Source organism: Roseateles chitinivorans, assembly GCF_050632145.1.
Classification (GTDB): Bacteria; Pseudomonadota; Gammaproteobacteria; order Burkholderiales; family Burkholderiaceae_C; genus Roseateles; species Roseateles chitinivorans_B.
Window position 1 is genome coordinate 1071765 of sequence record NZ_CP192577.1, and the last position, 57671, is coordinate 1129435.

Here is a 57671-nt window from a genome sequence, read left to right on the forward strand (position 1 = left end):
CACGGCCTCCGGCAACTGGCGCGAGACCACGACGTACTGGGTCTCCTCCTCGAAGATCTGCGGTCCGATGCGCACGCGAGACTCCAGGCCCGCGCCGCGCGCCGCCTGGCGCAGGTTGAAGTCCTGGCCGTAGACCCCGGCGGTGCGGCCGCGGACCAGCATCTGCAACGCTTCCTTGTCGCTGCGCGCGGACTCGATGAAGGACACATCCGCCTCCTGCAGCGTCGCGGCCAGCTTGGTGCCCTGCGCCAGCAGCAGCGGCTGGCGCCGCGAGAAGGCGCGCAGCTCGTCCCAGGTGCGCGGCGCACGCGCATCGTCGGCGCGCATCGCCAGCACGTGCGAGATCCGGTACAGCGGCACCGGCAGGTAGCGCATCAGCGCATGGCGATGCTCGGACTTGAGCAGGCAGAAGAACACGTCCAGGTCGCCGTTGCTCAGCATCAATTCCAGGCGCCGCAGCGGCACCGGCTGGTTCAGGCCCTCGATGTGCAAATCCGGATCGGTCCGCATCACGGCCTCGGCGATCTCGCCGCACAGGCCGGGGCGCTGCGGGTCGCCGGACGCGTACTTAGCCGGCGCGCCGGCCTGCGCGGCGCTGCGCAGCGTCAGCGGTCCCGTCGCGCCGGCACCCGGCATGGCGGGCGCCGCCGGTCCGGACGGCGCCGCCATCGCCGAATTCGCGGCCACCAGTCCCAGCTCGAGACCGACGGTGACCGCCACGCCGACCAGCGCGCAGCCGCGCGCCATGGCCTGGCGTCGATTGGGACGGGGAACTGCCAACGGGTGTCCTGCCCTTGTCTCCATGACGGATGGCGTCCGGTGCGTGCCGGTCGCGTATGGTGGTCCGTTCGAGCGGGTTCTGTTTGTGGTGTGTGCGGTAACCAGCATAGCCCAGGTGGGGCCCCGGAGATTCCCTAGAATCGGACGATGGCCCATCCGCACTTCCACTGCAGCGTCGCCGTCGAGCCGCTCGCCGACCAGACCTTCCCGGACCGCAACGAGTTCGCCTACGGCTACACCGTGACGATCGAGAACCGGGGCGACGTCACCGCCCAGCTGATCGGCCGCCACTGGACCATCGTGGACGGGAACGGCAAGGAACAGGAAGTGCACGGGCTGGCCGTCGTCGGCCATCAGCCGCTGCTGCAGCCGGGCGAGCGCTTCCAGTACAGCTCCTGGGCCCAGATCGCGACCCGCCACGGCACGATGAGCGGCCGCTTCCTGTGCGTCACGGACAAGGCCGAGGTCTTCCACGCCGACGTGCCCGAGTTCCTGCTGGCCGACACGGGCTCCCTGCATTGATGTTCCGTCGCCAGGGCTGGGACCTCACCGCGCTGCTCAACGCGGCGCAAGCGGCGCATCCGCAGGCGCCGCTCGCCGAGCGCAACCTCTGGCTGGTGCGATTGATCGAATGGCTGCGCCACGCGCCGCTGAAGGACGACCGCGCGCCGGCGCCGGCCGGGGAGGAGCCCGCGCCTCCCGCGGCGCCATCGGCCCCGCTGCCGATCCGCCGCCTCAGGTACCTGCTCCGCATGCTGGAGCGCCATCCGGACCACGCGAAGGCCTTCGCCGAGGTCATCGCCAGCGTCTGGGCCGACGTCGACGCGATCAGCCTGTTCGCCGAGGTCGGCTTCGCGCCGCGCATGGCGCTGTGGAACGAGTTCCTCGGCCGCCTGCGCCGCCGCCTGCTGCCGCTGAGCGCCGACACCCGGGACCTGTCCGAACTCTTCGAGCTGCTGTTCCCGCACGAGGCCGACGAGCAGTGGATCGCCGCCGTCGACGACGAACTGCTGGAGCGGCTGGGCCTGCTCTTCGTCGGCGCCCCTGAAGGCGATTGGCGCGAGGAGATGCGCGCCGCGATCACGGTGCTGGTGAGCTCGGTGCGTTCCGCCGGCCTGTCCGGCGCGCTGCGCGTGCGCATGGATCCGCAGCTGCTGGCCCGGCGGCCGTTCCGCAACCTCGCCACCGCGTGGGAGCAGGTCGAACACGCGCTCGTCGAGAACGACCGGACCGCCCTGCCCGGCCAGCTGCAGTACCTGCGCGGCCTGCTCGACGAATGCCGGGCAGCGGTGCGCTCCGTCCCGGATCACCTCGAGGAACACGGCGTCTCGGTGGACCTGATGTTCGGCGTCGAGCAGATGCAGGCGCGGCTGCGCCGCGTCGAGGACCTGCTCGCGGTGCTGCTGGCCGATCACCCGCAGCGCGAGCTGCTGCGCCTGGTGGCGGCGCTGGTGGCCGTCGTGCACGACCGGCGCAGCATCCGGACGCTGTTCGCGCGGCACTACTCGCTGCTGGCGCGCAAGGTCGCCGAACGCAGCGCCGAGACCGGCGAGCACTACATCACCCGCAACCGCGAGGAGTACGGCGACATGCTGCGCCGCGCCGGCGGCGGCGGGCTGGTGATCGCGGGCACGACCTTCATGAAGTTCGCGATCATGGCGGTGGGGCTGTCCGCGTTCTGGGGGGCTTCTGGGCGGGCGTGAACTACGCGGCCAGCTTCGTGCTCATCCTGCTGCTGCACTGGACCGTCGCGACCAAGCAGCCCGCGATGACCGCGCCGGCGCTGGCCGACAAGCTCCGCCACATCGACAGCGACGCCGGCCTGCAGGCCTTCGTCGACGAGGTCGCGCACCTGTTCCGATCGCAGACGGCGGGGATCATCGGCAACCTCGCACTGGCGGCGCCGATGGTGCTCGTCGTGCAGCTGGCGGCGTGGCTCAGCTTCGGCAAGCCGCTGGTCGGCGCGAAGGAGGCCGAGCACGTGCTGCATTCGCTGACCGTGCTGGGGCCGTCGCTGTTCTTCGCCGCGTTCACCGGGGTACTGCTGTTCGCGTCCAGCCTGATCGCGGGCTGGGTCGAGAACTGGTTCGTCTTCCACCGGCTGGACAGCGCGATCGCGTGGAACCCGCGCATCGTCGCGCGGCTGGGCGCGAGCCGGGCGGGACGCTGGTCCCGCTGGTGGCGCGACAACATCTCGGGACTGACCGCCAACATCAGCCTGGGACTGATGCTCGGCCTGGTGCCGGCGCTGCTGGGCTTCTTCGGACTGCCGATCGAAGTCCGCCACGTGACGCTGTCGACCGGTCAGTTGGCCGCCGCAGCGGGGGCGCTCGGGATCGACGTGCTCAAGCACTGGCCGTTCTGGCTCTGCGTGATCAGCATCCTGGGCACCGGCGTGCTGAACGTGGGCGTCAGCTTCTTCCTGGCGTTCAAGGTGGCGCTGCGCTCTCGGGGGATCCGACTGGCCGATCAGAAGCGCGTCCGCGCCGCGATCTGGGCGCGGATGCGCCGTCAGCCGATGAGCTTCCTGGTGCCGCCCAAGGGCTGAGCTCCGACCGTCGACGCCGGGTCGCGGCGCGCCGCTCAGGCGGCGTCGCGGTCGTCGGGCCGTTCGCCGCCCTTGCGGCCGGAGAACATCGTCCACCAGACGATGAAGACGAGCAGCGCGAGGGCGCCGAGCGCCTCCAGCAAAATCACGCCCATGATTCGTGGTCCGATCCGTAGAACTCGCCGCTGGAGCGCGGCGCTGGCGATTCTAGGCGTGCTCGGTGGCGTCGCCGTCGCGCCCTTCCTCCCCACCGCCTCCGCGACCGGATTGCCCATCGATCCGCTGAAGCTGCTGAACGGCGAGGACGACAGCGCCGGCCGGCACGTGCTGCAGCGCGAGCGCTCGCGCTGGGTCGCCGCCGCGTGGAACGAGCTGCCCGGCTGGGGCCAGGACCGCGCGCTGGAATGGTGGCCCGCGATGCTGCGCGGCTGCGAGAAACCGATGCCGGGCTGGACCGCGATCTGCGCCCAGGCACGCGGCTTCAAGCCGGGCGGCGACTGGGACGCGATGGTGTGGCTGATGAAACGGCTGCAGCCGTATCGCGTCGAGTCGCCCGAGGGCCAGCGCGAAGGCGTGGCGACCGGCTATTACGAGCCGGAGCTCGCGGCCCGGCGCCAGTCGCAGGGCGACTTCCGCGTGCCGCTGCTGGCGCCGCCGCAGGACCTGACGCAGCGCAAGCCCTACGACACCCGCCAGCAGATCGAGAGCAACGCGGCGCTGTCCCGGCTCAGCCTGGCGTGGGTGCAGGATCCGCTGGACGCGCTGGTGATGCAGATCCAGGGCAGCGGCCGGCTGCGCGTGACCGAGCGCGACGGCACCAGCCGCTGGGTGCGGCTGTCCTTCGCGGCGCACAACGAGCAGCCCTACCGCTCGATGGGCCAGTGGCTGATCGCCCAGGGCGAGCTGCGGGCCACCGAGGCCTCGTGGCCGGGCATCAAGGACTGGGGTCGCCGCAATCCGCAGCGGCTCAAGGAAGCGATGTGGGCGAACCCGCGCTACGTCTTCTTCCGCGAGGAGCCGCTGCCCGACCTCGCGGTCGGACCGCGCGGCGGTCAGGGCGTGCCGTTGACGCCGGGACGCTCGATCGCGGTGGACAAGGCCAGCATCCCGTACGGGACGCCGGTGTGGCTGGACACCACGGAGCCGCTGTCGACGACGCCGATGCGACGGCTCGTGATGGCGCAGGACACCGGCGCGGCGATCGTCGGCGCGGTGCGGGCCGACTACTTCTGGGGCTGGGGCGAGGCCGCCGAAGCCCAGGCCGGCCGCATGAAGCAGCCGCTACGGCTGTGGGTGCTGTGGCCCAAGGAGGCGGGGTCGGCCGGCGCGGCGACAGGCCCGGCCGGCGGCGGCAAGGTCACTCGGTGACCTGGACGCCCTTCCAGAAGGCGACGCGGTCCTTGATCTCGGCGGCGGCCTCCGAGGGCTCCGGGTAATACCAGACCGCGTCCGGGTTCAGGTCGCCGTCGACCATCAGGCTAAAGTAGTGCGCCTGACCCTTCCACGGGCAGGACGTGCGGTGATTGCTGAACGTGGTGAACTCGCGCTTCAGCGAGGCGACGGGGAAGTAATGATTTCCCTCGACCACCACGGTGTCGTCGCTCTCGGCGATGACTTCGCCGTTCCAGATTGCCTTCATTCCAACTCCTCGTGCTCAAACGCTATTTCGCCCATCGGGGCAAGGACATCTTCGTCACCGCCGGCTCCGCGAGAGATCTCGCCCCCGGCAGTTTCGGGATCTGCGCGATCGGGGGCGGCGCGGACGGCTGGTCCGTCGTCCACGTCGGCCCCGACGGCGATGCCGCCGACCTCGGCGGGGAGTACTACTTTGCCACCTCCGAGGAAGCCCTGGCGTTCCTGAAGGAACTGATCGACCTGATGGTGGATGGCGGGGAGCCGGAGGGGCTCCACGAGGACTGATTTCCTGACCCGCCTCACAACGGCTTCAGATCCTCCCCCACCACCCGCACCAGCAGGCCCTTGCCCTCGGGCGTCACGCGGAACTCGCCGTACTTCGCCGGTTGCCAGCGTTCGGCCTCGCCTTCCTTGAAGAACCAGGCGTCGGAGACGAAGGTCCATCGGCCATCCTTGGGCGTGAGTTCCAGCAGTTGCGTGCCCGCTGGCGGCTCCTCGTCGGGCCCGAGCAACTTCGACGACTGCACGATGCCGCGCGCATCCAGCGTCACCGCGACACGTTGCCGCGCACCCCACAGCAAGGGGGCATCCCCGTTGAAACGGGTCCGCCATTCCACGCCCGGCAGGTCGTAGCTCAACCGCATGTAGTCGCCCTGCATCAACGACCGCGGATCCACCGGCGCCAGCTTCACGAAGACCGGACGGCCTTCGGAAATCAAGCGCTCGCGTGCGGCGATCAGGACGTTCACCAGCACCAGCGCCAGCACGCCCGCGCCGAGGAGCACCGCCGCCCCACCGCGCAGCGCGAACGCGGGCCGCGCGCTCCCATCGGACGAAGGCGCCGTCGGATGCCAAGCCAGAAGGCGGACCCACGCTGCGAGCGCGACGCCCGCAATGACCAGCGCCATCGACTTGTGCGCGAGCGGCAGTTGCCACTCGTAGTACAGCGCGCCGATGGCCCACACCGCCGCTGCACCGGCCAGTGCAGCCAGACGCCAGCGACGGGTCGACGCCATCAGCGCCAGCACGAGCAGGATGCCACCCAGGGCAGGCATCAACGCCGACAGCGCCGCCAGCACCAGCATCGGCGGCATCAACCGCGCCCCGCCCGTCGGACGCCACCGGCGCCACAACCACACGGCCGCGAGTCCCGACAGCAGCACCGATACGATCCTCGACGCCCAGATCAGCGTCACATCCGAGGCCGCCAGCCCCGGTGTCGCGCCCCGGAAGAAACCTCCGAGCGCCCCGCCTGCCGCGAACGACCACCCCGCCGCCATGGCAAAGGCGGCGAGCACCGCCACCCACCAGCCGGCCAGCACCGGTTCAAGGAGCGCGGCCTGACGGGCCGAAGGCGCGCGCCGGCCGGCCTGATGCTGCAGCGCCAGCAGAGCCACGCCCACGAGCAGCAGCAGCGTGGCCAACGCCCAGCCGATCCCGCCGTGCCGTTCGTACCAGGTGAGCGAGAGCAGTTCCCTGAAGGCCAGATGACCGAGGTGCGCCACCGGCGCGGCCATCGCCACGCCGAGCAGCACCCGCATCCACGACGCGTTCAGCAGCAGGATCAACCCGACACCGACCAGCAGCGCGACGACATCGAGGCCGGCCGGGGGCAGGTCTTTCCCCAACGCGAGGAACAGCAGCACGAGCCCCGTGATCAGCAAGGGCACGGCGGCCTGTTCCAGGAACAGCGCGATCCCGCGAGCGCGCAGCATCAGCACCGACAGGACGATCAACGAGACGCCGAAGAAGTAGCCGACGCCCTCCCGCTCGATGGCGGAGCCGAAGAGCGCGAAGAACATGGCCAGGAATGGCACCGCAGCCAGCCAGGCCCCGAGCGCCGTCAGCAGCACGACGGGCCAGGGCCGGTGCACTTCCGGCGGGTCCGTGGGGGCGAGCCCCTCCGCACGGGCCTGGTCGATCCACTCGACGCCGCTCATGCGCGTGCCTCCGCGTCGCGCAGCCGACCCAGGATCAGGGTCACGCTGCCGGCCAGCAGGCCGCAGGCGACCAGGGCGATCAGGAAATATCCGCCGACGTCCAGGCGCTCCTTGGACATCCATCGCGCCAGGCCCACCACCAGCAGCGTGTCGACCGACAGCGCCAGCGCGCTCATCGCATAGACCTCGCTGTGCCGCCAGGCCAGCACCAGGCCCACGCCCATCACCCCCAACCCCAGGTAGAACTGCGGCGCCACGTCCCTGGCGATCAGCCCGCCCAGCGCCGTGCCCGAGATCGCGATCACCGAGGCCAGCACCGCCAGCCGCCACGCCCACGGCTGCGACGCCGCGCCGGGTCGCAGCGCGAGCCCGGCGCAGAGCAGACCGTAAGCCACGAAGCCGATCGCATGCACCGGCACCGTGGACGCATCGAAGCGCCACGAATGTCCGCCGAAGGTTTCCATCCACAGCCCGATCCCGGTCGCGACCACCAGCGCCCACGGCGTCCATGCCAGGTCCGAGCGGGAGGCCCACGCGATCGGCAACCCGAGCGCGGCCCAGAGCGCGAACAGCTGCCAGGGATCGGCGCCGGTCTGGTAGGTCTGTCCGAAGAAGGCCAGCAGCCCGCCCAGCGTGAGGAACGCCGCCAGCGCCAGCGGCGCACGCCACGGTCGCAGCGCCGCCGCCGCGATCAGGCTGATCGCGAGCGCCGCCTGCAGCAGCCCGAAGCGCATGGCACGACCGAAGTCGTCCCAGTTCGCCGCGACCCACAGGATCAGTCCGAACCCGATCAACCCTGCCGCCAGCGCGCCCGCGCCGCGCCGCAGCGGCGTCCACGGATCGCCCGGCGGATCATCGACACCGCTGAGCGCCCGCAAGCGCCGTGCGCTGGTCGCATCCAGGCCCTGGCTGGCCGTCCATTGGTACAACTGCTCGTGCAGACTCACGGGTTCCTCCCTCAGGATGCGACCGCCCGCAGGGGTCGTCGGTGATGTTCTTCGAGGGAGCCGATTCTTCCTCTCATCCTTCGTTCTCGCACTGGGAGTTCCACATGGGACAGATGATCGACTTCGCCCGCCCTGACGGCGGCACCACCAGCGGCTACCTCGCCAGCGCCGGCGACGGCGCGCCGGGCATGATCCTCATCCAGGAATGGTGGGGGCTCAAGCCGCACATCAAGGAGATCGCGGAGCGCCTGGCCTCCGCCGGCATCACGACGCTGGCGCCCGACCTCTACCGCGGCCGCATCGCCGCCGACGCGGACGAGGCCAGCCACCTGATGGACGGCCTGGACTTCGTCGACGCCACCACGCAGGACCTGCAAGGCGCGCTGACGCACCTGCGCGAGCACCTCGGCTGCGGCCCGGTCGGCGTGATGGGCTACTGCATGGGCGGCGCGCTGACCATCCTCGCGGGCGTGAACCTCAAGGACCTGCAGGCGGCGGTCTGCTACTACGGCATCCCGCCGGCCGAGTTCGCCGATCCGGCCAAGATCGACACGCCCTTCCTCGGCCACTTCGCCACGCGCGACGACTGGTGCACGCCGGAAAAGGTCGACGCCCTGGAGGCCCGCATGAACGCGGGCGGCCGGCACCCGGTCATCCACCGCTACGTCGCGGATCACGCGTTCTCCAACAAGACCCGCCCCGAGGTCTACGACGAGGCCGCCGCCGAGCTCGCCTGGTCGCGCACCCTGGACTTCCTCAAGCAACACCTGGCCTGACCGCGCTCATCCCATGACCTTCCATCGCCGCCGCCTCCTCCCCACCGCCGCCGCCGTCTGGGCGCTGATCGCTTGCTCCGCCATCGCACAGACCACGCCAGCCTCGGGGCCGGCGTCGGCGACGGCACGCGCCGCCTCGGAGACCGCGCCGCCGCCGCTGGATCCGCGCGTGGCGCCTATGCTCGCGGACATCTCCGCCGAGCGCATCGAGTCGACCATCCGCAAGCTGGCCGCCTTCGGCACGCGCCACACGGCGTCGGACACGAAGAGCGACACGCGCGGCATCGGCGCGGCACGGCGCTGGATCGAGGCGCAGCTGAAGGACTGCAGCGCGAAGGCCGGCGGCCGGTTGCAGGTCACGATGGACGCGTTCATCGAGCCGGCGGGCAACCGCCTCTCGGCGCCGACGGAGCTGGTGAACGTCGTGGCCACGCTGCCCGGCGCGTCGGCGGGCACGCCGCGTGAACGCATCCTCGTGGTCAGCGGGCACTACGACTCGCGCAACAGCGACGTGATGGACGCGAAGGGCGAGGCGCCCGGTGCCAACGACGACGCCTCCGGCACGGCCGCCGTCATGGAGATGGCCTGCGCCGCGGCGAAGCAGCGCTTCGACGCGACGCTCGTGTTCATGGCCGTTCCGGGCGAGGAGCAGGGCCTGCTCGGCGCCCGCCACTGGGCCCGGCGCGCCCGTACACAAGGGCTGAACGTCGAGGGGATGATCACCAACGACATCGTCGGCAGCTCGCGGGGCGACAAGGGCGAGCACGACCCGAAACGGCTGCGCCTGTTCGCCGACGGCTTCGATCCGCTGCTGCGCCTGCTGGTGAACGTGAACGCCAACAGTCCCGCCAACGAGGATGAGGTCAAGACCAACGCGGCGATCCGCGCGCAGTTGCAGCCGCTGGCCGTGGCCGGCGGCGGCGAGGAACTGCCGACGCAGCAGTTCGGCCGTCACCTGAAGGCCGAGGGCGAGCGCTACCTGCCGGACTTCCACATCGACCTGATCCAGCGTAGGGACCGCTACCTGCGCGGCGGCGACCACCTGCCCTTCCTGGAGCGCGGCTACGCGGCCGTGCGCTTCACCGAGCCCTTCGAGGACTTCCGCCACCAGCACCAGAACCTGCGCACCGAGGGCGGCGTCGTCTACGGCGACCTGCCGGAGTTCGTCGACTTCGGCTACGTGGCCGACGTGGCGCGCGTGAATCTCGCGGGCCTGGCGACACTGGCGTGGGCGCCGTCGCCGGTGAAGGGCGCGCGCATCGATGCGCGCGAGCTGACCAACGACACGACGCTGCTGTGGACCGCGAACGTCGATCCGGAACTGGCGGGTTATCGCGTCGTCTGGCGCCGCAGCGAATCGCAGACGTGGGAAGGCGCGAAGGAGGTCGGCAACGTCACCAAGGTCACGCTGCCGTTGTCCAAGGACAACCTGATCTTCGGCGTGCAGGCGGTGTCGAGGTCGGGCCACGCGAGCCTGGCGAGTTATCCGTTGCCGCTGGCGCGCTGAATTGGTCAGCGTATTGACCAACGCTTCGGCGTTTGGTCAGTATGTTGACCAAATGAGCAGCGGTTGGAACTACCGCAGCACGCCCTTCCCCAACCACTGTCCCCAGATCTTCATCGTCGCTCGCTGATCCGAGAGCCCGGGGTATTCGGCCATGGTCTTGCGCAGCGCCGTCTCATCGGTGCCGCGCGAGAACACCACCTCGCCGATCGGCCCGTCCTCCAATGAGTACCAGGCCCCGACGACGCCCTCGTCGAGCGCGCGCTGCAGGAAGATCGGGACCGCGTCCTTGTCCTTCGCCTCCGCGCGGCTGAACAGCACGATGCGGTTCTCCTCGATGCCGTCGGGATCGATGCCGGTGTGGTGCAGCGCCTGGTGCACCGTCGCCGGCTGGGCGTTGACGACCATGTAGCCCTCGCGGATGTACTGGTCGGGCTCGAAGTAGCTCAGCAGGATCTGCCGGTTGGGCGCCTTGACCACGACGATGCCGCGCTTCTGCTTCAAAGCGATCGCGCAGCGGTCCGGCCGCGAAGAGCTTCTCGTCGGCGAAGAGCCGCTTGAAGTTGTCGAGGTGCCCGGTCTGCATCGCCGCGACGGCGGCCTTGTCGTCGGGCACCGGCTTGCCGGTCTCCAGGAAGATGAACCAGTACTGTTCGGCTGCAATCATCTGAGGACGGGTCTGTGCACGGGCCGGCAGCGCGGCGAGGGCAGGCATCGCTGCCGCCGTGGCGATCAGGGAACGTCGTTGCATCGGAGTCTCCTTGGTCGTTCACCGGGTCCTCGGCGGGACCTCGGCCTCGACCGGGACGACTCTACTCCCGGCCGCCGCCCGTGCCGAGCACCTGCAGCGAGCGCAGCATCAGCCGGCTGCTGGTGACGTTGGTGGCGCAGGCGACGTTGTGGACGTCGCAGGCCCGGACCAGCGCGTTGATGTCGGGTTCATGCGGCTGGGGCGTCATCGGATCGCGCAGGAAGACGACCGCGTCGATCAGGCCGACCGCCAGCCGCGCGCCGATCTGCAGGTCGCCGCCGTGCGGCCCGGACAGCATCCGCTCGACCGTCAGGCCGACCTCCGCCGTCAGGCGCGAGCCGGTCGTGCCGGTCGCCACCAGCTCGCAGCCACCGAGGAAGCCGGCGAACTCGGTCGCGAGCATCACCATCTCGTCCTTCTTGCCGTCATGGGCGATCAGGGCGATGCGCAGGCGTGCGGGGGCGGCAGTCGCCGTCGCAGAACCGGGAAAGGGGGCGGAAGCGGTGGAGGCAGTCATGCCCGCGATCGTAGGTCCGAAGGAACGAAGCGCGAGTTACCGGCGCGGTTCTTTCTGCGTGTCCAGCGGCACGTTGCCGACGCCCCGGTTCATCGCATTGAGCAGGTCCCCGTTGTCCTGGCTGAGTTCCCAGGCGAAGACGCCCGCCAGGCCCTGGTCGCGCGCGAACCGGCCCTTGGCGAGCACGGCGCGCGGATCGTCATAGCCCATCCAGAGCTTCTGCTTCGGATTGAACAGCGACCACGACTGCGTCACCGGATCCCAGACGGACTGGTACCCCGCGCGGCCCTTGCCCGTCGCGTCGAGGATGCGGCCGGCCATCTCGCGATAGCCCTGCGCGCCCTCGGCGCCCGGATAGGCGCCGGTCTTCGCGGCGCCCGCCTTCGCCTCGCCCACGCCGGTGAAGCCGCGGCCGTACATCGCCACGCCGGCCACCAGCTTCGAACGGGGCACGCCGGCCTTCTCCAGGTTGGCCACCGCGCGCGCCAGGCTGTCGTCCGCCTGCGGCGACGACGAGCGCAGCGTCGTGTGATGCCCCGCGACCGGCGACCACATGCCGTAGAAGTCGTAGGTCATCATGAAGACGAGATCCAGCGGCTTGGACGCGTCCTTGAAGTTGATCTTGCCGACGATCGACTCCATCGGATTGACGGCCGTCGTCAGCAGGTAGGGACGGCCGGTCTCTGCCGTCAGCGCGTCAAGCGCCTTGCGGAGGTCGGCCATCAGTTCCGCATAGGACTGGCCGTCCTGCGGACTGCCGAGCTGCACGCCGTTGGCCGCGCCGTTGTTGCCCGGATGCTCCCAGTCGATGTCGATGCCGTCGAAGGCCGGGTGATCGCGCAGGAACTGCTGCGCCGAGGCCGCGAACACCGCGCGCCTGGCCGGATCACCGACCAGATGGAAGATCGGATCCGACCCGCCCCAGCCGCCCACCGACGCCACGATCTTCAGATGCGGTGCGCGCTGCTTGTAGCGCTGGAACGCGGTGTTGAAGCGCGCATCGATCGGGCCGGTACCGATCTCGAAATCCTTCTTGCCGACGCACTTGGCGGCGTCCTTCTCCAGCTGCCCGGGGCCGCACAGGCGCAGGAAGGCGTAGAGCACGTGGGTCAGGTTTTGCGGGGGCACGCGCTCGATCAGTTCGACCGGTTCCCAGTTGGGCACGTAGATCCCGACGATCTTCCCGCCGGTGCGCTCGAACTCGACCGGCTTGGCGCCGAAGAGCGGGTAACCCGGCGCTTCCGTTTTCTGATCGGCCTTCGCATCGGCGGCGGGCGTCGCGGCAATGGCGGCCGAGGCGGCCATCGCGCCGAGCACGCCAATCGCGGCGGTCAGCAGGCTCGGGATACGGGACAGGACGCGAACGGACATGCGGGGCCTCCAATGGACGCCGCAGCTTAGCGGATCACGCCGAAAATTAACACCAGTCAAATACCAATTCGACCGATGCAACAGCCTCGGAGAAACCTTTATGGAGCCACTTCGCTTTATGGCGCCACGTCGACCCGGAGCTGCAACTCCCGAAGCTTCTGCACCTCCGCGTCCCGCGTGCTGTAGGTATTGCGGTTGGCGCTCGAGGTCACGCTGCCCGTCCGCGCGATCGTGACCCAGATGCCCAGCGGTGCCTGGACGGTGCTGAGGACATCGGTGCTCGGGCGCTGCTGACCGTCGGGCAGCGAGGTGCCGTAGGCGCCGCCCTGCGGCATCTGCGCCTGGTCCGAGGCTCGGACCTCGACATCCACCGGGCTGCGCCCGCCCGGCCATTTCGGTCGGACGACGATGCCGCGAACGCGCTCGGCCATGCCCTGGCGTGGCACGACGACCACGCGGTCGCGCTCGCCCTGCTGGCGATCCATCGCGACGTCGACCCATTGGATCGGCGTCGACTCCGTCATCGTGAACGAGGCCTGCGAGCCGTTGAGCACCAGCAGGCGCGGGAACAGCTGCTGGCGCTGCTCACGGTTCTCGGTGGAGAGCGCCACGCCGCCGCGCGCCGATACGCTGCCGCCGGTGCTCACGACGGTGCTGCCATCGCGGATGCCGGCGACCGTGGAACCGCTGAGTTCGGACTCGACCCAGCGCATCTCGACCTGCAGGTTCTGCTTCGGCCCCTGCGCGTGGGCCGACGTCATCACGGAGGCGCCGACGCCGAGCGCGGCGAAGGCAAGAACGACGAGGCGGCGATTCGAGTTCATCGCATCAGCATACGCCGCGAGGACGTCAATCAGGGCGTCACTTGTTCAACGCTCTGCAGCGGTCGATGTCGCAGGCGGTGGGCAGCATCGAGCGGTATTCGACGACGCTGCCCCAGCTCTTCGGATCTCGCAGTGCGCAGCGCTCGCCCTTGCCGTTGTCGTAGTAGGACATCGTGTCGACGCAGCGCTTCGAATGCGCCATCAGGCCCAGGAAGTGGCCCATCTCGTGCGAGAGCACCATCTGCAGCGTATGGTCCGCCGGGTGCTTGGGGTTACGCTCGCGCAGCAGCGCGAAGAGGCCGGGACCGATCGACAGGCTGCGCGCGGTCACGTTGGCCAGCGCGAACTGGCCACGGCTGCCGACGTCGCTCCAGAGGATCTGGATGGCGTCCTCGGGCGGCACCTGACCGCTGGGCACGGCGATGACGGCGAGCCTCAGCCCGCAGGCCGACCAGGCCTCGGCGGAGCGTTTCACCAGCGCCATCACCTGCGGTTCGCTGAACCACGGCGGCGCGTTGTCGTGGCGATAGGCGAATCGCAACGAGCGCGTCGCGATCGCACGATCGCGGCCGTCGCCCCAGGTCTGCACTTCGCCGGGAAGGCACTGGGCGATCTCCTGGTCGCGCACGGAAGGAATCGTCGGGGAAGCCTTGCCCTTTTCCGGCGGGACGAACTGAGCATCCGCGCCAAGCGGCGCGAGTGCACCGAGCAGCGCCAGTGCCACGGCGCCAAAGGCACTGGCTAGCCGACGGTGCGCGTCCATGCCCCTTGGCCTGCCGAAGCGCATGGCAATGCGCATGTCACGCCTTCGCGGCCCGCAGCACGCCGCGCAGGTGCGGCCACAGCAGGTTGATCGCGAGTCCGCTGATCACGAGCGCCGCGGCCATCAGCTTCCACGGCGGCAGGCCTTCGCCGAGCAGCAGCGCCGAGCAGCTCATGCCGAACACGGGCACCAGCAGCGCCATCGGGACGATGGTCGCGGCCGGATGGCGCGACAGGAGGAAGCTCCACGCGCCATAGCCGAAGAGCGTGTTGCCGACCGACTGCCAGAGCACCGCACCCCATGCGCCGAGGCTGGCGCTCTGGATCGCCTCGCCCATCTGCGCGGGGCCTTCGACGACGAACGACAGCGCGAACAGCGCGGGTGCGGCGAAGGCGCTGCTCCAGACCACGTAGCCCAGCATGTTCACGGCGCCGGCGCGCTTGCCGACGATGTTGCCGCTGGACCAGCAGAGCGCGGCCAGCAGCACCATCCCGAGGCCGAGAACGGTGGTCGTGCCGTCGGTGTGCGACGCGATGACGCCGATGCCTGCGGCCGCCGTGATCAGCGCGAGCCACTGGAAGCCCTGGACGCGTTCGCCGCTCATGCGCATGGCGAGCAGCAGCGTGAAGAAGACCTGCGTCTGGATCACGAGCGAGGCGAGCCCCGGCGAGATTTGCGAGCGCATCGCGAGATAGAGCAGCGCGAACTGGCCGACACCGACGAAGGCGCCGTAGGCAGCGAGGTTGCGCCAGCCGACCTTGGGTCGCGGCAACAGCAGCATCGCGGGCAGCGCGGCGAAGGTGAACCGCAGCGCCGCGAACAGCAGCGGCGGGAACGCGTTCAGGCCCCAGCGGATCACGACGAAGTTGCTCCCCCAGATGGCGACCACGGACAGCGCGAGCAGGAAATGTCGGAGCGGTAGCGTCATGGCGGCCGGGGAGCGAGGGGGATCGTCGACTATGCCAGCGGGGCTCTCCGCTGACCCGGTACAGGGGGTCGGGAGTGCGACCGGTACAGCAAGCGGGCCCTCACCCTTTCGGCTTCAAATGCCCCAGCGGCAACGCCCCGCCTGCCTTCACCTCCCCGAGCGAGAAGCTGGTGTGGATGTCCTTCACGTTCGGCAGGTTCAGCAGCGTGTCGATCGAGAACCGGCTGAACGCATCGAGGTCGGTCGCCATCACCTCCAGCTCGAAGGTCCCGGCACCGCTGATGTAGTGGCAGGCGATCACCTCCGGCAGTTGCCGGATCGCCTCCTCCAGCTGCTTGGTCGCCGCGCCGTTGTTGCGATCCGCATCCACGCGGACGAAGGCCAGCACGCCCAGGCCGAGACGGCGCCGGTCGATCTCGGCGCGGTAGCCGGTGATGAAGCCCTGCTCCTCCAGCCACCGCACCCGCCGCCAGGTCGGCGCCGGCGACAGCCCGATCCGCGTCGCCAGCTCCGCGTTGGACAGCCGCGCCTCCCGCTGCAGCTCCGCCAGGATCGCCACGTGATACCGGTCGAGTTCGCCGCTTGCCGGAGCACCGGAACCGCCCGCGTCATCACCACGATCGGTGCCCCGATCGACCCCCTCGTCGCCGCCCGCGGAACCCGTCGCCGCCCTCATGGTTTTCCCTGATGCTCCGTTTTTCGATGCCATTCGAATCCCTTTCGTCATTCCGGGAAAGATTCTTGCTCAAACGATAGTCCCCGGCGCAGAACTAGCAAACACTCGCCGGGCGTTGTTTCCTACACTGTTCTCTGCGTTTTCCGCGCGCCGCCATACTTGGCGCGACGGCAGCCAAGGCACACGGCCTCGCCACAAGCGGGGACCGGAAGTCAGCCACCCATCAGGAGACTCCCCGCATGAACGCCCCCTTGCCCGAACACATCCTGCGCGCCCTCGAGAAGGTCACGCTGGATGACAAGTACGCACTCGACGAGGGCCGCGCCTTCATGAGCGGCGTCCAGGCGCTGGTCCGCCTGCCGATGCTGCAACGCACCCGCGACGCCATCGCCGGCCTCAACACCGCCGGCTTCATCTCCGGCTACCGCGGCTCCCCGCTGGGCGGCTACGACCAGGCCCTGATGGCCGCGAAGAAGCACCTCGCCAAGCAGCACATCGTCTTCCAGCCCGGCGTCAACGAGGAACTCGGCGCCACCGCCGTCTGGGGCACCCAGCAGCTCGCACTCTTCCCCGAGAAGGCGAAGTTCGACGGCGTCTTCGGCATGTGGTACGGCAAGGGCCCCGGCGTGGACCGCTCCATCGACGTGTTCAAGCACGCCAACATGGCCGGCACGTCCAAGCACGGCGGCGTGATCGCCATCGCCGCGGACGACCACATCGCCAAGAGCTCCACCGCCGCCCACCAGAGCGACCACGTCTTCAAGGCCGTCGGCTTCCCGGTGTTCTTCCCGAGCAGCGTCCAGGAGATCCTGGACATGGGCCTGCACGCCTTCGCGATGAGCCGCTTCTCCGGGCTGTGGTCGGGCATGAAGACGATCCAGGAGATCGTCGAATCGTCCAGCAGCGTCAGCGTCGATCCCGACCGCGTCGAGATCCTGATGCCCGAAGACTTCCAGATGCCCCCGGGCGGCCTGCACATCCGCTGGCCCGATCCGCCGCTCGATCAGGAAGCGCGGATGATGGACCACAAGTGGTACGCCGCCCTCGCCTACGTGCGCGCCAACAAGCTCAACCACAACGTCATCGCGACGCCGCATGACCGCATCGGCCTGATCGCGTCGGGCAAGGCCTGGAACGACACCCGCCAGGCACTGCACGACCTGGGACTGGACGACGACAGCTGCCGCCGCCTGGGCATCCGGCTGCACAAGGTCAACGTGGTGTGGCCGCTGGAAGCGACCATCACCCGCGACTTCGCCACCGGGCTGCAGGAGATCCTCGTCATCGAGGAGAAGCGCCAGATGATCGAGTACCAGCTCAAGGAAGAGCTGTACAACTGGCGCCCCGACGTGCGCCCGAACGTGCTCGGCAAGTTCGACGAGACCGACGGCGACCGCAGCGGCGGCGAGTGGAGCCACCCGAACCCGAGCAGCAACTGGCTGCTGCGCCCGCAGGCCGACCTGACGCCGGCCATCATTGCGCGCGCCATCGCCAAGCGGCTGAAGAAGCTGGGCGTGGACGCCGACACCGCCGCGCGCCTGGACGCCCGCGTCGCGCTGATCGACGCCAAGGAACAATCGCTCAAGAGCGAGGAGAAGACCGCTGGCGGCGCCGACCGCACGCCGTGGTTCTGCTCCGGCTGCCCGCACAACACGAGCACGCGCGTGCCGGACGGCTCGCGCGCCGTGGGCGGCATCGGCTGCCACTACATGGTCACCTGGATGCCGGGCCGCAACACCGCGACCTTCACCCAGATGGGCGGCGAGGGCGTGCCCTGGGTCGGCCAGGCGCCGTTCACCGACGAGAAGCACATCTTCAGCAACCTCGGCGACGGCACCTACTTCCACAGCGGCATCCTGGCGATCCGCCAGTCCATCGCCGCGGGCGTGAACATCACCTACAAGGTGCTCTACAACGACGCGGTCGCGATGACCGGCGGCCAGCAGGTCGGCGAGCGCCCTGAAGGCCACAGCGTCACGCAGATCATGAACAGCCTGGTCAGCGAAGGCGTGGCCAAGCTGATCATCGTCACCGACGAGCCCGAGAAGTACGACGGCAAGCCGTTGGCGCCCGGCGTGACGGTGCATCACCGCGACGAGCTGGACGCGCTGCAGCGCCAGTTCCGCGAGATCATCGGCACCTCGGTCATCATCTACGACCAGACCTGCGCGACCGAGAAGCGCCGCCGCCGCAAGCGCGGCAAGCTGGTCGACCCGGCCAAGCGCACCGTCATCAACGAGCTGGTCTGCGAAGGCTGCGGCGACTGCTCGGTGCAGTCGAACTGCCTGTCGGTCGAGCCGCTGGAGACCGAGTTCGGTCGCAAGCGCCAGATCAACCAGAACACGTGCAACAAGGACTTCTCGTGCGTGAAGGGCTTCTGCCCGAGCTTCGTCACCATCGAAGGCGGCGAGCTGAAGAAGCCGAAGAAGGACAAGCGCGTCAGCCCGTTCGACGCGTCGCTGCCGGTGATCCCGCAGCCGTCGATCCCGAACGCGGTCGAGGCCTGGGGCATCGTCGTGGCCGGCGTCGGCGGCACCGGCGTGATCACCATCGGCCAACTGCTCGGCATGGCCGCGCATCTGGAAGGCAAGGGCGTGATCACGCAGGACGCGGCCGGTCTGGCGCAGAAGGGCGGCGCGACCTGGAGCCACATCCAGATCGCCAACACGCCGGACGCGATCCACTGCACCAAGGTCGGCACCGCGGAGGCCGACCTGGTCATCGCCTGCGATTCCATCGTCGCCGCCAACAAGACGACGCTGGCCGTGATGCGCGAAGGCCGCAGCTTCGTCGCGCTGAACACGCACGGCTCGCCGACCGCCACGCTGGTCAACGACGCCAACTGGTCCTTCCCCGGCGCCGCCTGCGAGGCCGCCGTGCAGAAGGCCGTGGGCGCCTCGCACCTGGGCATGTTCGACGCGGAAGAGGTCGCGGTGAAGCTGCTGGGCGACTCGCTGTACACCAACCCGCTGATGCTGGGCTTCTCGTGGCAGAAGGGCCGCGTGCCGCTGAGCCACGCCGCGCTGATGCGCGCGATCGAGCTCAACGGCGTGCAGGTCGACAACAACAAGGCCGCGTTCGAATGGGGCCGTCGCTGCGCGCACGACCTGGCGGCGGTGCAGTCGCTGTTCGCGGCGCAGCAGGTCATCAACTTCGTCAAGCGCCAGGGCGTGGACGAGCTGATCGCCAAGCGCGTCGAGTTCCTGACCGACTACCAGAACGCCGCCTACGCCGAGCAGTACCGCGCCTTCGTCGAGAAGGTCCGTCAGGCGGAAGCCCCGGTCGGTGGGACGCGCCTGACCGAGGCCGTCGCCCGCTACCTGTTCAAGCTGATGGCCTACAAGGACGAGTACGAGGTCGCCCGCCTGCACACGGACACCAAGTTCCTCGACAAGATCAAGGGCCAGTTCGAAGGCGACTTCAAGGTCGTGCATCACCTGGCACCGCCGATGCTCGCCAAGAAGGATGACCACGGCCATCTGCAGAAGCGCCCCTTCGGCAGCTGGGTCCGTCCGGCGATGGGCATGCTGGCCAAGATGAAGGGCCTGCGCGGCACGGCCTTCGATCCGTTCGGCCACACCGAGGAACGCAAGTCGGAACGTCAGTTGATCGTCGACTACCGCGCGACGATCGACACCATCCTGGCCAAGGGTCTCACCACCGAACGTCTGTCGACCGCCGTCGAGCTGGCCCGCATCCCGGAAGACATCCGCGGCTACGGCCACGTCAAGGAGCGCCACCTGAAGGCGGCGCGCCTGAAGTGGGACCAGCTGTCGAAGCAGTGGGGCGAGTTGGCCTGACACGCCACGGCCGCTGCTGACGGAAGGCCAGGCGCGGGCTCTCCGCAGGGCATGGGGCGCCCCTCCAGGGACCCCAAGCCCTACTCCGGCCCCACTCCCGCTCGCTGCCCGCGGGGGCTCTCCCGCTCGCTGTCTGCGGGCCTTGGCGATCGATCGATACAGCCCGTCCCGGGGCTCCGGGCGGGCTGTATGTCTTTGGTCACTGCGCTGGCTTTTTGATGCCCCCGGATGGGGAAGTGCGGATTTCCCGACGGGTCGCATCGATAGACTCGCACCCTTCGGCCCGTCAGAGGCCAGGTTCGACACACCGTTTCGAGGGAATCCCATGACCACCACCCCCTTCGCCCGCACGTTGCGGGCCTTTGTCGGCGCGCTGCTCGGCGCCCTGTTCATCGCCGCCGCGCCCGCCTCGGCACAGTCCGGCCAGAGCGAGTTCGCCCAGGTCCTCGCCGCCGCGCAGAACGACATCGTGAAGGGGCCGCAGGACGTGAAGCTGTCCAGCCAGGCCGTGCTGCACCTGCCCGAGGGCAAGGTCTACATCCCGCAGCCGCATGCCGCCAAGCTGATGCACGCCATGGGCAACCCCGGCGACTACAGCGACCTGGAAGGCGTGGTGTTCCCGCGCGGCGACGCCGACTGGTTCGCGACGCTGCGTTTCGAGAAGTCCGGCTACATCAAGGACGACGATGCCAAGCACTGGGACGCCGCCGACATGCTGAAGAGCTTCAAGGAAGGCACCGAGGCCAGCAACGACGAGCGCAAGAAGATGGGCGGCCGCGCGCTGGAGATCACCGGCTGGGCGCAGGAACCGACCTACGCGGCGGATTCGCACCGGCTGGTGTGGGCGATGAAGTCGCGCGAGGTCGGCGCGCCCGCCAACGAGCCGCAGGGCGTCAACTACAACACCTACGCGCTGGGTCGCGACGGCTACATGAGCCTGAACCTGGTGACCGGCCTGGACGAGCTGCCGAAGTACAAGGGCGATGCGCAGCAGCTGCTGGGCGCGCTGGAGTTCAACGACGGCAAGCGCTACGCCGACTTCAACAGCAGCACCGACAAGGTCGCCGAGTACGGCCTGGCCGCGCTGGTGCTGGGCGTCGGCGCGAAGAAGCTGGGCCTGCTGGCGGTGATCGGCGCGTTCTTCCTGAAGTTCGCCAAGATCATCCTGCTGGCGGTGGTCGGCTTCGGCGGCGCGATCATGAAGTTCTTCGGCCGCAAGAAGAGCGAGTCCGCGGAGTCCTGAGGCCATGGCCAAACTCCTGTTCCTGCTGTTCTCCGGCGTGAAGCTGAGCAAACTGCTGCTCAGCGGGGGCACGATGCTGCTGTCGGTGCTGCTGTACGCCACCCTGTATGGCTGGCGCTATGCGGTCGGCTTCGTCGCGATGATCGTGATCCATGAGCTGGGCCACTTCTTCGCGGCCCGTCACCGGGGGCTGCCGGCGGGCCTCCCGATGCTGATCCCGTTCATCGGCGCATGGACCTCGCTGGAGAAGATGCCGCACGATGCTGAAACCGAGGCCTTCGTGGGCCTGGGCGGTCCGCTGTTGGGCGCCGTCGCGGCCACCGGGTGCTACCTGATGGCGCGGAGCTGGAACATCGACTGGCTGCTCGCGATCTCGTATGCCGGCTTCTTCCTGAACCTGTTCAACCTGATCCCGATGTTGCCTTTCGACGGCGGCCGGATCACGGCGGTGCTGTCGCCGCGGATCTGGTTCGCCGGCGTGCCCATCATGGTCGGGCTGTTCCTGTACCGTCCCAGCCCGATGCTGCTGCTGATCGCGCTGCTGGCCGCGCCGCAGCTGATGAAGGCATGGAAGTACCGCGCCGACAGCGAGGAGGCGCAGACCTACTACGCCGTCCCCGCCCGCGTGAAGTGGGAGTACGCCGCGTATTACCTGGGCCTGGCCGCCTTCCTCGCGGTGATGGCGCACGACGTCCACGAGATGCTCGGCGCGGCACGCCACCTCGGCGGCGACGCCTGAAGGCCGCCGCCGCCAGCGATCAACCCGGCGCGCCGGGCGCGCGGTAGAACATGACCGTCGGCGTCCGGCCGCCCTGCGCGCTCGCCCAGCGGAAGTGCGGATGGTCGGCCTGGTTGTCGACGACGATCATCTCGTCCTGGTTCACGCAACGGACCACCAGGAAGACGTGGTCCTCGCCGTGGTGCTGGTGCTCGCGGCAGGTGCTGCCGATGTCCCCGGCGCGCTGGTCGCCGGGCGGCACCTCGATCCAGCCGCGCGCCAGCAGCATGGCCGGCACGTCGATCGCCCAGCAGAGCTCGTGCACCGCGAAGCCGGCTTCCCGCATCAGCAAGGTCAGCGTGAGCGCGCAGCCGTCGGCCGGGTAGACCTCGCCGTCCGGGTTCAGGAATCTGCGGGCGGCCAAGGCCTGGGTGGCGCGGAGCCGGGCGGGATCGACCGCCACGGCCAGCAGCCCGGGGATCCGGGCGCGGTCCGGGACATCGTCGCCGGGGCGCGACGAGGGTTCGTTGAAAGGCAGGGAATGGATCAGCGGCATTGGGGGCCTCGCAGTGACTGAAATGAGGGGTGCGTCCCATCGCCTCGGCATGAGGCTGTGGGCGCGCTCCTCAGTGAAGTCAGCCGGCCGAAGTGCTTCAGTCCGGCTTGCGGCGCTTCGAAGCCCTGGCGCGTTTCGGCGCATGGCCGCCGCCCGAAAGCCTGACGGCCTTCACGGCCTTGGCCGCCTTGTCCAGCGCCTGCTTCTGACGCGGCCTCAGCCATCCCAGCGAGAAGCCGGCCTGGGCCGCCGCCGGCACGTCGCCGCGCGCCATCGCCAGTGCCAGCTGTTCGCGCGCCTGCGACAGGCCGACCTCGAGATCGTTGAGCGCGCCGAGCCGCTGCGCGGCCTCGTGGACACGGGCGAGCTGCCGGGCCCGGGCCTCGATCTCCTTGCGGGACAGCTTGCCGCCCGCCTCCCCGCCGGGCACGGCGAAGGTCAGTTCCATCGCCAGCCGCAGGCGTCTCAGCCGGCGGCGCAGGTGATGCCGCCCCTCGACGTCGAGGCGGTCGAAGCGCCGGACCTGCTTGTCCGTCCCGGCACGCCATTGCGCGAGGTGCCGGTGGACAAGGGCCAGTCCTTGCGCCTCCTCGGGCGCGTGCGTCGCCGCGGGCCGCGCCAGCCAGCCGATGAGAGCGAGCATCCAGCCCTGGATGTCCGGCGTGAGCAGCAGGCCGGCGACATCGATCGGGGTCGTGGACGGCGCCTCGGAGGCGGCGGACGGACGTTCGACGCGCCACGCGGCGAGCATCCCGAGGCGCCAGCCGGCTTCGGCCTGCGCATCCGCGTCGCGCGCGGCGGTGAGCCGGCGCGAGAGCTGTCCGGCGCCGTCGGCCAGCGCCTGGAGGGCGATGTCGTCCTCCGACGCCAGCAGGCGGAGCCCGGCGCGCAGGCGGCGAAGCCCGACGCGCATCTGGTGCAGGTGCTCGGGCCGATGGCGCCCGCTGGCGATCTGCGAGGCATTGCCGACGATCGGTTCCAGGCACTCGCGCAGCAGCACGTGGAGCGCGTCGTCGCGGGTCATGTCGCCGGTCCAGTGGATCGCGTGCGACTCGGCGACCGGCGCCGCGTCCAGGTTGCGCGCGAGCAGATCGCCGCGCAGCGCCTTGGTGCGCAGTTCCAGCGACAGCCCGAAGCGTTCGATGGCCCATTGCCGCGCGGTCTCGAGCACGGCGCGGGCTTCGCCGCTCTTCAGTTCGATCTCGAGTTCGGCGACCGGCGTGCTGCGCAGCGAGTCACCCTCCCCGCCAGCAGCGCGCCCTGGTCGAGCGCGAGTTCGACCGTGCCGTGCGGCGTGCGCAGCGCGCGCGTCAGGCGCGTGATGTCGGTGCGGAACAGCGCCTGCAACGCGCCTTCGGGCAGGGTGGCGAGCAAGGCCTGCAGCGCCTGTCCGGCGGGATGCCCGGCGTGCCGCGCGACATCGAGCGTGGGAAGGTCCGCGCCGAGCGGCACGTTGTGTTCGAGGCGGGTCATGCCGTCGGGCGCGGCGCCCTTGAGCGTCTGGACCCAGACCTCGCCTTCGCGACGCAGCCGCAGCGCGAAGCCGGCCTGCGCGAGGTCGCGCCCGGCCGTATCGAAGTACGAGGCCTGCAGGCGCTCCTGCGTCGCGACGGACTTGCCGGTCCCCTCGACCCAGCGACGCACCACGGGCCACTGCGATGCGGGGATCTGGAAACGGAGCTCGATTTCGTTCATCCGGCAGTGTCGCATGTGAAGAACGACGCCCCTGCCGCGGCGGCACGCCCCCGTCAGGCGGGTCCGGGCAGGATCGGGCGAGCGGCGATGTCCATACGAAATGCATATGCATTTCTCTATTCCGAGATATTTGACGTCTTCGCCCGGTCTGCCCACGATGGACTCACCGTGTCCTCCACGGGAACAAGAACCGGAGACTTCCATGCCAGATTCGAGAGCGCCGGACCATCAGGTCGGGCTCCTGTCCTCCCTCGTGCCCAGCGGCATTCCAGCCAACACGCCAGCCCGTTTTCCCACCCGCTTTTCCACCCGGATCCCCGCCCTCTTCGCCGCGACGCCGGTGACCTTGGCGTTGCTGCTGACGGCCTGCGGCAGTGGCGACGACGAGGCCGATGTCACGCCGCCGTTCAAGCCTGCGGTGATCACCGCACAGTCGTGCAGCGCGGCCGCCGCTTTCACGGCCACCGCCGCGCAGATCAGCCTGCCGTCCTCCGGCGCCGAGATCGCCTCGGCGACCCTGATCGCGGCGGACGCCGCCGGCAACCTCAACGGCAGCTTCTGCAAGGTGCTCGGCCGCATCAAGCCGGTCGACCCGACGGCCCCCGTCATCAACTTCGAGGTCAACCTGCCCGCGACCTGGAACGGCAAGATGCTCCAGTACGGCGGCGGCGGCTTCGACGGCGTGCTGATCACCGGCCTGGACCCGACCAACTTCGCCGGCGCCGACACGGCCACCCCGTTGACGCGCGGCTACGTGACGCTGGGCGACGATTCCGGCCACGTCGGCGGCATCACCAACGGCTCCTTCGCCACCAGCGACGAGGCCCTGCGGAACTACGGCCGCCAGAGCCTGAAGAAGACGCAGGACGTGGCCCGGCTGCTGGTGCGCAGCCTCTACCAGGTCGACGGCCCGCTGAAGAGCTACTTCATCGGCAGCTCGACCGGCGGCCGGGACGCGCTCTCGGCGGCGCAGAACTGGCCCGACAGCTACGACGCCATCTTCATCAACCGCCCGGCGCTGAACTACACCGGCCTGCGGCTGTCCAACATCCAGCTGGGCCGCTCGATCTTCCAGAACGGCGGCGCGGGCTGGCTGAATCCCGCCAAGACCGCCCTGCTGCTGAACGCCGTGATGGCCTCCTGCGACACGCTGGACGGCGTGCAGGACGGGCTCATCGCCAACCTCCCGGCCTGCAAGGCGCGCGCCGATGCCACGCTGTCCAGCCTGCGCTGCCCCAACGGCACGGACGGCGGCGACACCTGCCTCTCCGATCCGCAGATCGCGACGGTCCGCACGATGGCCAGCCCGCTGCAGCTGAGCTACCCGTTGGCCAACAACGTCACGCGCTACGGCGGCTACAACCTGATGGCGGGCATGGTGTTCGGGCCGCCCTATTCCAGCTCGCGGAACTTCGGGCCCAACGGCACCGGTCCGCAGGCGCCCAACTACCTCGCGGTGACCTCCGGCACGCGGGCGAACGCGCCCAACGCCTACCTGACGGGCGACCAGTGGATGAAGTTCTTCATCACGCGCGACGCCGCGTTCAACACCACCAGCGTGGACCCGGCGAACCCGGGCAGCTGGCAGCAGCGCATCGTCGACGTCTCGGCGCAGACGGATGCCGCCAGCACCGACCTCGACCGCTTCTTCGCGCGCGGCGGCCGCATCGTCTGGACCCACGGCACGGCCGACGAGGTGGTGAGCACCGACTCGTCGGTCGAGTACTACCAGGCCCTGGTGGCCAGGTACGGACAGGCGAAGATCGACGCGGCGGTCCGCTTCTACCTGATCCCCGGCAACGGCCACGGCGACACCGGGCCGTTCATCCCGGTGTTCGACAGCCTGGGCATCCTCAGCGACTGGGTCGAGAAGGGCATCGACCCCGCGGACAAGATCGTCGCCGGCAACAGCCAGACCAAGGCCGCCGCCGACACCTCGCCCGCCGGCACGGCCCACCGGCCGCTCTGCCGCTATCCGACCTGGCCGAAGTACGTCGGCGCGCCGGCCGATCCCGATCAGGCCGGCAGCTTCACCTGCGCGAGCAGCTGAGCATCGGGCGCGTCGGTGTCCTCCGGCGCGCCCGGGGAGGGACCGGATCGATCGAACCACAGGTCGATCCGGTCGCCCGCCACCCGGAGCACCGCGAAGCCGTCGCCCGGGTGGTCCGCCCACGCGCCGACCACGCATCGCAGACGCCGGCCGTCCGGGCCGTCGAACTCGAAGGCATCGGGCGCGGCCAGTTCCTCGGCGGCCGTGATCGCGAACGGCCACGGCGCATACAGCGCTGAACTGTGGACCGAATGGATCCGGACCGGTGCCGGATCTCCGCCGTCGACCGCCGAGATCTCCGCGCTCACCCAGCCCGACCGGTGCTCGTCGCCCGACAGGAACACCAGCCCCGTCGCACGATGCCGCCACACGGCCCCGAGCAGCTCGTGCAGGCTGTGCGGGTAGCCGTCCCAGGCGTCGGAGCGCAGGCAGCTCGCCGCGTGCTCCACGGTCGTGCGGCGCCGCGGCAGCGGCAGCGAGCCGCTCATCACGAACTTCGGCCGCGCCTCGGCGCGGGACAACCACGCGCCGAACGCGTCGCGTTGCGCGGTCGACCACAGGCGCGCGCTCGACCAGTTCGCGACCCGGCGCGACTCGCGCTCGCAGCGCGCGTCGGCGATGAAGAAGGCCGCGCCGCGCCAGTCGATGTCGTGCCACAGCAGCTGCGGGCCGCCGATGCGTGCGCCGGCGTCCCATCGGTGATCCCAGGCGGCCTGGCGCGCGACGTCGAACCACGGCCCGTTGCCGTCGTGGCTGGCGCCGGGGCTCGGCTCCCAGTTGTCGACGATCTCGTGGTCGTCGATCCCGTGCACGACGCGCGCCACCGTCGGCGGCAGCAGCCGCACCGGACCGGCCTTGAACTCGCCGTAGCCGCGCGCGTAGCGCTCGATGCCGCTGCGGGAATCCGCCAGCCCCCCGCTGGCATCCGCATAGATCTGGTCGCCGGCGAACAGCACGAGCGAGCAGGACCGGCCCCGTGCCGTCGAGCGCGTGAACCGATGCAGCCGCGCCAGGGACGCAAGACCCGGCCCCGCCTGCGACGCATCGAGTTCCCACCCCGGACTCACATCGAGCAGCCCCGGCGGGTACTGGCATGCCGCCAGCACGAAGCACACGCCGTCGCCTGCGGCATCGTCCTTGCCGTCGGCGCCCGCGCCGGTGTCGTCCGGCGACGGCACGAAACCATGCGCCCAGCGATGCGGCGGCAGATCGAGGAACTGCGCGAGCGCGCCGTCGACCTGCGCCCGCAGCGCCTCCTCGTCGAGCGCATGCATCACGCCGCGATGCGCGCCCTCCATGGCGAGCGCGCGCGGCTCCAGGTACAGCGCCACCAGCAGCAGACCGCGGATGTCCCTCTCGCCCCCATCACGTTCACCGCGTTCACCGGGCTCATCGCGTTCCTCGCGTCCATCGTCCTCATCGCTGCCATGGCCGCCGCCCGCGCCCTTCGCGTCCGCCATCCGGGGCGAGACGCGCGACGACGGCGGGAAGGCCTCCACCGCCTGCGAGGTCCGCCACGGCGCGCCGGGCTGACCCACCCCGGGCGGCACGAAGGTCTCGAGCCGCCAGGGCAGCGGCAGGGGTTCATAGGCCCATCCGCCGCACCAGCGCATCGGCACCCACACCAGCCAGTGCGGCCAGCCGCGCTCCGGGCGCAGCGCCGTGAGCAGCGGCACGCGGCCGGCCTCCGGCGGCGCGCGTTCGACACGATGCCCCGGCGCCTCCGCGCCGATCAGCAGCGTGTCGACCGCGGTCCCACGCCGGGCCGCGCGGTGGAAGGCGCTCATGGCTTCGGCTCCTCGGCGAGGAAGGCCAGCACATGCGAGAACACCTGCGTCGCGACGTGGCGGCCGATCAGGCAGTCCTGATGCCCATGGCCGGCGATCACCCGGTACCGATAGCGCCCCGGCGCGGCCTGGTCGTAGTAGTCCTTCAGCAGCTCGGCGCTGTCGGCGCTGCACAGCCCGTTGTCCTCGCCGTGCAGCGACAGCACCGGGAACGCCTCCAGCAGCGCCAGGCTCTTGGCGAGGCTGTCGAGGTAGACGCTCGCGCCCTGCCAGTCGGTGATCTCGTGGCACCGCGCGAAGTGGATCGCCTGCGCGACCGTGTCCATGTTCAGCGGGCCGAAGTGATCGTCGATGAAATCGAACACCGCCCGATCGACGTTGCCGATCGCGAAGTCGCGTCCGTACAGCAGATCCATGCGATGCCGCGTCGCGGTCCAGGGCGTGCGCCGCATCCGCCACGGCGGCCAGGGCGGCGGGTTCTCCAGGTCGAATTCCGCGTCGGGATACGGCAGGCTGGCGAGCAGCCGGTCGAGCAGGTGATCGAACAGCGTCGGCGTGCCCGCCGGCCGGAAGGCGTAGCCGTCCAGCGGCAGGTAGGGCCGCAGGTACTGCATCAGCACGCCGCGCAGGCTGTTGGTCGGGGACATCACCATCAGCGGCGTGACCTGCGAGATGACCAGCCTCGAGATCCGTTGCCCGAGCGCCGCGCGCAGCGCGAAGTGGCGCTCCCAGGGCTGCTCGCGCGGCTCCAGCAGGGCCATGTGCAGCATCACCGATCCCATGCAGTGCGCGAAGACGTTCAGCCGCTCGCGGCCGGTCTCGCGCAGCACGCGGTCGACGGCCAGCGGGATGTCGTTGAAGGCGGACTCCTCGAAGGTCCAGGGCAGCGTCGCCGTCGGCAGTCCGGCGCTGGTGCGCATGTCCAGCACCCAGACGTCGTAGCCCGCGTCCCACAGCAGCCTGGCCGGCCCGGGCTTCACCGAGTGATGCGCGAAGGTCGTGCCGCTGGCGCTGTAGCCGTGGATCATCAGCACCGGCTCGCCGCCCGGGCGGCCGTAACGCGTGAGACGGATCAGCACCGGCCGGTCGTCGTCCTCGCGGGCCGGCCGGTCGAGGTCCTGGCGCTGCGCGCCCGCATCGCCCCAGCGGCCGGCGGCCATCTCGATCACCACGGGATCCGGCAGCCCGGGCACCGCCCCCGGCAGGCGCGAGATGCGCCGCGGCGGCGCCTCGTCGGGCTTGCGGAAGGTCCAGGCATGCAGCCCGATCGTCATCCGCGCAAGGTAGGCGATCAGCGCGCCGAGATCCCGCGCCGCCGAGGGGACGTCGCGCGCCTGCCGGATGCGCAGCAGCGGCAGGCGCTCGCGGGCGAGGTGGTGCATGTCCAGGGTCAGGACGATGTCGCGCGCGCCCGGCGGCGGCGCCATGCCGGCGATCGGTGTCAGCCGCATGCGGCTCATCTGCGTCCAGGGGTTGCCCCGCCGCGTGTAGCTGATCCGCTTGCAGCCGTGCAGCGGCTGGTCGCGCAAGGCGGCGGCCCATCCGGGCAGATCGGCCTCCGGCGCGATGCGCACCTGATAGCGCATCAGGCGCGCCTCGCCCGCGTGGCCGGCGAGGTGCCAGGCGTTGACGGCCCGCGCGCGCAGGCCTGCCCGCGCTTCGCCCGGCGCCTTGGGCGGCGACCGGCGACCCGCCCAATCGATCATCCCCTGCCAGGAATCGCGCACGCCGCGGTTGATGGCCCAGGCCCACAGGCCGCGGGCGTGTCGACGCAGCGATCCGGATGCCTCGCGCTGGAACAGCGTCAACTCGCCCTCCGACAGCGGCGCGGTGAACAGCGCAAGCTCGTCGCCGCGCTCCTCGTGCGCCCAGAGACGCCCGTCGCCCGGTCGGGGGCCGACGACCTCGAAGTCGCCGGGACGCCGCTCGCGGGCCTCGAAAACGCGCAGTCGGCTGCCCGGCGCCACGATCAGCCGTCGCTCCGGACCGGGTCTCAGCAGGTCCACCAGCACCTTGGGCCGGTAGACGATGCAGAACTCCACGTACTTCACCGGCGAGCCCGGCGCCCCGGACCAGCGCACGAAGCCGCCAAGGCGCTCGCGCACCTCGATCACGGTCGCCTCGGCGGGGCCATGGGGGCCGGGCTTGCTGTTCGTGCCGTTCGTGCTGTTGGTATCGACGCTTCCGGCGGCCTTCGACGATGACGGCACGCCCCGTCCAGGCCCGACGGGCCGGCGGAAGACGGGGCGCACCGCCTCCCGGCGCAGGGCCACCGGCGACGATGCGCCCAGTTGCCAGAGGCCGGCCAGCCGGTCCAGCGCCCGCTGCGCGAGCGCACTGATCGTCAATGCCGGATTGATCGCCAGCGAGCCCGGCACGATGGCGCCGTCCAGCACGACCAGCCCGTCATGCACGGCCTCGCCGTCGCCGGAGAACACCCGTCCGATCGCATCGACGACCCCGTCGCTGCCGAGGTCGCCCATCGCGCAGCCGCCCAGCGGATGCACGCTGAGCATCGGCCCGCGGGCATCGTTCGTCAGGAAGGCCATCTCCGGCGGCAGCAGCTGCCACAGCGGATTGCGCAGCAGGCGCGCGCCGTGACTGCGGAGGTGCCGCGCCAGCGCTTCGTGACGGCGCGCGATCGCGGGCTCGTCGCGCAGCCCGGGCCAGTCGACCTGCAGCCCGCCGGGCTCCTCGAACCCGTCGCGCCGGACCAGCCGGCCCGTCCCGCTGTCGCGGCCGATGATCGCCAGCGGCAGTTGCCGCTCGGTCGCGGCGCCGCCGACCGCGAAGGGGTCGTCGAAATCGGCGCGCTCCTCATGCGGTCCGGCGTTCGCCCGGGCCAACGCGTCCAGCGTCGCCGCCATCGCGAAGCCCTCCTCGAACACCGGCCGCAACGCGCCCGGGATCGCCAGGTCCTCGACGACGTGATCAGGACCGGCCTCCCAGACGCCGGTGATCGTCGGGCCGACCTGACGCGACGCGGGCGGCTGATCCTCGTCGGCGACGGCGTGGACCGTCCGGGGCCATCCGTGACCGACGGCGATCACGTCGCCATTGGCTGAAAAGGCCTGTCCCAGCATCCGTGACAGCGTCAGCCCGCGCTCCCGCGAGCGCATCAGGATCTCCGTCGACCCCAGGCTGCCGGCGGCAAGGATCACGCGGCGCGCGATCACCTCGAACGGCTCGCCCTGCCGCTGGCGCAGCAGCTCGTCGGTGTGTTGCACCGTGACGCGCCAGCCGGCGCCCGGGACGACCGCCACGGCTTCGACGCTCGCGCCGCAGACCAGTTCCGCCCCCTGCCGCCAGGCCTGCAGCAGCAGGCCTGTGTCGAGCGACTGCTTGGCCTCGTGATTGCAGCCCGTCGCGCAATCGCCGCAGGCGATGCAGGGCGTGTGCGACCACCCGGCCGCCCCGCGAGGGTGGGCATCCATCGCGACCTGGATCCGCGCCGCGCGGGTGCGCGCCGGGTCGAGCGCCTTCAGCGCCTCGAGTCGGCGCGGCTTGAATCCGGCGTCAGCGTCCCACCGCTCGACCGTGTGGCCGCGGTCGCCATCGCCAGGGCCGTCACGGACGCCGAGCAGCCGCTCCGCGCGCTCGAACCAGGGCGTCATGTCCTCGTCCAGGAAGGCCTGCGGCCAGCCGGGCTCGCGGAACACCGCCGGATCGGGCCGTTCCATCACCCCGGCGTTGATCAGCGAGCCGCCGCCCAGGCCGTTGGCCAGCGCGACGCAGACGTCCGGTCCCAGGCGCAGGTCGAAGAGCCCTTCGCGCCGGCCCATCGGCGCATCGACGCCCGGACGCGCCACCCGCACGTGGCCGGGCAGATCGGCGAAGCGGCTGGGAAAGGCGCCGGGCAGGTACTCGCGCCCGCGCTCGAGCACGACCACGGCAAGCCGTCGTCCGTCGTCGCCGCGCCGTCCCGCGAGCGCATGCGCCGCCGCGGCGCCGCCGTAACCGCTGCCGACGATCAGCACGTCCACGACCGCAGGGCCGGGCTCGGGGACCGCCAGTCGCGCGGCCATCCAGTCCTCGAGGGGTCGCGACAGCCAGCGCGTGCCGGCAGGTCTCGGCGGCGGCCCGCCGTCGCCGAGACCTTCGGACGATGCGGAGGGCGATGGGCCGGGCGGTCTGTCGGGCGGTCCGTCGCGCGATGGGTCGGGCAAGACGCGGGTCGTCGCGTCAGGGGGACTCTCGGCGCCTCCTCGAACGGTCGAGACATCGAAACCCTCCCTGCGATATTCGGCGAGCGCGGCTTGCATCGCGTTGATGAGCAGCTCCTCGGTGACCGGCTTGTGCAGCAACGTGAGGCCCGCCTCGTGGGCCTCGCGCAAACGCTCGGGCGCAGTGTCGCCGCTCACGATCAGCGCGGGCAGTCCCGGAAACGCGCTTCGCAGCGAACGCACCGCGCTGATGCCGTCCTCGCCGCCGCGCAGCCGGAAGTCGGTCAGCAGCAGGTCGGGCTGCTGGCCCATGCTCTTGAGCAGGCCCTCGCGGGTGCTGCCGGCCAGCAGCACCTGGCAGCCGTGCGCGCTCAGCAGCGCATGCATCGCGATCCGCACCGGCTCCTCGTCGTCGATCACGAGCACGCGCATCGGCGGCAGCGCCGGTCCCTGCGTCGGCGTGGCGCCGGGCCGCACCTGCGCGATGTCGGCGGCCGTCACGTTGAGCATGAAGCTCGAGCCGTGCCCCGGCGCCGAACGCAGCGCCAGGTGCAGGTCCAGCAGGTCCACCAGCCGCGTCACGATCGACAGGCCCAGGCCCAGGCCCTTGGCGCGGTCGCGCTCCGGATTCCCGACCTGGTAGAACTCGTCGAAGATCCGCTGCTGCTCGTGCTCCGGGATGCCCATGCCGGTGTCTCTCACCGACAGGCGCCAGACTTCCTCGTCCTGGCCGCGGTGGACCTCGATCGACACCTCGCCGCGCGCCGTGTACTTGAGCGCGTTGTCGATCAGGTTGCGCACCACGCGCTCCAGCAGCACGGGATCGCTCTCGACGCAGGCCTCCGGCGGGCAGTCCAGGCGCAGCAGCAGGTGCTTGCGCAGCGCGGCGGGCTGGAACTCCCGCTGCAGCCGGCCCAGCCAGGGCTGCAGCGCGAAGACCTGGTTGTTCACCGGCACGACGTTGGCGTCGAGCTTGGAGATGTCCAGCAGCGCGTCCATCTGCGAGGACAGCGAATGCAGCGCCAGGTTCATCTGCGTGACGATGACGCGGCCCTCGTCGTCGAGCGGACGCTTGTCCAGCGCCGCGCCGAACAGCGACAGCGTGTGCATCGGCTGGCGCAGGTCGTGGCTCGCGGAGGCGAGGAAACGCGTCTTCGCCGCCATCGCCGATTCCGCCTGCGACAGCGCCTGCCGCAGCTGCTGGTTGCTCTTGTTCTGCTGCAGCCGGATCAGCACCGACTCGGCGAACACGCGGTAGGTGTCGCGCGCCAGGCCCGTCAGGATCAGGCCGAAGAAGATGATCAGCGCCGACAGCACCCAGTCCAGCCAGCGGTGCTCCGCGCCGGCCTGGTGGAACAACCCCCACGACAGGGCCGTGGCGAGCGTCACCGGCCAGAGGAAGACCTGGAACACGACACGATGCCCGGCGGTCGTCGCGACCGCGCCGGCGCACAGGCCCAGCAGCACGATGGTCTGCACCATCCGCTGGAAGTCGCTCAGGTGGGGGGCCGCGATCAGCGAGGCGCTGAAGGCCAGGCCGTTGGCCAGGCTCAGCCACACCGCCCAGTCCATGCGCTGCTCGAGCGGGCGGTCCTGCATCTCCGGCAGCCGGCCCAGCACGGCCCAGCGCGTCACCAGCACCGCATACACGACGGCCAGCCAGCCGTAGGCCAGCCAGGGCGACATCACGGTCGCCGCCATCACCGCCATCATCAGCGCGGCGATGCTCACCGGGTAGGGGACGCGTCGGCCCTGCTTGCCGATCAGTCGCAGCAGTTCGAGCTCGACGCTCGCCTGCTCCGCGCTGCGCTCATCCGCCATGACCGGAACAGACAGCGCCTGGCCGCTGCCGCGAAGGGAACTGCATGGGTTGTGTAAAGCTTGTTCTGGGCGGGCAATATATCTTGCCGATTCCCTTCACGCCCAAGCGGTCGCAACCCGCCACGCAGATAAAACTATGCCGACCACCGCCACCCTTGCGGGCTTTGGTAGGTCGGCATAGCACTCCTCCCCTTGATCACATCGCTGAGGTCCAGGCAGCGAGCGATCGGGATCCAGTATGCAAAGCGGGCCGGGGGTCCGATATCCCCCTCAAGAGGGAGACAGACTTTTACATCGTCCCCTTCCGCTTGCGCCGGTTCCGCATGAGCGCCATCGGCAGGCTCATGAACTCTGTCCGCGCTCAGGCGATGCGCACCCGCTCCGGCGCGCGCTGGTCCCGCAGCAGTTCCTCGAGCAGCGCCAGGTAGTAGGCGAGCGGCGGCGTGCGCATGCCCGGCCGCTTGGCGAGGTCGTCCCAGCGGCGCAGCTGCAGCGAGGCGCTCGCCTGCGGGTGGGCCATGAAGAGCAGCCGCTCCTCCGCGTTCATCGGCCCGCCCTGCAGCGCGAGGCTGTGGCGCGAGGCGTCGGACAGGCTCGGCCCGTAGGCCGGGTCCGTGCTCACCAGGTAGCGCTTGGCGGCGACATGCAGGCGGATCGGCTCGACCACGTCCGGACCCAGTCCCCCGGCGCGCAGCAGCGGCAGCGCGGTCAACTCGTGCTCGTCGTCCCGCAGGGGGCGGCAGAACCACCGTCCATCAGCTGCCCGATGTCGTGCAGCAGCGCGGCGACTACAAGGCTATGCTCCGCGTGGGCCCACTCGGCGAGTTGGGCGCATTGGAGCGCGTGCTCCAGCGCGGTGACGGGTTCCCGGCGCTCGTCACCGTACTGCAGGTGTCCGCGGCGGTGGAATACCGCCTCGATCTTGGCGATCAGGTCCATGGCAACTCCTAGCCATCGCTCCAAGGGCGGAGCGGGCGCCAGTCTCGACCCCGCCGATGACGGATCTGTGAAGCATGGCCGGGGCTCTCATTCAAATTGGATGAACAGTGGCCTCAGTTCCGATGAACCGACGATGTCCGGCACACGCGGACACTCCCATCCATTCCGGACCAGCCGACGCCCCAGGTCTTCCCAAGGACGCGAGCCCGACATGACTGCCATCGACAACCAGAACAACGATCCCGACCAGCAGCCCACGCTGCCCGCCGAGACGCTCGACGCCGCCGCACCGCCCGTGGCCGTGACGTCGGCGGCCAAGCCGATGCCCGCCGTGTCGTCCGCGTCTTCGGCGTCGTCGGCGTCTTCGGTGCCGCCGGTCGCGGCCGCGGTGCCGCCTGCAGGCAAGACCCGGTACGACGGCCTGGCGATGCTCTTCCACTGGGTGCTGGCGATCGCGATCATCGGCACCTTCTCGGTGGGCTGGTACATGGCCGATCTCCCGTTCTCGCTGACACGGCTGAAGCTCTTCAACTGGCACAAGTGGGCCGGCGTGACGATCCTGGCGCTGTCGGCACTGCGGCTGCTGTGGCGACTGTCGCATCGCCCGCCGGCCGACCTGCCGATGCCGGGCTGGCAGAAGCTGGGCGCGCACGCGGTGCACTGGCTGCTGTACGCGGCCTTCTTCGCGGTGCCGCTGAGCGGCTGGGCCTACAGCTCCGCGGCGGGTTTCCCGATCGTGTGGTTCGGCGTGCTGCCGCTGCCGGACTTCGTCGGCAAGGACAAGGCACTGGCCGAGTCGCTGAAGCAGCTGCACCAGTTCTTCGCCTACGGGCTGGGCCTGCTCGTCCTTGCCCACCTTGGCGCCGTGGTCAAGCATGTCGTCATCGACAAGGACGGCCTGCTGCGGCGCATGCTCCCGGGCCGCGCCTGAGCGCCTCCACCGGATCGACCCGGACAACACCTGACCCCCACCGGCGACCAGTCGTTTCACAAGACTCGCTTCACAGACTCGCAGAGGACCTCATGACCGCACGCATGGCCACCCATCTCTCGATCACCGCGCTGTCGGTGCTGAGCGCCGCCCTCCTCCTGGTCGCGCCGGCGATGGCGCAGACCAAGCCGGCGGCGGCGCCCGCCGCCCCCGTCACGACCGCGGGCGCGCCCAAGCTGGTGCCGGCGCAGAGCGACATCGCCTTCACCTTCCGCCAGATGGGCGTGCCGGTGGACGGCCACTTCAAGAAATTCGACGCGCAGCTGGCCTTCGATCCGAAGAACGCCGCGGCCGGCAAGGTGACCCTGTCGATCGAGCTGGGCAGCGCCACCATCGGTGACGCCGCCACCGACGCGGAACTGGTCAAGCCCGACTGGTTCGACACCAAGAAGATCCCGACCGCCACCTTCCAGAGCACGGCCCTCAAGGCGCTGGGCGGCGGCAAGTTCGAGGCCACCGGCAAGCTCACCATCAAGGGCCAGGTCAAGGACGTGGTCGTGCCGGTGGCGCTGGCGCAGGCCGGCGGCACGACGACGGCGACCGGCAGCTTCGCGATGAAGCGCCTGGACTTCAAGATCGGCGAGGGCGAATGGAAGGACACCTCCATCGTCGCCAACGACGTGCAGGTGAAGTTCAAGCTGGCCATCACCGGCATGGCGCCGCTGTAAGCCGACGCCGCCACGGATCACCGCCTCCCCCGATTTCTCCAACCGGTCCGGGTCCTTCGCCCGGTTCCCCTTCCACCGCGGTACCCGCCGCGGGTTCCACCACTGTTGCGACCCCTGGTCGACAAGGACCCACCACCATGATGAAGAAAGCCCTGCTGCTCGCCTCCCTGATCGCCGTCACCGGCCTGGCGCAAGCCGAAGCCGCGACCTACGCGATCGACCCGACGCACACCTACGCCACGTTCGAGATCAAGCATTTCGGCACCTCGACCAACCGCGGCCGCTTCGAGAAGAAGGAAGGCACCGTGCAGTTCGACAAGGCCGGCAAGTCGGGCAAGGTCGAGATCACCTTCGACATGAACGGCATCAGCACCGGTTCGTCGCAGTTCGACACGCACCTGAAGAGCAAGGACTTCTTCGACGTGGCTCAACAACCCGACGGCCAAGTTCGTCGGCGACAAGTTCACCTTCTCGGGTGACAAGGTCGCGACGGTGGCCGGCCAGCTGACGCTGAAGGGCAAGACCGCGCCGGTGACCCTGACGGCCACCAACTTCAACTGCTACGAGAACCCGATGCTCAAGCGCGAAGTCTGCGGCGGCGACTTCGAGACCACCTTCGACCGCACCGCCTTCGGTGTCGACTACGGTATCCAGTACGGCTTCTCCAAGGACATCAAGGTCATCGTCCAGGTCGAGGCCGTGAAGCAGTAATCCCCCGGGAATACTTCTCACCAATGCCGGAAGGCCCGCGGAAGCGGGCCTTTCGCGTTTTTGGCGTCCGTGTCGCCCGCGCCGGTCCGGGGCGTCGGCCTGGGCCATCCGGACCTCCGGCCTGTCGCCGATCGGTGCAGTCCATCCCGCCGTCCGCACGGCGCGTCGCCCGCCGCCCCGGGGACGCCGGGGTCTTGCGTACAGTGCGAGCCATACGACAGGTCCTCCCATGAACGCGCCGACTCCCGCCTCCCCCACCCCGCGCCAGCGCTGGCAGAGCTTCGTGAAGACCGCCGAGCAGGTCTTCCACGCCTACGGCAGCTGGCTGGTGACCATCACCTGGAAGCGCTTCACGCTGCTGGCGGTGATGCTCGTCATCGGCGCCAACATCCTGCAGACCCTGCCGCCCTTCTCCTTCAGCTGGCAGCTGCCGGTCGAAACCACCGAAACCATCCATTCGCCCAAGGGTCGCGATCGCCAGAGCGAGAAGGATCGCGAGCGCGACCGCCGCGAGAAGCAGCGCGCCGCCGAAGTGGAGAAGAAGGTGGCCGAGGCGCAGAAGAAGGTGGAGAAGGCCACGCAGCCCGAGGAGTCCGCCCAGGCCGGCTCCCAGTCGAGTCACGGCGCCTCCGACGCCGTCGAGGGCGAAGGCCTGCGCTACGAGGTCCAGATCGACAGCCGCGGCGTGCGCATCGTGCCGCGCCATCCGGTCGCCACCGCGGCCAGCGCCGCCTCCGCGGCCGACGCCGAGGGCGCCGTCGACCCCAGCCTGCCTTCCGTCGACATCCGCATCCCGAACGAAAAGCAGCGTGACGCCATCCGCGAGGCAGTGAAGTCCGCCGCCGCCGAGGCCAAGCGCGCGCTCGAGGATGCCGCCGAGGAAGCCCGCCAGGCGAAGGCCGACGCCGAGGAGGCCCGCGACGAGCTCGAAGAGGTCCAACGCGAGACCTCCCGCAAGACGCGCTATCGCACCGTGCATCTGGGCGATTTCCTCGACAAGCTGGCCATCCTGGTGGTGCTCGCCTCGGCGCTGCTGAAGGCCACCTACAAGGGCCGTCTGCAGGCTGAGGTGAAGGCCGCCAAGGCCACCGAGACCGCCGAGGCCGAATCGCTGCGCCGCCAGGTCGTCGAGGCCCGCATGGCCGCGATGCAGGCGCAGGTCGAGCCGCATTTCCTGTTCAACACGCTGGCCTCCATCGATCATCTGATCGAGACCGACCCGCCGCGTGCCTCGCAGATGCAGAAGAACCTGATCGCGCTGCTGCGGGCCTCGATGCCGACGATGCGCGAGGCCAACGCCAACGGCGGCGTGCGTGACCTGGGCCGCGAGATGGCCGTCATCCGCCCCTACCTGGAGATCCTGCAGGTCCGCATGGAAGAGCGCCTGGTGTCCCGCATCGACGTGCCCGACGGCCTGCTGTCCGCCGAGTTCCCGCCGATGATGATCCAGAGCCTGGTCGAGAACGCCATCAAGCACGGCCTCGAACCCAAGGCCGAGGGCGGCAGCCTGCTGCTCAAGGCCGAGATCGTCCACGGCAAGCTGCAGGTCACCGTCGCCGACACCGGCCTGGGCTTCGGCCGCGCCGCGACCTCGGGCACCGGCGTCGGCCTGGCCAACATCCGCGAGCGGCTCTCGCTGCTGTACGGCAAGGCCGCCAGCGTCACCGTCGCCGAGAACCAGCCGTCCGGCACCGTCGTGATCATCACCGTCCCCTACCGGACGTCCGCCCACCACGCGCCAGAGCAAGGAACACAAGGAGCACACGCATGAAAACGCTGTTCAAGGCCTTCCTCGTCCTCGGAGTCGTCCTCGTCGCCGGCGCGCTGCTGCTGGGCTGGGGCATGGTCCACGTGCTCGGCGACGTCCCGGGCGTGCACCTCACCGTCGACGGCGAAGAGGTCATCCTCAGCGGCATGGGCCTGGCGGACGCCTTCGGCGCCGGCATCGGCCTGATCGTCGCCCTCGTGGTGCTCTGCCTCGTCGTGCCGCTGGTGCTGCTGCTCGGCCTCGGCCTGCCGCTGCTGATCCTGGGCGCGGTCGCGCTCGTGGCCCTGGCCGCGCTGGCCAGCGTCGGCGCGGTGGTCGGATCGCCGCTGCTGGTCATCGGCCTGGTCGTCTGGCTGGTGGTGCGCGACAAGCCGCGCAAGGCGCCGCGGGCACAGTCCGCCGCCACGCCTTCGGCGCCGGCCCTGGGGGCCTCGCCGGCCGAGCCGTCCCTCCACGCCTGATCAAGGCCTGACCCCTCCCTGAACCGGTCCTCACCTGCCCTAACATCGCCTCCCATGAGCGACACCAGCGACACCCCCAAGGCCCGCGCGCCATCCTCGCGGACGACGAACGCCTGATGCGCGAGCAGCTGCGCAGCCGCATCGCCGAGGTCTGGCCCGAACTGCAGATCGTGGCCGAGGCCAAGAACGGCCTGGAAGCGGTCGAGCTGGTCAAGGAGCACCGGCCGGACCTGGTCTTCCTCGACATCCGCATGCCGGGCCTGACCGGCGTCGAGGCCGCCAAGCAGATCGCGCAGCTGCCCGACGACGACGACTGGGCGCTGCCCGAGATCGTCTTCATCACCGCCTACGACCAGTACGCGGTCGAGGCCTTCGAGCAGGGCGTCTGCGACTACGTGCTCAAGCCCGCCGAGCGCGATCGCCTGCTGGTGACCGTCGAGCGCATCAAGAAGCGCCTGGCACTGCGCAGCGGCGAGGTCGAGCCCGAAGGCCCGAGCGCCGGCACGCTGCAGCAGCTGCTGCACTCGCTGTCGGCCCGGGTGAACAACACCAGCGGAACGCCGCGGTACCTGCAGTGGATCCAGGCCTCGGTCGGCCAGACGATCCAGATGATCCCGGTGGAGGACGTGCTGTTCTTCATCAGCGATGAGAAGTACACCCGCGTCCAGACGCCCACCGTCGAGGCGCTGATCCGCAAGCCGATCAAGGAGCTCGTCGACGAGCTCGATCCGAAGCTGTTCTGGCAGATCCACCGCTCGACGCTGGTGAACGTCAAGGCCATCAACGGCATCGGTCGCGACTTCCGCGGACGCCAGCTGGTCGGGGTGCGCGGCCTCGATGAGAAGCTCGAAGTGAGCCGCAGCTACACCCATCTGTTCAAGGGGATGTGACGAGGCCGCCTGACGGCCTAGACCCCGCGCGCTGCGCGCGCCCTCACCCCTTCCCCTCCCGCAAGCGGGAGGGGAGCTCCAGCATCAGCGGCGGGGGCGCTTCGGCGTGACCGGGCCCTTGAGTTTGACGCCCGCCGCCGCCATCGCGCGGCGGACTTCCGGGGCGTCCTCGAAAGCGGACTCCAGCTCCGGCTGCAGGGTCTCCAGTTCCAGGCGGGAGTCGGGATCGCCAGGGCGATGCACCTTGCGTGACGACGCCCTCAGGCCCAGGCCGAGCGCCATCAGCGCATAGAACAGGAAGGCGATCCGCGGCGCGTCGATCAGGCTGTCGAACAGGCCGACGATCGCGAAGCCCACCAGCCCGCCCACCACCGCCGGCGCCAGCGGATGGTGACGTCCGGCGCCGAAGGTCAGGCGCATCAGCACCGTCACCAGCAGGCTGGTCCAGAGCGCGAGGCCGAACAGGCCCTGCTCGAACAGCACATGCGCCGGCAGGCTCTTCATGTGGAAGGGCATGTGGTTGCGGTCGCTGGAGAAGAACCAGCGCGCCAGGCCGTCGCTGAAATCGCCGTTCTGCAGCACGGGGCCGTGGACGCTGTCCACGATCGAGATCGACGCGATCTCCAGCACGCCGCCGCGCCAGTTCTGCGTCACCGACGCCACCAGGCGCCGCGGCGCCCAGGCCGGTCCGCCGAAATCGGCCGGCGCATTCCCGAGCTTCAGCTGCACCGGCTGCCAGGCGCCGCCCTTGGGCTCGATGGCGGCCTCGCGGTCCACGCAGCGCAGCGGATAGAGCAGGAACTTCTCGCAGACCTCGACACGCAGCCGGGTCTTGAACTGGGTGCGAAGCATCACCGTCGCGGCGACCTCGCCGGCCACCGCCGGCACGCGCTGGCTGAGCCGGAACATCTCGCCGTTGCCCATCATGTGCAGGCCACTGGTCAGCGTCACGGTCGGGTGCGGGAACGGCTCCGCGCCGGGCAGGCCGGAGGCCGGCACCTCGGACCGCGCGGGGTTCAGGTGGTAGTCGCCGACGCGCTCCTCGAACGGGCCGCCGTTGGCGAAGCTTGCGGGGAAACGCCCGCTGCCCTTGCCCAGCAGCCATTCGTCCGCGGACTTCAGCAGACCCAGGCTCACGCGCCAGTGTTCGAGGCGGCCTTCGAAGTCCTGCTGGCCGGTCGACATCCGCTGGCCGATGTAGGCGCCGCCGCCCAGCGCCGCCACCACCGCGCAGGCGAGGAGGCAGCCGGTCCAGACCAGGCCCCGGGCGCGCCAGCTCGCGGTGCGCAGGTCCGCGCCGACACGCGGCGACCACTGCGTCGCGAGCCACGCGACCGCCAGCATGCCCAGCACGGCGGCGATGGCGACGACGTCACGACCGCTGCCCCAGTGCGCCGCGACCAGGCCCGCGCCGGCCAGTGAGGCCATCCAGACGATCGCCAGCGCGAAGGCCTGCGACGGCTGCGTCAATCCGCCGCGCCACAGCCAGGCCAGTCCCAGCCCCGACAGCACGACGAGGCCGTCGATCAGGTAGGCGCCCTTGGGCACGAGATCGATCAGCAGACCGCCGAGCAGCGCCAGCAGCAGCGCCGGCAAGGTCGCCATCACCAGCAGCGCGCGCATCTGTCCGCGCGGCCACGCCGCGCGCGAGGCCGGCATCGCCAGCAGCACCGCGACACTCCCGGCCAGCGCCAGCAGCGCGCGATAGCCGCCGGTGCCGAAGAGCACCCAGGCCGCCACGGCCGTCCCGGCGATCACGCCGATGGACCAGCCCAGCGGCACCCGGCGGCCCGCGCCCGGGAAGGCCGCGGACGAGGACGCCTCCTGCCGCGAGGCCTCGGGGCCCTGGCGGCGCTGCACCGCCCAGAGGACTGCGCAGATCGCCATGCCGGCGGGCACCGCCAGATAGACGCCGCGCGAGAAGGTCGTCAGCGAGGCATAGAACGCGAGCAGCAGCACCGCCAGCGCGGCCACGAAGCGCAGCGGCCGGCGCTCCCGCATCGCCCACAGCATGGCGAACGGCAGGCTCAGCGCCAGCGCGCCGTCCAGCGACGCGCCGCCGACATTCATCTCCCAGAACAGCGAGGTCGTCCGGTAATCCGTCGAGAAATCCAGCAGGCCGGTGTAGACCCAGCGCTCCCACAGCGCGCCGAGCGAGGTGGTGATCAGCACCAGCACCCAGGCCGCGCGCGACAGCCGCTGCACCGACGAAGGCCGCAGGTCCGACGCCTTCTGCCACAGCGGCAGCAGCAGCAGGACCAGGAAGAAGCTCTTGCCGGCGCGCAGGCTGTTCATCGGCTCCTGGAACCCTTGCCAGAAACCGAAGTCCATCCCGCCGGCCTGATCGAAGCCGCGCCAGACGGCGATGAACGCGGACAGCGCGAACACCGCCATCAGCACCCGCACCGCCGCGCGCCAGCGCAGCGTGCGATAGCGCCAGGCCACCGGCTTGTGCGGCGGCACGGTCAACGCGATCGCGGTGTAGCCGCCGGCGGCGACGGCCAGCACCAGCAGGTCGAGTTCCTCGAAGGTGATCCAGCCGGTCCACGGCGCGAAGCCGATCACCGGCACCAGCGCCGGCACCAGCAGCGGCAGCGAACGCCAGCCGAAGAAGCCCGCCACCGCGATGGCGACCCACAGCGCGGTGGCGGCCACCGGCTGCACCGGGTAATGGCGCATGAGCCAGAGGCCGACGGCGGCGCACGCCACGCCCGAGGCCAGCGTGGCGAGGGACGACGGGCGTCGGGGCAGGACGAACTTCATGCCCGGGCCCGTCCGAGGCTGCTGGCGATGCACCATTGCGCCGGCCAGTAGCTGGCGAGCACCCAGAAGCTGGCCATCTCCAGCGGTCCGGCGAACTTGTTGATCGCCAGCATCGCGTCCGACAGCACGAACAGCGTGCCGCCCCACGCGGCCCAACGCGCGAGCGGTTCATCCGGCTGCCCGACGCTGCCCCGCCACCAGGCCCAGGCCTGCGCGGCCATCGCCGACAGGCAGACGACGTAGACGACCACCGGCGCGCGCAGGTCGGCCGGGATGTGCGGCCAGAGCCGTCCCAGCACCGCCGCCGCGATGACGCCGAACATCAGGAAGGGCCAGCGGATGGCGCCCAGCCGCTTGCGGGTGCAGAAGCCGACGATGTAGCAGACATGGGCGGCGAGGAAGCTCACCAGCCCGGGCAGGAACCCCTGCTCCGGCCAGAGCAGCGCGACGTCGCCCGCCAGCGAGCACAGCAGTCCGGCGCGCAGCCAGCGTGCCAGCCGCGGGCGTTCGGCGCCACGGGGCCACGCGTAGACCAGGATGAGCACCGTCGTCAGCGGCTTGAACAGGAAGGCCAGCGACGGCGGCAATGCCGCCGGCTGGGACAAGGCGAGGATGGCGGCGGCCGCGCTGAGCAGGGTCAGCAGCGGGAGCACGGCGGCGAGCCTGGTAGCGGACTTGGCGGCGGAGGCTGTCATGCGCCCGCATTCTGCCGTTTGCCGATGACGCCCACCCCCGGATCCGGGTGATATGGCAGACCTTACAGGGTCGACACCGACGGGGCGGAGCGCGGCGGACGGCGTCGACCTCCGCCCGCCGCGCGCGGGACGCACGGCGCCTGGGCGCTCACAGGTGCGACCACTGGCGGTCGAGCGCCTGCAGGCGCTCGTGGACCGCTGACTCCGGGACGAAGAATTTCTCCGCCAGCCGGCGTGCGCTGACGACGCCTTGATTCATCAGCCGGTAGATCGCGAAGTCGGGCATCAGCAGGCCCAGCGCGAAGCGGTGGGCTTCCTGCTCGATGCGGCGCGAGCCGTGGATGGAGAGGTTGGGCGTCGTCTCCGCGGGCACCGGGCCGTGCCCGAGCAGGTGATGCCCCAGCGCATGCGCCAGCACGATGCGGCGTTGCAGCGGCTCGTCGGCGAGGTTGAGCTCGATCACCGGGTGCTCGTCGAGGGACAGGAGCCGGCCGCGATAGGGGTACATCGGTTCTTGCGCCCCGCCCCGTTCCCGGACCTCGACGCCGACGCCTTCGGCCAGCGCGTGCACGTTCACCGCCAGCAGGGTCTGGTCCCCATGCGCCTTGCGCAGTTCGTCGGCGAGGACATCGATGACGCGGTGCCGCGCCGCCGCCTCGGCGGGCGTGCCGGCCTCCGGGCAGGACGAACTGGAAAACGGGACGGCGGACATGGTCGGACTCCTCGGCGGGCGCAGAGGGTCCGGATGCTAGGAACGCGAGCTTCCCCGTGAAATGACTCGAACCAGTAAGAATCGTTCGCCTACCACTCGCACCCACTGTTCGAGTGACAGGTCTTGCCATCCACGGCGTCCATGGCCGTCCGACGACGTGCAGTCAGCGAGTGCGGGTGGGGCCGGAATGGGGCTTGGGGTTCCCGGAGGGAGGTCCCATGCCCCGTGGAGAGCCCGCGCTTGGCCAAGCGCAGGACTCAGCGGTCGTCCTTCGCCGCCTGCGCCTGCTTCGCCGCGGTATCGGCGGCCTTGGCGGCGAGCTGCTCCCGCATGCGCTTGAGCTTCTCGCGGGGGTCTTCCTTGACGCCGCCCTCGCCCAGCTTCATCTCGGCGATGAACCGGCTGGGCACGCCGACGACCGTCTCCCGGTTCTTCTTGCGCCGCCGCAACGTCGACACCGCCAGCGTGCGCCGGGCCCGCGTGATGCCGACGTACATCAGCCGGCGCTCTTCCTCGACGCGCTGGGGCGTGAGTTCGTCGTTCTCGGCCTTGAAGGGCAGCAGCCCTTCGTTGACGCCGGCCAGCACCACGTGCGGCCACTCGAGTCCCTTGGACGCGTGCAGCGTCGTCAGCACGACCTGGTCCTGGTCCTCCTGGCGCTCGGCCAGGGACAGGATCACGCTGATCGTCTGCGCGACTTCGAGCAGCGTCTGGCGCGGACTCTCGGTCGTGATGCCGCCGTCGGTCGAGATCTCCCCGCCGCAGCGCTTGGCGACCCAGTCGACGAAGTCGAGCACGTTGCCCCAGCGGGCCTGTGCCACCTTCTCGTTGTCTTCCTGGTCGATCAGGTACTGCTCGTAGGCGATGTCCTTGAGCCATTCCATGATCAGCGCCTTGCCCTCCTCGGCGCCGACGGCGTGGCGCGCGCGGTACTCGAGGTCGACGACGTAGCGGCCGAATTCATGCAGCCCGTGCAGCGCCTTGCTCGACAGCGTCGCCTTGAGCGATTCGGCGAACAGCGACTCGAACATCGACAGCTTCCACTTCGCCGAGAACTCGCTCAGGTGGCCCAGCGTCTGGTGGCCGATGCCGCGCTTGGGCGTGGTCACCGCGCGCAGGAATGCCGGGTCGTCGTCCTGGTTCACCAGCAGCCGCAGCCAGGCACAGAGGTCCTTGATCTCGGTGCGGTCGAAGAAGCTCTGGCCGCCGGAGACCTTGTACGGGATCTCCGCGCGGCGCAGCGCCTGCTCGAAGATGCGCGACTGGTGGTTGGCCCGGTAGAGGATCGCGAAGTCCGAGAACTTCGCCGTCGGCTCGTTGGCCCGGATCGACTGGATGCGCGCGACCGCGCGCTCGGCCTCGTGCTCCTCGCCGTCGGCCTCGACCAGCGTGATGGGGTCGCCCTCGCCGAACTCGCTCCACAGCGTCTTCGGGAACAGCTTGGGATTGCCGCCGATCACGTTGTTGGCCGCGCGCAGGATCGCGCTGGTCGAGCGGTAGTTCTGCTCCAGCGGAATGACCTTGAGCTGCGGGAAATCGACCGGCAGCTTCTTGAGGTTCTCGATCGTCGCGCCGCGCCAGCCGTAGATGGACTGGTCGTCGTCGCCCACGGCGGTGAACATCGCGCGGTCGCCGACCAGGCACTTCAGCAGCTCGTACTGGACCGCGTTGGTGTCCTGGTACTCGTCGACCAGCACGTAGCGCAGCGTCTCCTGCCACTTGCCGCGCGCCTCTTCATTGGTCTGCAGCAGCTTCAGCGGCATGCCGATCAGGTCGTCGAAGTCGACCGCCTGGTACGCGGTCAGCCGCTCCTGGTAACGCTGCATGACGACGGCGGCGGCGCGCTCCATGTCGTCCTTCGCGTAGGCCAGCGCCTGCTGCGGGCTCAGGTTCTGGTTCTTCCACAGCGAGATGGTCCACTGCCAGGACTTCGCCGTCGCCGCGTCGGTCGTGCCGCCGGCATCGCGCAGCACCGACAGCACGTCATCCGAGTCGAGGATGGAGAACTGTTCCTTGAGCCCGAGGTGGCGCCCGTCCTGGCGCAGGATGCGCACGCCCAGCGAGTGGAAGGTCGACACCAGCAGTTCCGAGCCGGCCTTGCTGCCCACCAGGTGCTTGGCGCGCTCGCGCATCTCCTGCGAGGCCTTGTTCGTGAACGTGATCGCGGCGATGTTCTTCGGCCGGTAGCCCTCGGCCATCAGCTTGGCGATCTTCTGCGTGATCACGCTCGTCTTGCCCGACCCCGCGCCCGCGATCACCAGGCAAGGCCCCGACAGGTGATGCACGGCCGCCAGCTGGGCGGGATTGAGCGTGGTCTTGGACATGGAACGTGCGGGACAGGGAACTTCGAGGCGGCCGGGGATGATAGCGGGACGTACAGTGCGAACCATGAACACAACACTTGCCCTAGCCGCCAATGTCGTCGTCGCCCTCGTGGCGCTGATCCACGTCTACATCCTCATCCTGGAGATGTTCCTCTGGACCACGCCCAAGGGCCGCAAGGCCTTCGGACTGACCCAGGAATTCGCCGAGGCGAGCAAGGTGCTCGCCGCCAACCAGGGGCTGTACAACGGCTTCCTCGCCGCCGGCCTGATCTGGGGCCTGGTGCTGGGCGCGGCGGGCGGACCGGTGAAGGTCTTCTTCCTGGCCTGCGTGCTGGTGGCGGGTCTGTACGGCGCCGCCACGGCCAGCCGCAAGATCCTCTTCATCCAGGCCATCCCGGCGGCCATCGGCCTGGCGCTCCTGCTGCTGAGCTGAGCTGAGCGGCCGCGAAGCCTGGGCGCGGTCAGTCCGGCAGCGCGACGCCGCGCCGGGCCGCCATCTGCTGCAGTTCCCCGCTGGCACGCAGCCGCTGCATGCCGGCGTCGATCAGCGCCGACCATGGCTCGCCCGCCGCGTCGCGGCGGAAGGCGAAGTGCCCGCGCAGCTGCGCGAACGGCGGCGTGCACAGGGCGACCTGGTCGCTCATGCCGAGGTCCTGGATCACCGGTTCCGAATTGCGCTGGTTGGCCGCGATCAGGTCCAGCCGGTTGAGCTGCAGCATGCGCAGCGCCGTGTTCAGGTCCCGCACGGCGGTCACGTTCAGGCCCCGGCGCGCCTGCTCGAAACGGTCGCCATAGACCCAGCCCTGCACCGCGCCGATCCGCAGCGGCACCAGCGCCTGGAAGTCCCCCCACCAGAGCCCTTCCTCGCGGCGGCGCGCGTAGAACACCAGCGCATCCTCGTAGAAGGCCTGGCGCGAGAAACGCATCTGGCGCTCGCGCTCCGGCGTGCGGTAGGGTCCGACGAGGATCTGCGCCGGTCCATGCTCGATCATGGCCTGCGCCCGCAGCCAGGGAAAGAACTCGTAGCGCGGCTGATGGCCGGCGGGAATCAGGATCGCGTCGAGCAGGTCGACGGCCAGGCCGCCCGGCTTGCCCTCGCCGGGCGCGGGCTCGAAGAGCCGCGCGAAGGTCGTGCCGGCGACAACCACCTGCGACGTGCGGGGACGTCCCTTGGCCGGCACGTCGGGGGACGAGGCTTGTGCCCGGACCGCGCCGGTCATGCCGACGGTCATCGCGCCGAGCGCGGCATGACGGAGCAGGTGTCGGCGGAAGGCGTCCATGGGCCTGCCCATGATAGGCGCGGGGGCCGTCGGCAGGCAGCCCCGCGACACGGGGATTCAGGGCTCGCGCGGACCGGCGCCATGGCTGCGGGTTTCGGCGGCGAGGTCCTCCGGCACCAGCGCACCCGGGATGAAGATCGGCATGCGGATGGGGTCGCGCCCGATGTCCTCGCCATGCGAGCCGTGGACCGCGAACGCGGCCGAGAGCACCGCGTGGACCTGCGCCATCGTCTCGTACGGCGGCGACGATCCGCCCGCGAAGAACAGCTTGGCGTCGCCGATGCCCAGCCCGCACAGGCCGTAGAGCCGCTCGCCGACACGGGCGCAGAACTGGTCGGCGATCTGGCGTCCGATCAGGGACGGCAGCCGGACCAGGTAGTCGCCCGTCTCCCTGTCCACGGCCCAGCGCGTCGACAGCCGCATCCAGTGCGCGTTCTTGCCGTCGATGCAGCTCTCCAGCACGCCGCGCAACCAGTGGGAGCACTCGGGATCGGTCACCGCATCCCGCCAGCAGTTGCGCCAATCCGCAGCGGACATCGGCTGAATGTCGAAACTCACGCACATCCTCCTCGCGTCGCGACCCAGGGCGACAGGAGAACGATCGTAGGCAGGCAGGCCCCGCTCGGACAATCCGCCTTCATCGATCGATGCCTGACGCGTCCGAGTCGATCGGCAACACGGATCAGTCGATTCGCATGGGCGTTTTCGAACGGCTCTGCCTCACCCCTGATAGAGGACTAGTGCATCGAGGTGGGTCGCCGACGCGTCGTCGGAGCGGCCGGGCTGCACCGGCCCGCGGCGCACTCAGCTGCCGCGCAGCACCAGCCAGGCGACGACCGCCGCCAGGGCCAGCACGAGCGCCACGCCCGCCAGGCGCTCCGCCCACGACGCGCGGGAAGACGCCGGGCGATCGTCGTCGGCCGCCAGCGGCGGCGGCGACGGCAGCAACGGCATCGGCGCCGACGGCGAACCCGATGCGCCGGACGCCGGGCGCGCCGGTGCCGGCTCGACCTCGATCCAGTCGCGCACCGCCTGGGCGAGCAACTGGCGGTCGGTGAACGAGCGTCCGTCCATCATGGCCCGGTCCAGCAACTGGTCGAGGCTCTCCCGCTGCGCGGCCGTCAACGACAGCCACGACTGCAGCGACGCCACCGGCGTGGCGCCGGGTTCGGGCTCCTCCTCGAAGCCGTCCTCGGTCGCATCGCGACGCGGCAGACGTCCGTTGACGAGCATGCCCAGCAGCCGCCCCAGCGCATGGGTCTCGCTGTTGGCGTCGGGGCGGCCGCCGGCGCGTTGACGCGCGTTGGCCAGCGGCTCGGCGGCGCGCACGAGGGCGGCGGGCGCGTGGCTGTCGCGCGGGGTCAGCCCCTGCCCCAGCCAGTGCAGCTGCTGCGCGGGACTGAGCCACAGCGTGCCGGGATCGAGTTCGTGCAGCACCAGGCCGTGCGCGTGCGCGGCGTCCAGCATCCCGATCAGGTCCAGCAGCAGTTGCATGCGCCGCTTCAGCGGCAACGCCATCGCCACGCGCAGCAGCGGCGCGCCCTCCATCGCCGGCACGACGAGGTAGGGCAGCCCGGTGGGACTGAGCCCGCTGTCCAGCGGCGCCCCGTAGGTCGGATGCTGGAAGCGCGACAAGGCTTCCGAGTCCTCCGCGAAGCGCATCAGCACCGCCTGCGCGTCCGAGTCGTGGCGGTAGACCAGCGCCAGGCCGGTCTGGGCCGCGGCCTTGCCGTGCTCGACGCGGACCCACACGCCGGAGGCGCATTCGAACAGCACCGCCGCGACGCGCCAGACGCCCAGCCGTTCGCCGGCCACCGGCAGCACCGCCGGGCCCCGGGGGGCCGGGTCGTGCGGTGCGCGGGGGTCCTGCGCGTGCGGGGCGGGGGGCTCGATCATGGGCGCGAATCCTAGCGCAGCGATACTTCGACCCCATGTCCTTCCGCGTCCCCTCTGTCGGCCTGAGCCACCCGCCCGTCGGCACCTCCGCGGCACGGGCCGCCCCAGGCCCCACGACCGTCACGCCACGCCCGCGCCGCGTGTCGTCCCGCCTCGCGGCGATGCTGGGGGTTTCGGTGCTCTCGGCCGCGGTCGCGGCGGCTTCCGCCGCCGATGCCGCGCCCGCGCCGTACAAGCAGCCGTCCGCGGCGATCCGCGAACTGCTGGATGCGCCGGCGCTGCCGCGGCTCATCCCGTCGCCGGACCGGCAGGCGCTGGCGCTGGTCGAACAGCGCCGCTACACGCCGCTCGAGGAGCTGGCGCGGCCCGGACTGCGTCTGGCCGGCGCGCGTTTCGACCCGCGCAACGCCAGCCAGCAGAACCTGCTCGCCGTGCAGCGCGTGCGCCTGCGACCGCTGCTCGATCCGGAAGCGATCGAGCGCGACGTCGAACTCCCGGCCGGCGGCACCTGGCACAACTTCGTCTGGGCGCCGGACGGCCAGCGCTTCCTGCTGTCCCGCCGCACCGACACCGGTGAGGAGCTGTGGGCCGGCGCCACCGCCAACGGCCAGCTCTGGCGCATCTACAACGTGCGCCTGAACAACGCCGTCGATGCCGACGACATCGCCTGGCTGAATGCCCGCGAAGCCGTCGTGCTGACCATCCCCGACGATCGCGGCGCCGCGCCCAGCCGGGCGCAGACCGGGCCGGCCATCCAGGAGACGCACGGGAGGGCCTCGCCGGAACGCACCTATCCGGACCTGCTGCGCAATCCGCGCGACGAGGACCTGTTCGAGCACTACGCCCGCTCGCAGCTCACGCTGATCGACATCGCCAGCGGGCAGAGCCGCGACATCGGCACGCCGGGCCTGTTCACCAGCGTCTCCAGCGTCGGCACCGGCCAGGCGCTGCTGACCGAGCGGCTGGTGCGGCCGTTCAGCTACAACCTGACCTTCGACGATTTCCCGACCGTGGTCGAGGTCCGCCAGCGCGACGGCAAGGTGATCCGCGAGCTCGCCAAGATGCCGCTGAAGCAGGGCGTCGCGATCGACGGCGCACTGCAGGGGCCGCGGGTGTTCTACCCCTCCCCGACCAAGGACGCCGCGATCTACTGGGTCGAGGCGCTGGACGGCGGCAACCCGGCCAACCGCGCGGCGTTCCGCGACCGCGTGATGCGGCTGGATCCGCCCTACACCGGCGACCCCTTCGAGGTGCAGCGCATGCCCTACCGCTTCACGCGGCTGCGCTTCGTCGACGACGGGCTGCACGGCCTCCTGACGGAGGAGGACCGGAGCCGGGGCTGGTCGCGGACCTACCTGCTGCCGCTCAACGGCAAGCAGAGCCGGCCCCTGTTCGAGCACTCGGTGCGCGAGCGCTACCGGCATCCCGGCTACCCGTTCATGCGCACGCTGGCCAACGGCCACCAGGTCGCGCAGACGCTGGGCGGCGACCTGCTGCTGTCGGGCCAGGGCTCGGGGCCGAAGGGCGACCGGCCTTTCCTGGACAAGATGTCGCTGAAGGACCTGAGCGTGCAACGGCTGTTCCAGTCGGCGGAGGGCGTGTACGAACAGCCGATGGCGCTGCTCGAGGACCGCCGGCTGCTGACGCAGCGGGAGACCGAGCACGAACCGCCCAACCTCGTGCTGCGCGAGAACGGCAAGGTCACGCCACTGACGCGCATCAAGGATCCGACGCCGCAGCTCAAGGGCGTGCGACGCGAGCTGGTGAGCTTCAAGCGCAACGACGGCGTGGAGCTGTCGTTCTGGATGTACCTGCCGCCTGACCAGCGCGAGGGCGAAAGGCGTCCCGCCCTGGTGTGGGCGTACCCGCTGGAGTTCAACGACGCGGCGATCGCGGGGCAGCTGAGCGGATCGCCGGGGCGCTACATGACGTTCTCGGGCATCAGTCCGCTGAACCTGCTGATGGATGGGTACGTGGTGCTGATGGACGCGACGATGCCGGTGGTGGGCGACTCGCGCAACATGAACGACAGCTTCATCGAGCAGATCACGGCGAATGCGCGGGCGATCGTCGACAAGGCGGAGGACCTGGGCACGGTGGATCCGCGACGGGTGGCGATCGGCGGTCACAGCTACGGCGCCTTCATGGCGGTGAACCTGATGGCGCACACGAAGCTGTTCCGCTGCGGCATTGCGCGCAGCGGGGCCTACAACCGGACGCTGACGCCGTTCGGTTTCCAGAGCGAGCGCCGCTCGCTCTGGGACGCGAAGGACGTCTACCTGAAGCTGTCCCCCTTCCTCTTCGCGAACCAGATCAAGGATCCGCTGCTGCTGATCCACGGCGAGGCCGACAACAACTCCGGCACCTTCCCGATGCAGAGCGAGCGCCTGTACCAGGCGCTCGCGGGCCTGGGTGGCACCGCGCGGTACGTCCTGCTTCCCTTCGAGGCCCACGGCTACACCGCCCGCGAATCCGCGGGCCAGGTGCAATGGGAGATGAGCCAATGGTTGAAGGGTTGCGTCGGCGACCCTCGCGCGGAGGCCAAGCCCCGCCCCGCTGCAGGCTCGGCCGCGCCGCAGTAAGCCGCTGATGGAGACTGGCTTGGCCGGGGCCGCCGGCGAAGCCGAAGCCTCCAGTACTGACCAGGCGCGTTCTGTCTGACCAAAGCGAACCGCAGGTGAGCGGCGGGAGTTGAGCGCCGAAGCTTCGGCTTCGCCGGCGGCCCCGGCCAAGCCAGTCGCGCTGCTGCTAGAGCTGCTTCGCCGCGAACGTATCGCAGTCCCGCAGATCCCCCTGAGCCATCCCGCGCTTGAACCACCGCTGCCGCTGTTCGCTGCTTCCGTGGGTGAAGCTTTCGGGCACGACGGCGCGTCCGGCGCTGCGCTGGAGGGTGTCGTCGCCGATCTTGGCGGCGGCGTTGAGCGCCTCGTCGATGTCGCCTGCCTCCAGCCAGCCCGTGGCCTGCTGCGAGTGATGGGCCCACACGCCGGCAAAGCAATCGGCCTGGAGTTCAACGCGGACGCTCATCGCGTTGGCGGCCTGTTCGGACTGACGGCGCCGGGCGGCGTCGACCTTGTCGGTGATGCCGAGCAGGTGCTGGACGTGGTGTCCGACCTCATGGGCGATGACGTAGGCCTGGGCGAAGTCGCCGGGGGCGCCGAGCCGGTCGCGCAGGGTCTGGTAGAAGCCGAGGTCGATGTAGACCTTGCTGTCGCCGGGACAGTAGAAGGGCCCCATGGCGGCTTGGCCGAGTCCGCAGGCGGTCCGCGACTGGCCCTCGAAGAGGGTCAGCGTCGGCGCCTGGTAGGTCTTGCCGCCGGCCTTGAAGAGCGGGGTCCAGACATCTTCGGTGTCGGCGAGCACGACGCTGACGAATTTCCCGGGCGTGTCCTGCGGGCGGCTGTGCTCGACAGGGCGTTGGGCCGGGCCGGGCGAGGTCTGGATCGCGCTGCCGTCGAGCGCGCTGAGCACCGTCAACGGATTGATGCCGAACGCCCAGGACGCGAGCAGCGCCACCACGATGCCGCCGACGCCGATGCCGCGGCCTCCGATCGGCAGTCCGCCGCCGCCGCTGCTTCCGCCGCCGCTGCCGCGCAGGTCCTCGACGTTGTCGCTCTCTCGATGGCCTTCCCATTTCATGGTGTGCTCCTGATGCCGTCCCATCGGCCTGTACCTGCTGCAAGGATGGCACAGCGCGCGTGACGGGACTGTCGGACGGGGCCCCGATCGGGGGGACAGCGCGCGCCGTTCAGTCGGCGGCCCGGGCCTCGCTCTCCGCCGCCGGCGCGTCCTGGGCGGGAAGGATCAGGTGGAACTCGGCGCCGCCGTCCTCGCGGTTGGCCGCGTAGAGGCGACCGCCGTGCAGCTCGACGATCCGCCGGCTGATCGGCAGGCCCAGGCCGGTGCCGCCGGAGCCGTCCTTGGTCGCCGTGGACTGGACGAAGGGATCGAAGATCCGTTCGAGCTCGTCGACCGGGATGCCGGGTCCCCGGTCGGCGACGCAGAGGTGCAGCGCCCCCTCCGGCGTGCGACCGCCGCGGAGTTCGATGGTGCCGCCCTGGGGCGCGAACTTGATGGCGTTGGCCAGCACGTTGCGCACCGCCTGCTGGAAACGCAACGGATCGACGCGTCCGGGCAAGGGTGCGGGCAGGTCGGCGGCCAGCGTCAGCTGGCGCTTCGCACTCAGCGGCGCGAGCTCGCGCATCACCGCGTCGACCGGCTCGCGCAGGTCCTCCGCGCGCAGCTCCAGCGCGCCGACGGCATCGAGCTTGGACGCGTCCAGCAGGTCGTTGACCAGCGCCAGCATCCGCTGCCCGGAACCATGGATGTCGGAGAACATCGCCTGCAGACGCTCCTGCCCGCCGCTGCGCATGATGCCGAGCTCCGAGAAGCCCAGGATCGACTGCAGCGGCGTGCGCAGCTCATGGCTGATGTTGGCGAGGAATTCGGTCTTCGTGCGCGACGCTTCCTCCGCCGCGTCGCGCGCCTGGCGCGTCAGCCGCTCGGCGGCGACGCGCTCGGTGATGTCGACCGCGCTGCCGGCATACCCCAGCAGTTCGCCGTCGCGTCGCAGCGGCACCGTCGCGATCTGGTACCGGCGGGGAGCGCCCTCGCCGTTGCGGATCGTCGCCTCGATGCTGCGCACGCCTTCATCGCCGCCGAACAGGCTTGCCACCGCGTCCCGGTCGGCCGGCTCGGCGATGTCGGCCAGCCGGCGTCCCACCGCCTCGTCCGGACGCCCGCGATGCAGCGTCGTCCAGCGCGCATTGACGAAGGTCAGCGTGCCCGCCGGATTGGTCCGGAAGATCACTTCCTGCACGCTCTTGAGCAGCACGCGCATGTCGCGCTCGCGGTCGGCGAGCTGCTCGTGCGCGCCCTCCAGCGCCTCCATCGCCTCCGCCCGTGCCTGCAGGCTGCGCCTCACGGTGATCGTCGCCAGCGCGATCAGGGCCAGCGCCAGCGCGCCGATCAGCAGCAGCCAGCGCAGGCCCGCGTGCCAGCGGGCCAGCACTTCGTCGATCGACTGCTCGACGCCGACGATGAGCGGACGCCGCGGCGCCGCGCGGTACGCGACGACGACCTCGCCCGGCAATGCGCCGCCACCGATGTAGGTGTCGTGCTCGCGCCCGCGGCGCAGCGCGTCGAAGGCCGGATGACCGTCCAGCCGCTGGCCGGGCAGTTGATGCAGGGTCTCCATCGCGGCGAGCAGCTGGCCGTCCGTCGACGCCAGCCATGCCGCGCTGCGACCGGTCGGCAGCGCGCGCTGCTGGACCTGCGTCAGCGCATCCGGATTGATCAACGCCAGCAGCCAGCGCGGGTCGCCCTCGCGCGTGCCCGGCGAAATGCCCATCGAGGCGGCGGCGCTCGCGGGCTCGTCGGGCGACGACGGCAGCTGCAGCAGCAGCGGCAGCATGCCGACCGGAGACCCTCGTGCCCCGCGTCCGCGCGCCAGGTCCGCCAGACCGCGTCCGGGACGCAGCGGCATCAGCATGTCGCGGTCCGGTCCGGGCAGGCGCCCGAAGTCGTCGAGCGGGATCTCCAGGCCGATCTCGTCGGCGTTCGTGCTGATCAGCACCCGCCCGCGCGTGTCCAGCAGCGAGACGCTGCGGATGAAGGGCAGCCCCACCAGCACATGGCTGAAATGTTCCTCCAGGTGCTGCGCCTCGTGCGGATCGGCGACCGTGCGCGTCAGGCCGTCGCCGATCGCGTGCAGCGACAGCGAGGCGGTCTCGATGGTGCGGCTCGCATCGCTCTCGAGCACCTGCGCCAGCAGCGCCCCGCGGGCGCGGGACTCGTCGATCGCCTCCTGCCGGCCGACCCAGGCCGGCCCGATCAGCCCGGCCAGCGTGCCCGCACCCACGGCCAGGCCGGCCCACAGCGTCGCGCGACGCAGGCGCAGGAGGGAACGGACGGCCGGACCGAGCATCGCTGCGACTCCGCCTCAGGGCACCACGATCGCGGCCAGGCCGTGGCGCTCGGCGGCGGCGCGCAGGCGCCCGTCGCGCTTGATGCGCGCCACGAAGTCGTCCAGCCGCGCCAGCCACGCGGCATCGCCGCGCTTGATCGCGTAGGCATACGGCAGGACATGGAACGGCCGCGGGGACACGATCAGCTGCGCCCAGTCGGCGTTGTCCAGCATCCGCCGGCTGTAGGGGTAGTCGGTCATGAAGACGTCGGCACGGCCGGATTCCAGTTCGCGCTCCCGCGTCGCCGGGGGCTGCACCACCCGCAGCGTGGCGCGCCTGAGCGTGTCGCGCATCACCCGCTCCGTCGACGTGCCCGCCTGCACGGCGACCACCACGCCCGGCTGGTCGATGTCCTCCCAGCGCTTGACGACGCGGCTCGCGCGGCTCGCGACGGCATAGATGTCGCTCTGCAGGTAGGGCTGGGTGAAGGAGAGCGCCACCGCCCGCTGCGGCAGCACGGCGACGGCGAACATCGCGACGTCGCAGCGCTCCGCCTCCAGGTCGGGGATCAGGCGCTGGAACGAGGACTCGACATAACGCAGGCGCACGCCGAGTTCCTTGGCCAGTTCATTGGACAGGTCGATGTCGATGCCGCTGAGCGTCTCGTCGCGCGGATGGCGGTAGGTGATGCCGTAGTAGTCCGGCCAGATGCAGACGCGCAGCACGCCGTGCGCGAACACGCGCTGCAGCGCGGGGCTGGCCGCCGACGTCGGCGCAGAGGCCGCCTCCGGAGCGCTCCAGGCCCCGTGCGCCGCCATCAGCAGCAGGCCGCCCGCCCCCATCCGGGCCAGCCGGCCCCGGGCGCGCCGTCCGGTCCATCGCTTCGTCATCGCATCTCCTCGCCCCGGATTGCACCAGAGTTCGCAGCACCCGATCGCCAGGGAAGGCCCCACCCCCGACCGAAGTCACACCCGATATCACTTTTATCGCTTATAAATGGGGATATTGCCCACCTACAAGTTTGGTTAATTCGGCAAAATCGACCCATGACAGCCATTGCCCGCACACCTGACGACATGCAAGAGGATTTCAGCACGCGCGAAGTGGCGCAGCGCCTCGGCATGGCCGTCCGATCGGTGCAGCTGATGGTCGACCGCGGTGAACTGCAGGCCTGGCGCACGCCGGGCGGCCACCGTCGGATCCTGCGGACCTCGCTGGACGCCTGGCTCACCGGCCGCGGGCTGGCGCCGACCAAGCCGGCCGAACTGTCGCCCAACGACGGCGTGCCGCCGCGTCTGAAGGCGCTGCTGATCGAGGACTCGGTCCACTACCAGAACCTCGTCATGCTGCTCGCGCAGCAGGAGTTCCCCGACCTCGACCTGCACACGGCCAACGACGGCATCGGCGGCCTGGTCATGTACGGGCAGCTGCAGCCGGAGATCCTGCTGGTCGACATCCTGTTGCCCGGCATCGACGGCGCGGCGCTGGTGACCAGCCTGCGTTCGCAACCTCAGTTCGCCAACAGCGAGCTGATCTTCGTCACCGCGCTCGACGAGCAGCAACGGGCGCCCTATGCGTTCGCGCTGGCCGGACTGCCGCTGGTGCACAAGCCCCGCCTCGTGACCGACCTGCCGCCGCTGCTCGGCGCCGCCGTCCAGCGCATCCAGGCCCGCCAGCCGCAATTTGCCGGTTGAAGCCGCCGGGCTGAGGCTGATCATGGCGTCCCGCGTCCGGGTCCTCCTGGTGGAGGACGACACCACCCTGCAACGCTTCGTCTCCATGGCCCTGGAGGACGACGAGGTGCGCCTGCAGGCCTGCATCTCCGTCGACGAGGCGCTGCTCGCGCTCGCGACCCAGAGCTTCGACCTGGTCAT

The 57671-nt window shown here is 70.4% G+C and carries 46 protein-coding genes and 2 pseudogenes (2 of these 48 cut by a window edge); 20 read left to right on the forward strand and 28 right to left on the reverse strand.

Features of this window, described 5'->3' with window-relative positions; all coding sequences use genetic code 11:
- On the reverse strand, positions 1-780 hold the 5' portion of the coding sequence (locus tag ACQ86G_RS04995) for a substrate-binding periplasmic protein (protein WP_431259570.1). It extends 78 nt beyond the left edge of the window; 780 of the gene's 858 nt are visible here — the first part of the coding sequence; its start codon is at positions 778-780; its stop codon lies beyond the left edge, outside the window.
- Positions 781-927: 147 nt separating this feature from the next.
- Between ACQ86G_RS04995 and apaG the strand changes: the two genes are divergently transcribed.
- The 3 genes and pseudogenes from apaG (at position 928) to mltA (ending at position 4696) form a co-directional block, all read left to right on the forward strand.
- Entirely contained in the window at positions 928-1302 is a 375-nt protein-coding gene (apaG, locus tag ACQ86G_RS05000) for a Co2+/Mg2+ efflux protein ApaG (protein ID WP_088405969.1), read from the forward strand.
- A pseudogene (locus ACQ86G_RS05005) lies at positions 1302-3328 on the forward strand (site-specific recombinase). The gene apaG and the pseudogene ACQ86G_RS05005 overlap by 1 nt, the downstream one beginning before the upstream one ends.
- Positions 3329-3481: 153 nt before the next feature.
- On the forward strand, positions 3482-4696 hold the full coding sequence (mltA, locus tag ACQ86G_RS05010; RefSeq protein WP_431259571.1) for a murein transglycosylase A: 1215 nt from the start codon (positions 3482-3484) through the stop codon (positions 4694-4696).
- Here mltA and ACQ86G_RS05015 read toward each other — a convergent pair.
- Positions 4686-4967, reverse strand: coding sequence for a DUF427 domain-containing protein (locus ACQ86G_RS05015; RefSeq protein ID WP_431259572.1), 282 nt, complete (start codon positions 4965-4967; stop codon positions 4686-4688). The genes mltA and ACQ86G_RS05015 overlap by 11 nt on opposite strands.
- A gap of 11 nt (positions 4968-4978) precedes the next feature.
- Here ACQ86G_RS05015 and ACQ86G_RS05020 point away from each other — a divergent pair, with 11 nt between their 5' ends.
- Positions 4979-5248 (forward strand): hypothetical protein, encoded by a 270-nt coding sequence (locus ACQ86G_RS05020; RefSeq protein WP_431259573.1) that lies wholly within the window; start codon positions 4979-4981, stop codon positions 5246-5248.
- Between the two features lie 14 nt (positions 5249-5262).
- Here ACQ86G_RS05020 and ACQ86G_RS05025 read toward each other — a convergent pair whose 3' ends face one another.
- Together ACQ86G_RS05025 and ACQ86G_RS05030 are read right to left on the reverse strand one after the other, a co-directional pair.
- Positions 5263-6903, reverse strand: coding sequence for a GDYXXLXY domain-containing protein (locus ACQ86G_RS05025; protein WP_431259574.1), 1641 nt, complete (start codon positions 6901-6903; stop codon positions 5263-5265).
- Positions 6900-7850 (reverse strand): DUF2157 domain-containing protein, encoded by a 951-nt coding sequence (locus tag ACQ86G_RS05030; protein WP_431259575.1) that lies wholly within the window; start codon positions 7848-7850, stop codon positions 6900-6902. Before ACQ86G_RS05030 ends, ACQ86G_RS05025 begins: the two co-directional genes overlap by 4 nt.
- Positions 7851-7954: 104 nt before the next feature.
- On the opposite strand from ACQ86G_RS05030, the gene ACQ86G_RS05035 reads away from it, so the two are divergent.
- Together ACQ86G_RS05035 and ACQ86G_RS05040 are read left to right on the forward strand one after the other, a co-directional pair.
- A complete protein-coding gene (locus ACQ86G_RS05035; protein WP_431259576.1) occupies positions 7955-8626 on the forward strand; it encodes a dienelactone hydrolase family protein in 672 nt (223 codons plus the stop codon).
- A 13-nt stretch (positions 8627-8639) separates the two neighbouring features.
- Positions 8640-10133, forward strand: a complete 1494-nt coding sequence (locus ACQ86G_RS05040) for a M28 family metallopeptidase (protein ID WP_431259577.1) — start codon at positions 8640-8642, stop codon at positions 10131-10133.
- Positions 10134-10202: 69 nt separating this feature from the next.
- Here ACQ86G_RS05040 and ACQ86G_RS05045 read toward each other — a convergent pair whose 3' ends face one another.
- The 7 genes from ACQ86G_RS05045 to ACQ86G_RS05075 form a co-directional block, all read right to left on the reverse strand.
- Positions 10203-10634, reverse strand: coding sequence for a hypothetical protein (locus ACQ86G_RS05045; protein ID WP_431259578.1), 432 nt, complete (start codon positions 10632-10634; stop codon positions 10203-10205).
- Positions 10635-10942: 308 nt separating this feature from the next.
- Entirely contained in the window at positions 10943-11398 is a 456-nt protein-coding gene (locus tag ACQ86G_RS05050; protein ID WP_431259579.1) for a methylglyoxal synthase, read from the reverse strand.
- Between the two features lie 36 nt (positions 11399-11434).
- Positions 11435-12769, reverse strand: coding sequence for a glycoside hydrolase family 18 protein (locus tag ACQ86G_RS05055; RefSeq protein WP_431259580.1), 1335 nt, complete (start codon positions 12767-12769; stop codon positions 11435-11437).
- A gap of 116 nt (positions 12770-12885) precedes the next feature.
- The gene (locus ACQ86G_RS05060) at positions 12886-13593 is read right to left on the reverse strand and encodes a hypothetical protein (RefSeq protein ID WP_431259581.1); all 708 of its coding nucleotides are present in this window, start codon (positions 13591-13593) and stop codon (positions 12886-12888) included.
- Between the two features lie 37 nt (positions 13594-13630).
- Entirely contained in the window at positions 13631-14356 is a 726-nt protein-coding gene (locus ACQ86G_RS05065) for a hypothetical protein (RefSeq protein ID WP_431259582.1), read from the reverse strand.
- A 37-nt stretch (positions 14357-14393) separates the two neighbouring features.
- On the reverse strand, positions 14394-15284 hold the full coding sequence (locus ACQ86G_RS05070; protein ID WP_431259583.1) for an EamA family transporter: 891 nt from the start codon (positions 15282-15284) through the stop codon (positions 14394-14396).
- A 100-nt stretch (positions 15285-15384) separates the two neighbouring features.
- Positions 15385-15960, reverse strand: coding sequence for an Lrp/AsnC family transcriptional regulator (locus ACQ86G_RS05075; RefSeq protein ID WP_431259584.1), 576 nt, complete (start codon positions 15958-15960; stop codon positions 15385-15387).
- A 239-nt stretch (positions 15961-16199) separates the two neighbouring features.
- Between ACQ86G_RS05075 and ACQ86G_RS05080 the strand changes: the two genes are divergently transcribed.
- The 3 genes from ACQ86G_RS05080 (at position 16200) to ACQ86G_RS05090 (ending at position 21742) form a co-directional block, all read left to right on the forward strand.
- Entirely contained in the window at positions 16200-19760 is a 3561-nt protein-coding gene (locus ACQ86G_RS05080; protein ID WP_431259585.1) for an indolepyruvate ferredoxin oxidoreductase family protein, read from the forward strand.
- A 325-nt stretch (positions 19761-20085) separates the two neighbouring features.
- Positions 20086-21003, forward strand: a complete 918-nt coding sequence (locus ACQ86G_RS05085) for a DUF2167 domain-containing protein (protein WP_431259586.1) — start codon at positions 20086-20088, stop codon at positions 21001-21003.
- A 4-nt stretch (positions 21004-21007) separates the two neighbouring features.
- Positions 21008-21742, forward strand: coding sequence for a site-2 protease family protein (locus tag ACQ86G_RS05090; protein ID WP_431259587.1), 735 nt, complete (start codon positions 21008-21010; stop codon positions 21740-21742).
- Positions 21743-21761: 19 nt separating this feature from the next.
- On the opposite strand, the gene ACQ86G_RS05095 is transcribed toward ACQ86G_RS05090, so the two are convergent.
- From ACQ86G_RS05095 to ACQ86G_RS05105, 3 genes are all read right to left on the reverse strand, one after another.
- Positions 21762-22277 (reverse strand): hypothetical protein, encoded by a 516-nt coding sequence (locus tag ACQ86G_RS05095; protein ID WP_431259588.1) that lies wholly within the window; start codon positions 22275-22277, stop codon positions 21762-21764.
- Positions 22278-22374: 97 nt separating this feature from the next.
- A complete protein-coding gene (locus ACQ86G_RS05100) occupies positions 22375-23448 on the reverse strand; it encodes a CHAD domain-containing protein (protein ID WP_431259589.1) in 1074 nt (357 codons plus the stop codon).
- Positions 23449-23468: 20 nt separating this feature from the next.
- The gene (locus ACQ86G_RS05105) at positions 23469-23972 is read right to left on the reverse strand and encodes a CYTH domain-containing protein (protein ID WP_431259590.1); all 504 of its coding nucleotides are present in this window, start codon (positions 23970-23972) and stop codon (positions 23469-23471) included.
- A 202-nt stretch (positions 23973-24174) separates the two neighbouring features.
- Here ACQ86G_RS05105 and ACQ86G_RS05110 point away from each other — a divergent pair, with 202 nt between their 5' ends.
- Positions 24175-26022: a tannase/feruloyl esterase family alpha/beta hydrolase gene (locus ACQ86G_RS05110; RefSeq protein ID WP_431259591.1), complete on the forward strand. Its 1848-nt coding sequence runs from the start codon at positions 24175-24177 to the stop codon at positions 26020-26022.
- Here ACQ86G_RS05110 and ACQ86G_RS05115 read toward each other — a convergent pair.
- From ACQ86G_RS05115 to ACQ86G_RS05130, 4 genes are all read right to left on the reverse strand, one after another.
- On the reverse strand, positions 25989-27809 hold the full coding sequence (locus ACQ86G_RS05115) for an alkaline phosphatase D family protein (protein WP_431259592.1): 1821 nt from the start codon (positions 27807-27809) through the stop codon (positions 25989-25991). The two genes, ACQ86G_RS05110 and ACQ86G_RS05115, sit on opposite strands and share 34 nt — an antisense overlap.
- Positions 27806-33793, reverse strand: coding sequence for an alpha/beta fold hydrolase (locus ACQ86G_RS05120; RefSeq protein WP_431259593.1), 5988 nt, complete (start codon positions 33791-33793; stop codon positions 27806-27808). The genes ACQ86G_RS05115 and ACQ86G_RS05120 overlap by 4 nt, the downstream gene beginning before the upstream one ends.
- Positions 33794-34154: 361 nt before the next feature.
- A complete protein-coding gene (locus ACQ86G_RS05125; protein WP_431259594.1) occupies positions 34155-34505 on the reverse strand; it encodes a hypothetical protein in 351 nt (116 codons plus the stop codon).
- Positions 34502-34732 carry an HD domain-containing protein gene (locus tag ACQ86G_RS05130; RefSeq protein ID WP_431259595.1) on the reverse strand — a complete coding sequence of 77 codons (231 nt, stop codon included), beginning with the start codon at positions 34730-34732 and terminating at the stop codon, positions 34502-34504. The genes ACQ86G_RS05125 and ACQ86G_RS05130 overlap by 4 nt, the downstream gene beginning before the upstream one ends.
- 322 nt (positions 34733-35054) lie before the next feature.
- Between ACQ86G_RS05130 and ACQ86G_RS05135 the strand changes: the two genes are divergently transcribed.
- The 6 genes and pseudogenes from ACQ86G_RS05135 to ACQ86G_RS05160 all read left to right on the forward strand — a co-directional run bounded on the left by ACQ86G_RS05135 (position 35055) and on the right by ACQ86G_RS05160 (position 40221).
- Positions 35055-35663, forward strand: coding sequence for a cytochrome b (locus ACQ86G_RS05135; protein ID WP_431261338.1), 609 nt, complete (start codon positions 35055-35057; stop codon positions 35661-35663).
- Between the two features lie 92 nt (positions 35664-35755).
- The gene (locus ACQ86G_RS05140) at positions 35756-36391 is read left to right on the forward strand and encodes a YceI family protein (protein WP_431259596.1); all 636 of its coding nucleotides are present in this window, start codon (positions 35756-35758) and stop codon (positions 36389-36391) included.
- Between the two features lie 140 nt (positions 36392-36531).
- Positions 36532-37102 (forward strand): annotated as a pseudogene (locus ACQ86G_RS05145) (YceI family protein).
- A 229-nt stretch (positions 37103-37331) separates the two neighbouring features.
- Complete coding sequence (locus tag ACQ86G_RS05150; RefSeq protein WP_431259597.1) at positions 37332-38873, forward strand: histidine kinase; 1542 nt, start codon at positions 37332-37334, stop codon at positions 38871-38873.
- On the forward strand, positions 38870-39331 hold the full coding sequence (locus tag ACQ86G_RS05155; protein WP_431259598.1) for a hypothetical protein: 462 nt from the start codon (positions 38870-38872) through the stop codon (positions 39329-39331). Before ACQ86G_RS05150 ends, ACQ86G_RS05155 begins: the two co-directional genes overlap by 4 nt.
- A 116-nt stretch (positions 39332-39447) precedes the next feature.
- On the forward strand, positions 39448-40221 hold the full coding sequence (locus ACQ86G_RS05160) for a LytR/AlgR family response regulator transcription factor (RefSeq protein WP_431259599.1): 774 nt from the start codon (positions 39448-39450) through the stop codon (positions 40219-40221).
- An 84-nt stretch (positions 40222-40305) separates the two neighbouring features.
- Here ACQ86G_RS05160 and ACQ86G_RS05165 read toward each other — a convergent pair whose 3' ends face one another.
- The 4 genes from ACQ86G_RS05165 to ACQ86G_RS05180 form a co-directional block, all read right to left on the reverse strand.
- Positions 40306-42984, reverse strand: coding sequence for a hypothetical protein (locus ACQ86G_RS05165; protein ID WP_431259600.1), 2679 nt, complete (start codon positions 42982-42984; stop codon positions 40306-40308).
- Positions 42981-43679, reverse strand: coding sequence for a lysoplasmalogenase (locus ACQ86G_RS05170; protein WP_431259601.1), 699 nt, complete (start codon positions 43677-43679; stop codon positions 42981-42983). Before ACQ86G_RS05170 ends, ACQ86G_RS05165 begins: the two co-directional genes overlap by 4 nt.
- A 148-nt stretch (positions 43680-43827) precedes the next feature.
- The gene (locus ACQ86G_RS05175) at positions 43828-44391 is read right to left on the reverse strand and encodes an ImmA/IrrE family metallo-endopeptidase (RefSeq protein ID WP_431259602.1); all 564 of its coding nucleotides are present in this window, start codon (positions 44389-44391) and stop codon (positions 43828-43830) included.
- Positions 44392-44648: 257 nt separating this feature from the next.
- Complete coding sequence (locus tag ACQ86G_RS05180; protein ID WP_431259603.1) at positions 44649-46715, reverse strand: ATP-dependent helicase; 2067 nt, start codon at positions 46713-46715, stop codon at positions 44649-44651.
- Between the two features lie 64 nt (positions 46716-46779).
- Between ACQ86G_RS05180 and ACQ86G_RS05185 the strand changes: the two genes are divergently transcribed.
- Positions 46780-47148, forward strand: coding sequence for a DUF1304 domain-containing protein (locus ACQ86G_RS05185; RefSeq protein ID WP_431259604.1), 369 nt, complete (start codon positions 46780-46782; stop codon positions 47146-47148).
- Positions 47149-47176: 28 nt separating this feature from the next.
- Here the strand turns inward: ACQ86G_RS05185 and ACQ86G_RS05190 are convergent, their stop codons facing one another.
- The 3 genes from ACQ86G_RS05190 to ACQ86G_RS05200 all read right to left on the reverse strand — a co-directional run bounded on the left by ACQ86G_RS05190 (position 47177) and on the right by ACQ86G_RS05200 (position 49891).
- Positions 47177-47995, reverse strand: coding sequence for a substrate-binding periplasmic protein (locus ACQ86G_RS05190; protein WP_431259605.1), 819 nt, complete (start codon positions 47993-47995; stop codon positions 47177-47179).
- Positions 47996-48052: 57 nt separating this feature from the next.
- Positions 48053-48553, reverse strand: coding sequence for a hypothetical protein (locus ACQ86G_RS05195; protein ID WP_431259606.1), 501 nt, complete (start codon positions 48551-48553; stop codon positions 48053-48055).
- 246 nt (positions 48554-48799) lie between these two features.
- The gene (locus ACQ86G_RS05200) at positions 48800-49891 is read right to left on the reverse strand and encodes a hypothetical protein (RefSeq protein WP_431259607.1); all 1092 of its coding nucleotides are present in this window, start codon (positions 49889-49891) and stop codon (positions 48800-48802) included.
- A 35-nt stretch (positions 49892-49926) separates the two neighbouring features.
- Here ACQ86G_RS05200 and ACQ86G_RS05205 point away from each other — a divergent pair, with 35 nt between their 5' ends.
- Positions 49927-52473: an alpha/beta hydrolase family protein gene (locus tag ACQ86G_RS05205; RefSeq protein WP_431259608.1), complete on the forward strand. Its 2547-nt coding sequence runs from the start codon at positions 49927-49929 to the stop codon at positions 52471-52473.
- Positions 52474-52639: 166 nt separating this feature from the next.
- Here ACQ86G_RS05205 and ypfJ read toward each other — a convergent pair whose 3' ends face one another.
- The 3 genes from ypfJ to ACQ86G_RS05220 all read right to left on the reverse strand — a co-directional run bounded on the left by ypfJ (position 52640) and on the right by ACQ86G_RS05220 (position 56687).
- Positions 52640-53530, reverse strand: a complete 891-nt coding sequence (ypfJ, locus tag ACQ86G_RS05210) for a KPN_02809 family neutral zinc metallopeptidase (protein ID WP_431259609.1) — start codon at positions 53528-53530, stop codon at positions 52640-52642.
- 109 nt (positions 53531-53639) lie between these two features.
- On the reverse strand, positions 53640-55817 hold the full coding sequence (locus ACQ86G_RS05215; protein WP_431259610.1) for an ATP-binding protein: 2178 nt from the start codon (positions 55815-55817) through the stop codon (positions 53640-53642).
- A gap of 15 nt (positions 55818-55832) precedes the next feature.
- On the reverse strand, positions 55833-56687 hold the full coding sequence (locus tag ACQ86G_RS05220; RefSeq protein ID WP_431259611.1) for a substrate-binding periplasmic protein: 855 nt from the start codon (positions 56685-56687) through the stop codon (positions 55833-55835).
- 186 nt (positions 56688-56873) lie between these two features.
- On the opposite strand from ACQ86G_RS05220, the gene ACQ86G_RS05225 reads away from it, so the two are divergent.
- Together ACQ86G_RS05225 and ACQ86G_RS05230 are read left to right on the forward strand one after the other, a co-directional pair.
- Positions 56874-57491, forward strand: coding sequence for a helix-turn-helix domain-containing protein (locus ACQ86G_RS05225; RefSeq protein WP_431259612.1), 618 nt, complete (start codon positions 56874-56876; stop codon positions 57489-57491).
- A 22-nt stretch (positions 57492-57513) separates the two neighbouring features.
- A protein-coding gene (locus ACQ86G_RS05230; protein WP_431259613.1) for a response regulator crosses the window boundary here: on the forward strand, positions 57514-57671 show its 5' portion. It continues 562 nt past the right edge of the window; the window shows 158 of its 720 coding nt (coding positions 1-158); its start codon is at positions 57514-57516; the stop codon falls past the right edge of the window.

Coding starts and splice junctions, on each gene's coding strand:
- apaG (WP_088405969.1), top strand. CDS start 928: ATGGCCCATCCGCACTTCCACTGCAGCGTCGCCGTCGAGCCGCTCGCC.
- mltA (WP_431259571.1), top strand. CDS start 3,482: ATGATTCGTGGTCCGATCCGTAGAACTCGCCGCTGGAGCGCGGCGCTG.
- ACQ86G_RS05015 (WP_431259572.1), bottom strand. CDS start 4,967: ATGAAGGCAATCTGGAACGGCGAAGTCATCGCCGAGAGCGACGACACC.
- ACQ86G_RS05025 (WP_431259574.1), bottom strand. CDS start 6,903: ATGAGCGGCGTCGAGTGGATCGACCAGGCCCGTGCGGAGGGGCTCGCC.
- ACQ86G_RS05035 (WP_431259576.1), top strand. CDS start 7,955: ATGGGACAGATGATCGACTTCGCCCGCCCTGACGGCGGCACCACCAGC.
- ACQ86G_RS05040 (WP_431259577.1), top strand. CDS start 8,640: ATGACCTTCCATCGCCGCCGCCTCCTCCCCACCGCCGCCGCCGTCTGG.
- ACQ86G_RS05050 (WP_431259579.1), bottom strand. CDS start 11,398: ATGACTGCCTCCACCGCTTCCGCCCCCTTTCCCGGTTCTGCGACGGCG.
- ACQ86G_RS05055 (WP_431259580.1), bottom strand. CDS start 12,769: ATGTCCGTTCGCGTCCTGTCCCGTATCCCGAGCCTGCTGACCGCCGCG.
- ACQ86G_RS05060 (WP_431259581.1), bottom strand. CDS start 13,593: ATGAACTCGAATCGCCGCCTCGTCGTTCTTGCCTTCGCCGCGCTCGGC.
- ACQ86G_RS05065 (WP_431259582.1), bottom strand. CDS start 14,356: ATGGACGCGCACCGTCGGCTAGCCAGTGCCTTTGGCGCCGTGGCACTG.
- ACQ86G_RS05070 (WP_431259583.1), bottom strand. CDS start 15,284: ATGACGCTACCGCTCCGACATTTCCTGCTCGCGCTGTCCGTGGTCGCC.
- ACQ86G_RS05075 (WP_431259584.1), bottom strand. CDS start 15,960: ATGAGGGCGGCGACGGGTTCCGCGGGCGGCGACGAGGGGGTCGATCGG.
- ACQ86G_RS05080 (WP_431259585.1), top strand. CDS start 16,200: ATGAACGCCCCCTTGCCCGAACACATCCTGCGCGCCCTCGAGAAGGTC.
- ACQ86G_RS05085 (WP_431259586.1), top strand. CDS start 20,086: ATGACCACCACCCCCTTCGCCCGCACGTTGCGGGCCTTTGTCGGCGCG.
- ACQ86G_RS05090 (WP_431259587.1), top strand. CDS start 21,008: ATGGCCAAACTCCTGTTCCTGCTGTTCTCCGGCGTGAAGCTGAGCAAA.
- ACQ86G_RS05095 (WP_431259588.1), bottom strand. CDS start 22,277: ATGCCGCTGATCCATTCCCTGCCTTTCAACGAACCCTCGTCGCGCCCC.
- ACQ86G_RS05105 (WP_431259590.1), bottom strand. CDS start 23,972: ATGAACGAAATCGAGCTCCGTTTCCAGATCCCCGCATCGCAGTGGCCC.
- ACQ86G_RS05110 (WP_431259591.1), top strand. CDS start 24,175: ATGCCAGATTCGAGAGCGCCGGACCATCAGGTCGGGCTCCTGTCCTCC.
- ACQ86G_RS05115 (WP_431259592.1), bottom strand. CDS start 27,809: ATGAGCGCCTTCCACCGCGCGGCCCGGCGTGGGACCGCGGTCGACACG.
- ACQ86G_RS05120 (WP_431259593.1), bottom strand. CDS start 33,793: ATGGCGGATGAGCGCAGCGCGGAGCAGGCGAGCGTCGAGCTCGAACTG.
- ACQ86G_RS05130 (WP_431259595.1), bottom strand. CDS start 34,732: ATGGACCTGATCGCCAAGATCGAGGCGGTATTCCACCGCCGCGGACAC.
- ACQ86G_RS05135 (WP_431261338.1), top strand. CDS start 35,055: ATGCCCGCCGTGTCGTCCGCGTCTTCGGCGTCGTCGGCGTCTTCGGTG.
- ACQ86G_RS05140 (WP_431259596.1), top strand. CDS start 35,756: ATGACCGCACGCATGGCCACCCATCTCTCGATCACCGCGCTGTCGGTG.
- ACQ86G_RS05150 (WP_431259597.1), top strand. CDS start 37,332: ATGAACGCGCCGACTCCCGCCTCCCCCACCCCGCGCCAGCGCTGGCAG.
- ACQ86G_RS05155 (WP_431259598.1), top strand. CDS start 38,870: ATGAAAACGCTGTTCAAGGCCTTCCTCGTCCTCGGAGTCGTCCTCGTC.
- ACQ86G_RS05160 (WP_431259599.1), top strand. CDS start 39,448: ATGCGCGAGCAGCTGCGCAGCCGCATCGCCGAGGTCTGGCCCGAACTG.
- ACQ86G_RS05165 (WP_431259600.1), bottom strand. CDS start 42,984: ATGAAGTTCGTCCTGCCCCGACGCCCGTCGTCCCTCGCCACGCTGGCC.
- ACQ86G_RS05170 (WP_431259601.1), bottom strand. CDS start 43,679: ATGACAGCCTCCGCCGCCAAGTCCGCTACCAGGCTCGCCGCCGTGCTC.
- ACQ86G_RS05175 (WP_431259602.1), bottom strand. CDS start 44,391: ATGTCCGCCGTCCCGTTTTCCAGTTCGTCCTGCCCGGAGGCCGGCACG.
- ACQ86G_RS05180 (WP_431259603.1), bottom strand. CDS start 46,715: ATGTCCAAGACCACGCTCAATCCCGCCCAGCTGGCGGCCGTGCATCAC.
- ACQ86G_RS05185 (WP_431259604.1), top strand. CDS start 46,780: ATGAACACAACACTTGCCCTAGCCGCCAATGTCGTCGTCGCCCTCGTG.
- ACQ86G_RS05190 (WP_431259605.1), bottom strand. CDS start 47,995: ATGGACGCCTTCCGCCGACACCTGCTCCGTCATGCCGCGCTCGGCGCG.
- ACQ86G_RS05200 (WP_431259607.1), bottom strand. CDS start 49,891: ATGATCGAGCCCCCCGCCCCGCACGCGCAGGACCCCCGCGCACCGCAC.
- ACQ86G_RS05205 (WP_431259608.1), top strand. CDS start 49,927: ATGTCCTTCCGCGTCCCCTCTGTCGGCCTGAGCCACCCGCCCGTCGGC.
- ypfJ (WP_431259609.1), bottom strand. CDS start 53,530: ATGAAATGGGAAGGCCATCGAGAGAGCGACAACGTCGAGGACCTGCGC.
- ACQ86G_RS05215 (WP_431259610.1), bottom strand. CDS start 55,817: ATGCTCGGTCCGGCCGTCCGTTCCCTCCTGCGCCTGCGTCGCGCGACG.
- ACQ86G_RS05220 (WP_431259611.1), bottom strand. CDS start 56,687: ATGACGAAGCGATGGACCGGACGGCGCGCCCGGGGCCGGCTGGCCCGG.
- ACQ86G_RS05225 (WP_431259612.1), top strand. CDS start 56,874: ATGCAAGAGGATTTCAGCACGCGCGAAGTGGCGCAGCGCCTCGGCATG.